At 51.8% G+C, this 57,671-nt stretch carries 48 protein-coding genes and 1 other annotated feature (2 of these 49 running past the window's edge); of the genes, 3 read left to right on the forward strand and 45 right to left on the reverse strand.

From position 1 onward, the window contains the following. From ACTNCH_RS02420 to ACTNCH_RS02545, 26 genes are all read right to left on the reverse strand, one after another. Positions 1-702 carry the 5' portion of an ABC transporter ATP-binding protein gene (locus tag ACTNCH_RS02420; protein WP_441015109.1) on the reverse strand. 831 nt of this gene lie to the left of the window's left edge, so 702 of the gene's 1,533 nt are visible here — the first part of the coding sequence; the start codon lies at positions 700-702; its stop codon lies beyond the left edge, outside the window. Positions 703-732: 30 nt separating this feature from the next. After that, entirely contained in the window at positions 733-1,566 is an 834-nt protein-coding gene (locus ACTNCH_RS02425; RefSeq protein WP_441015107.1) for a nucleoside phosphorylase, read from the reverse strand. 100 nt (positions 1,567-1,666) lie between these two features. Then, a complete protein-coding gene (locus ACTNCH_RS02430; protein WP_441015105.1) occupies positions 1,667-2,758 on the reverse strand; it encodes a BMP family ABC transporter substrate-binding protein in 1,092 nt (363 codons plus the stop codon). Between the two features lie 27 nt (positions 2,759-2,785). Beyond that, positions 2,786-4,111, reverse strand: a complete 1,326-nt coding sequence (locus ACTNCH_RS02435) for an amidohydrolase family protein (RefSeq protein WP_441015103.1) — start codon at positions 4,109-4,111, stop codon at positions 2,786-2,788. Positions 4,112-4,155: 44 nt separating this feature from the next. Continuing rightward, positions 4,156-5,325 (reverse strand): iron-containing alcohol dehydrogenase, encoded by a 1,170-nt coding sequence (locus ACTNCH_RS02440; protein WP_441015101.1) that lies wholly within the window; start codon positions 5,323-5,325, stop codon positions 4,156-4,158. A gap of 7 nt (positions 5,326-5,332) precedes the next feature. Continuing rightward, positions 5,333-6,496 carry a phosphopentomutase gene (locus ACTNCH_RS02445; RefSeq protein ID WP_441015099.1) on the reverse strand — a complete coding sequence of 388 codons (1,164 nt, stop codon included), beginning with the start codon at positions 6,494-6,496 and terminating at the stop codon, positions 5,333-5,335. Between the two features lie 45 nt (positions 6,497-6,541). Beyond that, entirely contained in the window at positions 6,542-6,979 is a 438-nt protein-coding gene (locus ACTNCH_RS02450; protein WP_441015097.1) for a VOC family protein, read from the reverse strand. An 18-nt stretch (positions 6,980-6,997) separates the two neighbouring features. Continuing rightward, positions 6,998-7,525 carry a DUF1097 domain-containing protein gene (locus tag ACTNCH_RS02455; RefSeq protein WP_441015095.1) on the reverse strand — a complete coding sequence of 176 codons (528 nt, stop codon included), beginning with the start codon at positions 7,523-7,525 and terminating at the stop codon, positions 6,998-7,000. A gap of 64 nt (positions 7,526-7,589) precedes the next feature. Beyond that, positions 7,590-8,903: a transaldolase family protein gene (locus ACTNCH_RS02460; protein WP_441015093.1), complete on the reverse strand. Its 1,314-nt coding sequence runs from the start codon at positions 8,901-8,903 to the stop codon at positions 7,590-7,592. Positions 8,904-8,915: 12 nt separating this feature from the next. Then, positions 8,916-9,611, reverse strand: coding sequence for a deoxyribose-phosphate aldolase (gene deoC / locus ACTNCH_RS02465; RefSeq protein ID WP_441015091.1), 696 nt, complete (start codon positions 9,609-9,611; stop codon positions 8,916-8,918). Between the two features lie 251 nt (positions 9,612-9,862). Then, complete coding sequence (locus tag ACTNCH_RS02470; RefSeq protein ID WP_441015089.1) at positions 9,863-11,164, reverse strand: Gfo/Idh/MocA family oxidoreductase; 1,302 nt, start codon at positions 11,162-11,164, stop codon at positions 9,863-9,865. Positions 11,165-11,176: 12 nt separating this feature from the next. Continuing rightward, a complete protein-coding gene (locus ACTNCH_RS02475) occupies positions 11,177-12,238 on the reverse strand; it encodes a pyridoxal phosphate-dependent aminotransferase (protein WP_441015087.1) in 1,062 nt (353 codons plus the stop codon). Between the two features lie 27 nt (positions 12,239-12,265). Next, on the reverse strand, positions 12,266-13,183 hold the full coding sequence (locus ACTNCH_RS02480; RefSeq protein WP_441015085.1) for an acyltransferase family protein: 918 nt from the start codon (positions 13,181-13,183) through the stop codon (positions 12,266-12,268). A gap of 8 nt (positions 13,184-13,191) precedes the next feature. Next, complete coding sequence (locus ACTNCH_RS02485) at positions 13,192-14,355, reverse strand: acyltransferase family protein (RefSeq protein ID WP_441015083.1); 1,164 nt, start codon at positions 14,353-14,355, stop codon at positions 13,192-13,194. Then, the gene (locus ACTNCH_RS02490; protein WP_441015081.1) at positions 14,352-15,293 is read right to left on the reverse strand and encodes a hypothetical protein; all 942 of its coding nucleotides are present in this window, start codon (positions 15,291-15,293) and stop codon (positions 14,352-14,354) included. The genes ACTNCH_RS02485 and ACTNCH_RS02490 overlap by 4 nt, the downstream gene beginning before the upstream one ends. Positions 15,294-15,309: 16 nt before the next feature. Further along, a complete protein-coding gene (locus ACTNCH_RS02495) occupies positions 15,310-16,737 on the reverse strand; it encodes an MBOAT family O-acyltransferase (RefSeq protein ID WP_441015079.1) in 1,428 nt (475 codons plus the stop codon). A gap of 23 nt (positions 16,738-16,760) precedes the next feature. Continuing rightward, positions 16,761-17,663 carry a hypothetical protein gene (locus ACTNCH_RS02500; protein ID WP_441015077.1) on the reverse strand — a complete coding sequence of 301 codons (903 nt, stop codon included), beginning with the start codon at positions 17,661-17,663 and terminating at the stop codon, positions 16,761-16,763. Continuing rightward, positions 17,663-18,868, reverse strand: a complete 1,206-nt coding sequence (locus tag ACTNCH_RS02505) for a hypothetical protein (RefSeq protein ID WP_441015075.1) — start codon at positions 18,866-18,868, stop codon at positions 17,663-17,665. Before ACTNCH_RS02505 ends, ACTNCH_RS02500 begins: the two co-directional genes overlap by 1 nt. Positions 18,869-18,877: 9 nt before the next feature. Continuing rightward, the gene (locus tag ACTNCH_RS02510) at positions 18,878-19,831 is read right to left on the reverse strand and encodes a glycosyltransferase family 2 protein (RefSeq protein ID WP_441015073.1); all 954 of its coding nucleotides are present in this window, start codon (positions 19,829-19,831) and stop codon (positions 18,878-18,880) included. A 42-nt stretch (positions 19,832-19,873) separates the two neighbouring features. Then, positions 19,874-20,740, reverse strand: a complete 867-nt coding sequence (gene rfbD, locus ACTNCH_RS02515; RefSeq protein WP_441015071.1) for a dTDP-4-dehydrorhamnose reductase — start codon at positions 20,738-20,740, stop codon at positions 19,874-19,876. 9 nt (positions 20,741-20,749) lie between these two features. Then, on the reverse strand, positions 20,750-22,357 hold the full coding sequence (locus tag ACTNCH_RS02520; protein WP_441015069.1) for a DUF6056 family protein: 1,608 nt from the start codon (positions 22,355-22,357) through the stop codon (positions 20,750-20,752). A gap of 2 nt (positions 22,358-22,359) precedes the next feature. Beyond that, the gene (locus tag ACTNCH_RS02525) at positions 22,360-22,725 is read right to left on the reverse strand and encodes a DUF2304 domain-containing protein (RefSeq protein WP_441015067.1); all 366 of its coding nucleotides are present in this window, start codon (positions 22,723-22,725) and stop codon (positions 22,360-22,362) included. Beyond that, entirely contained in the window at positions 22,722-23,423 is a 702-nt protein-coding gene (locus ACTNCH_RS02530) for a glycosyltransferase family 2 protein (RefSeq protein ID WP_441015065.1), read from the reverse strand. The genes ACTNCH_RS02525 and ACTNCH_RS02530 overlap by 4 nt, the downstream gene beginning before the upstream one ends. Before the next feature lie 206 nt (positions 23,424-23,629). Continuing rightward, positions 23,630-24,376 carry a glycosyltransferase family 2 protein gene (locus ACTNCH_RS02535; protein WP_441015063.1) on the reverse strand — a complete coding sequence of 249 codons (747 nt, stop codon included), beginning with the start codon at positions 24,374-24,376 and terminating at the stop codon, positions 23,630-23,632. A 4-nt stretch (positions 24,377-24,380) separates the two neighbouring features. Continuing rightward, positions 24,381-25,583 (reverse strand): glycosyltransferase, encoded by a 1,203-nt coding sequence (locus ACTNCH_RS02540; protein ID WP_441015061.1) that lies wholly within the window; start codon positions 25,581-25,583, stop codon positions 24,381-24,383. 11 nt (positions 25,584-25,594) lie between these two features. Beyond that, positions 25,595-28,624, reverse strand: a complete 3,030-nt coding sequence (locus tag ACTNCH_RS02545; protein WP_441015059.1) for a fucose pyrophosphorylase domain-containing protein — start codon at positions 28,622-28,624, stop codon at positions 25,595-25,597. Between the two features lie 151 nt (positions 28,625-28,775). On the opposite strand from ACTNCH_RS02545, the gene ACTNCH_RS02550 reads away from it, so the two are divergent. Then, positions 28,776-29,522 carry a hypothetical protein gene (locus ACTNCH_RS02550; protein ID WP_441015057.1) on the forward strand — a complete coding sequence of 249 codons (747 nt, stop codon included), beginning with the start codon at positions 28,776-28,778 and terminating at the stop codon, positions 29,520-29,522. A gap of 33 nt (positions 29,523-29,555) precedes the next feature. Beyond that, positions 29,556-32,075, forward strand: a complete 2,520-nt coding sequence (locus ACTNCH_RS02555) for a YfhO family protein (RefSeq protein WP_441015055.1) — start codon at positions 29,556-29,558, stop codon at positions 32,073-32,075. A gap of 2 nt (positions 32,076-32,077) precedes the next feature. On the opposite strand, the gene ACTNCH_RS02560 is transcribed toward ACTNCH_RS02555, so the two are convergent. The 17 genes from ACTNCH_RS02560 to ACTNCH_RS02640 all read right to left on the reverse strand — a co-directional run bounded on the left by ACTNCH_RS02560 (position 32,078) and on the right by ACTNCH_RS02640 (position 52,141). After that, positions 32,078-32,887 carry an ABC transporter ATP-binding protein gene (locus ACTNCH_RS02560; RefSeq protein WP_441015053.1) on the reverse strand — a complete coding sequence of 270 codons (810 nt, stop codon included), beginning with the start codon at positions 32,885-32,887 and terminating at the stop codon, positions 32,078-32,080. Then, the gene (locus ACTNCH_RS02565) at positions 32,887-33,810 is read right to left on the reverse strand and encodes an ABC transporter permease (protein WP_441015051.1); all 924 of its coding nucleotides are present in this window, start codon (positions 33,808-33,810) and stop codon (positions 32,887-32,889) included. The genes ACTNCH_RS02560 and ACTNCH_RS02565 overlap by 1 nt, the downstream gene beginning before the upstream one ends. Positions 33,811-33,900: 90 nt before the next feature. Next, a complete protein-coding gene (locus ACTNCH_RS02570; RefSeq protein WP_441015049.1) occupies positions 33,901-34,959 on the reverse strand; it encodes an ABC transporter substrate-binding protein in 1,059 nt (352 codons plus the stop codon). 263 nt (positions 34,960-35,222) lie between these two features. Next, positions 35,223-35,481 (reverse strand) — a binding site (T-box leader). Positions 35,482-35,585: 104 nt separating this feature from the next. Next, complete coding sequence (locus ACTNCH_RS02575) at positions 35,586-36,656, reverse strand: glycosyltransferase (RefSeq protein ID WP_441015047.1); 1,071 nt, start codon at positions 36,654-36,656, stop codon at positions 35,586-35,588. Then, on the reverse strand, positions 36,643-37,617 hold the full coding sequence (locus ACTNCH_RS02580) for a glycosyltransferase family 2 protein (protein ID WP_441015045.1): 975 nt from the start codon (positions 37,615-37,617) through the stop codon (positions 36,643-36,645). Before ACTNCH_RS02580 ends, ACTNCH_RS02575 begins: the two co-directional genes overlap by 14 nt. Then, entirely contained in the window at positions 37,610-38,617 is a 1,008-nt protein-coding gene (locus ACTNCH_RS02585; RefSeq protein WP_441015043.1) for a glycosyltransferase family 2 protein, read from the reverse strand. The genes ACTNCH_RS02580 and ACTNCH_RS02585 overlap by 8 nt, the downstream gene beginning before the upstream one ends. 11 nt (positions 38,618-38,628) lie before the next feature. Continuing rightward, on the reverse strand, positions 38,629-40,155 hold the full coding sequence (locus ACTNCH_RS02590) for a lipopolysaccharide biosynthesis protein (RefSeq protein ID WP_441015041.1): 1,527 nt from the start codon (positions 40,153-40,155) through the stop codon (positions 38,629-38,631). Between the two features lie 13 nt (positions 40,156-40,168). Further along, positions 40,169-42,880 carry a DUF2142 domain-containing protein gene (locus ACTNCH_RS02595; RefSeq protein ID WP_441015039.1) on the reverse strand — a complete coding sequence of 904 codons (2,712 nt, stop codon included), beginning with the start codon at positions 42,878-42,880 and terminating at the stop codon, positions 40,169-40,171. Next, entirely contained in the window at positions 42,870-43,133 is a 264-nt protein-coding gene (locus ACTNCH_RS02600; protein WP_441015037.1) for an HPr family phosphocarrier protein, read from the reverse strand. The genes ACTNCH_RS02595 and ACTNCH_RS02600 overlap by 11 nt, the downstream gene beginning before the upstream one ends. Positions 43,134-43,154: 21 nt before the next feature. Further along, positions 43,155-44,600, reverse strand: coding sequence for a CdaR family protein (locus ACTNCH_RS02605; RefSeq protein ID WP_441015034.1), 1,446 nt, complete (start codon positions 44,598-44,600; stop codon positions 43,155-43,157). After that, positions 44,578-45,456, reverse strand: a complete 879-nt coding sequence (cdaA, locus tag ACTNCH_RS02610) for a diadenylate cyclase CdaA (protein WP_441015032.1) — start codon at positions 45,454-45,456, stop codon at positions 44,578-44,580. Before cdaA ends, ACTNCH_RS02605 begins: the two co-directional genes overlap by 23 nt. Before the next feature lie 30 nt (positions 45,457-45,486). Beyond that, the gene (locus ACTNCH_RS02615; RefSeq protein ID WP_441015030.1) at positions 45,487-46,470 is read right to left on the reverse strand and encodes a hypothetical protein; all 984 of its coding nucleotides are present in this window, start codon (positions 46,468-46,470) and stop codon (positions 45,487-45,489) included. Further along, positions 46,467-46,895, reverse strand: coding sequence for a hypothetical protein (locus tag ACTNCH_RS02620; RefSeq protein ID WP_441015028.1), 429 nt, complete (start codon positions 46,893-46,895; stop codon positions 46,467-46,469). The genes ACTNCH_RS02615 and ACTNCH_RS02620 overlap by 4 nt, the downstream gene beginning before the upstream one ends. A 62-nt stretch (positions 46,896-46,957) precedes the next feature. Continuing rightward, the gene (locus ACTNCH_RS02625; protein WP_441015026.1) at positions 46,958-47,692 is read right to left on the reverse strand and encodes a ComF family protein; all 735 of its coding nucleotides are present in this window, start codon (positions 47,690-47,692) and stop codon (positions 46,958-46,960) included. Beyond that, positions 47,613-49,895, reverse strand: a complete 2,283-nt coding sequence (gene recD2 / locus ACTNCH_RS02630) for an SF1B family DNA helicase RecD2 (RefSeq protein WP_441015024.1) — start codon at positions 49,893-49,895, stop codon at positions 47,613-47,615. The genes ACTNCH_RS02625 and recD2 overlap by 80 nt, the downstream gene beginning before the upstream one ends. An 81-nt stretch (positions 49,896-49,976) precedes the next feature. Next, positions 49,977-50,969, reverse strand: a complete 993-nt coding sequence (locus tag ACTNCH_RS02635; RefSeq protein WP_441015022.1) for a rod shape-determining protein — start codon at positions 50,967-50,969, stop codon at positions 49,977-49,979. 185 nt (positions 50,970-51,154) lie between these two features. Then, entirely contained in the window at positions 51,155-52,141 is a 987-nt protein-coding gene (locus ACTNCH_RS02640) for a lipoate--protein ligase (RefSeq protein ID WP_441015020.1), read from the reverse strand. A 142-nt stretch (positions 52,142-52,283) separates the two neighbouring features. Between ACTNCH_RS02640 and ACTNCH_RS02645 the strand changes: the two genes are divergently transcribed. Then, complete coding sequence (locus tag ACTNCH_RS02645; protein WP_441015018.1) at positions 52,284-53,621, forward strand: MATE family efflux transporter; 1,338 nt, start codon at positions 52,284-52,286, stop codon at positions 53,619-53,621. Between the two features lie 90 nt (positions 53,622-53,711). Here the strand turns inward: ACTNCH_RS02645 and ACTNCH_RS02650 are convergent, their stop codons facing one another. Both ACTNCH_RS02650 and ACTNCH_RS02655 read right to left on the reverse strand, forming a co-directional pair. Beyond that, positions 53,712-56,192 (reverse strand): alpha-ketoacid dehydrogenase subunit alpha/beta, encoded by a 2,481-nt coding sequence (locus ACTNCH_RS02650; RefSeq protein ID WP_441015016.1) that lies wholly within the window; start codon positions 56,190-56,192, stop codon positions 53,712-53,714. Positions 56,193-56,333: 141 nt separating this feature from the next. Next, positions 56,334-57,671 carry the 3' portion of a 2-oxo acid dehydrogenase subunit E2 gene (locus ACTNCH_RS02655; RefSeq protein WP_441015014.1) on the reverse strand. The gene runs 657 nt beyond the window's last position, so only the last 1,338 of its 1,995 coding nucleotides appear in the window; its start codon lies off the right edge, out of view; the stop codon is at positions 56,334-56,336.

Raw genomic sequence — 57,671 nt, forward strand, 5'->3', positions numbered from 1 at the left:
GCCTGACAGGGAATCCGTATCTGCCTCTACTGTTGCCAGACTTCCTGTTACCACGCCTTTTCTCATGACAACAATCTTGTCTGTAATTGCCATAACCTCACGCAGCTTGTGGGTAATAAAGATAATGGCACAGCCCTGCTCTTTCAGCTGACGTAATACCTCCAGAAGCTTATCTGTCTCCTGGGGCGTCAGAACGGCGGTGGGCTCGTCCAGAATCAGTACCTTTGCTTCCCTGTACAGCGCCTTTATAATCTCTACTCTCTGTTTTTCTCCGACTGAAAGCTGATACACCTTCTCATCCAGATTAACCGGAAGGTTGTATGTCTCCATAATTTTTGTAATCTCTTCTTTGGCGGTCTTTGTATCAATCAGACCATTTTTTGTCGGAGTTTTTCCAAGAATAATGTTCTGCAGGACACTTAAGTTCGGCATCAGCATGAAATGCTGATGTACCATTCCTATTCCCAATTTAATCGCCATATTGGGAGATGTAATTCGGACTTCCTTTCCGAATAATTTAATTACGCCTAAGTCCGGTTCTGTCATCCCGTACAGCATATTCATCATTGTAGATTTCCCGGCGCCATTCTCACCAATCAATCCGAGAATCTCGCCTTCATTGACACTTAAAGAAACATTGTCATTTGCTACTACACCGGGATAGAATTTTGATATATTCAACATTTCAACTGCTACTGCCATACTATCCATCCTCTTCTATTCTTTAGCCAGTTATTTTCTTTTCTTGATGCTCAGTTTTACTTCGCCTGTCTCATCCCACTCTTTTAAGATCTTCATAGCCTCTGTAGCTGCAAGGCAAGCCTTCTCTTCTCCGCCGTTATCGCCCCAGCGATCCAGTACACGGTTAGAGATAACAGAAAGGATTGCTCCCATTCTCATACCATGCAGATAACCAACTACCAGCTGTCCGGAGGTCTCCATCTCAATATTGGTTACGCCTGCAGTTGCCAGATCCGGAAGGATTTTCTCTGCGAAGGACGGCCAGTATCCGCTTCCATCCTCGTTTAACGGACGTCCCTGTCCGATATAGAAAGAACCTACTGTATAGTCCAGACCCAGTCCATAACGGAATCCAAGACGTTCACAGGCTTCCATAAGAGCCATAACTACATAAGTATTTGCAAATGCCGGGAATTCCGGTTCCACATAGGTTGCGCTTGTTCCGTCTTTGCGGACACAGGCTACCGGGATAATCAGATCGCCCAGGTCAAACTCCGGAACGATACATCCTGTTGTACCAACACGGATACAGGTATGAACGCCCAGGGTATTCAGCTCATGCAGGCAGATCTCAGAGCTGGGTCCGCCGATTCCGGTAGAGGTACATCCGATTTCCATTCCCTTATACTTTCCGGTTACTGTTTTATATTCTCTGTAAGATGCTACTTCCTTTACATCCTCCCAGTTTTTCGCGATTATCATGGTTCTTTCCGGTGCGCCCGGTAAGATTACATACGGAGGAACATCGTTGGGTTTCAGCTGTAAATGGTATACGCCTTCGTTTGCTGCCTTAGGAGCTGATGCCTTGTTTACTTTTTCTTCCATGATTTATCTCCTTTTTATGTCCAATCAATAATTTCCTGTTTTTATTTAGGAGCTGCCTCTTAAGGCAGCTCCTATGTTTCTCTGTTATTTCAGCTGCAGACTAGTTTGCTGCTTTAATTGTCTCCCAGTTCGGTACTGCTGTATTGTAAGGAATCTCCAGTGTACCGTCAACGATCTGCTGCTCTAAAGCCTTAGCCTCATCGATTGCTGTGAGCATAACATCCTTATACTCCTCATTTGCTTCTGCAAATCTGTTGAAGGAATCCCAATCCATGAAGTATCCGCCGTTTGTCAGGTCACGGATACCATGCTCTCCGCCCGGATACTCGTCATTGACTAACATCTCAATTGCCTTATAAATGGTATCTCCGAAGCCGATTCCCTCAATACCATAGAATCCCTCGTAGGTATCATAGTAATCTGTGATCTCGCCTGCGCACAGAATACCTGCATCCTTACAAGCCTCTACAACACCTGCATTTGATGCTCCGGAGTCTGTCTGGATAACATCTGCGCCCTTAGCGATCATAGCACTTGTAATCTCTTTTGCTGTAGCCGGATCCTCGTAGCTGTTTACATAAGAGAACTCAACTCTTGCATCCGGATTAGCAGCCTTAACACCCATCATGAATCCGTTGCCCTCTGCGTTCGGAGACGGCTCCTCTGCACCTACAACAAATCCAACTACGTTCGATTTTGTCAGCTTTCCTGCAATGTAACCACCAATGTAGAAAGCGCCCTCGCCGTGGAACTCTGTATCCCAGATATTCTTATAGCTTGTGCTGTCGGTATTGATTGTCTGGAAAATAGCTGCAAACTTGGTATCCGGATATTCCTGAGAAACCAGTACTGTAGAGTCCTGCATATATCCGTATGTGGTAGCAATCAGATCATAACCTGCATCTGCCATAGCACGAATATCTTCCTCATACTTGGATGCCTCTGCGGATTCCAGCTTCTTAATCTCAACGCCAAAATCTGCTGCCGCCTTATCTGCGCCTGCAGCCAGGTCGTCCATGGAAGCCTTATCTCCGAATTTCTGGTTAACAACCAATGCGATTTTCAGTTTGTCTTTTCCGCCCTCTGCGTTGTCTGCGGTGTTGGAGGAAGCAGAATTGCCATTGCCTCCACATGCTGCAAGTCCGATTACCATCACTGCTGAAAGCAGTACTGCCAATACTTTCTTTTTCATACCTTTTCCTTCCTTTTCTTTGTTTTTTTATTTAGAAAGAGCGCTCGCTATTTTTTCTGCAGCTTCCTGCACTCTTCCTATAACGTAGTTAACATCTGCCGTGAGCAGTTTCCCGTCTCTCACGACATGCCTTCCATCCACGAAGACGTCCGTTACATCCTGCCCTGTGGTGTTAAATACAAGGGTAGAGGTTACGGTTTCATTCTCCCCCATCAGCAAGGGCTGCATGTGTGGTATTCTTGTTTCAATTAGGATGAAATCTGCTTTCTTTCCCTCTTCAATTGTACCATAATCCTGCTCCATGCCAAAGCATTTTGCCCCGTTTATTGTTGCCATATCCAGGATATCCGTCTTCTTCAGACTGCGGATTCCGCTGTTTATGCTATGCAGGAGCGCCATGCCTTTCATTTCCCGAAAGATATCGTTGGAATTGTTCCACATTGCCCCGTCTGTTCCCAGACAAACCGTAACGCCTTCCCGTACCATCTGAGGTATCGGTGCGATTCCATCCTCTATCTTCATTTCGCACAACGGTGTGTTTACCACCTTTGTATCTGTCTCGGCCAGCTGTCTTACTTCTTCATCCGTAGCATAAACCACATGGGAACCAATGATTTTCTCATCCAGTAAACCGTTCCGGTATAAATAATCAATCGCTGTGGTCTGATACTTCTTCTCTACGATATCACGACGCCATGTGTTCTCTGCCAGATGACAGGTCGTCATCATGTTATGCTTCCGGGCTACTTCCTGAATTCTCTTCAGTCTGTCTGTATCGTAATCCTCTTCGGAAATTCCACCAAGCACCGGAACTCTTCCGTTTTCTTTGCATTTCTCCACATAGGAATTCAGGAATTCCTCAGATATAAATACATCGGGCTTTGCAAAATCAACACGGATATCCTCTGCCAGGGCCCCCCGGATTCCAATTTCCTTCATGGCCTCAACTGAACGCTCACCCAGTCCCCAGTACATATTTTCCATGATAAACGTTGTGCCTGAAAGTAAAGCCTCACAGTAGGTAAGTTGTCTGGAATAGTACCTGTCCTCATCGGAAATTAAAGTGTAAAACCAGCCAGTGTCAGCAAACTTCTCATTCTGTTCCGCCAGGGTCAGATCATCTCCAAGCCCTCTGGCCAGCGTCATATCCCCATGGCAATGGCCGTTTACCAATCCGGGCATCAGAATCTTACCCGTTCCGTCCACAAAAACCTTGCAGTCAGCCTTGTCGAACTGTCCTTCTTCTACTGCTGCGATACGCTCTCCCTTAATACCTACTGAGCCTATAAACGGCTTATAGCCATTATGCGCTGATACAATTATCGCGCCGCTGATACCAATATCGTACTTCATGTTTTCACCTGCACCGACTGATTTCACTGTCTTATTTTCCATTCCTACTGAGCCATTCTGTAAATTGCCTCTACATCATCTGCGTTCAGAACCTTGAGTCCGCCAATATTTCCGAACCGGCATGCATCCTCTGCCATTTTACGGAAGTTCTCGTCGTTTTCTACTCCGATTTCCTTCAATGTGGTCGGTGCGCCCATGGACTGGAAGAATTCACGAAGTCTCTTAATTCCTTCCAGAGCTGTCTTTTCCTGATCATAGAAATCAATATCTACATCAAATACTCTGTTTGCAAACTGTACAAATCTCGGAAGGTTCTCTTTGTAAACATACTCTGCCCAGCACGGGAACAGTACAGAAAGTGTGGAACCATGTACTGCATTATACTGTGCGCTCAGCTGTGCACCCATGGTGTGGGTTGCCCAATCCTGATTTCTTCCTGTTGCCAGAAGTCCGTTATGCGCAACAATGGAGGTCCACATAAGCTCTGCTCTCGCATTGTAATCATTCAGATCGTTCATCAGTGTACGGGCATTTACCAGAATGGACTTCATTACGCCTTCACACATATAATCTGTCAGATTTACATCCTTTGAGCTGGAAAAATATCTTTCCATTACATGGGAGAACATATCCACAATTCCGAACACTGTCTGACGCTTGGGAATTGTCAGTGTCAGCTCCGGATTCATCAGGGTAAAGGTTGCTCTTAAGCAGTCTCCCATTACATCCGCGCTTTCTCCGGTTTCCGCATTCTTCAGAACACTTCCGTTGCTTCCTTCACTTCCTGTTGCCGGCAATGTCATAACTACACCGATCGGAAGCGCCTCTGTCGGAACAGCCTTCTTGCTGTAGAAATCCCATACATCGCCATCATACTTTGTTCCGATTGCAACTGCCTTCGCCGTATCAATAACGCTTCCGCCGCCTGCTGCCAGAACACAACCGATATTGTTTTCCTTACAAATCCGGATACCCTCTCTTACCAGGCTTACCTTCGGATTCGGCTCTACGCCCGGCAGCTCGAAGCACTCTACGCCTGCCTCTTTTAAAGCGTCCACGATTCTGCCGTGAAGTCCTGATTTATAGGTGAAACCATCTCCATAATGCACAAACAGAACGTTATCTGAAATTTTCTTTACTTCCTGTCCGCAAAGCTTGTCTGCATCCTTACACAGGATAAACTTTGTCGGAGACATAAATTCAAAACTGTCCATATCATTCTCACCTTTCCATTTCTTTTAAGAAAGAAGTTCCTGTCGGGAACTGATATCCGAAATAGTCTGCAACCGTTGCCGCAATATCAGAAAAAGTGTTTCTTACTCCCAGATCCACGCCCTCTTTCAGATTTTTACCATAAGCTACAATCGGAATATATTCTCTCGTATGATCGGTTCCCGGCGTGGTCGGATCACATCCATGATCAGCCGTAATCAAAAGAATATCATCGTCACCCAGCAATTCCTTCATCTGTGGAACAAAGGAATCAAAATATTCCAGCGCCTCGGCGTAGCCTTCCGGATTATTTCTATGTCCGTAAAGCATATCAAAATCTACCAGATTTACAAACAGAAGCCCATCAAAATCACTCTTCAGATAATCCAGAGTTGCCTGAATTCCCTCTCGGTTATTCTTTGTATGATTGATTTGAGTCAGTCCTCTTTTATTGAAAATATCCTCAATTTTTCCTACGCCGATGACGTCTTTTCCTTTTTCACTTAACATATCGAGCACTGTATATCCAGGCGGATCCACTGAGAAATCCTTACGGTTCTCTGTCCGGTAATAATTTCCGCTTTCGCCTGTAAACGGACGGCAGATAATCCGGCTGACCGTATCATCCCCGCTCATCAGCTCTCTCGCAATCCGGCATATCTCATACTGTCTCTCCAGCGGAATAACGCTTTCGTGCATAGCAATCTGCATTAAGCTGTCTGCTGAAAGATATACAATCGGATAACCGGTCTTTACATGTTCGTCTCCCAGAACCTTGATAATCTCTGTACCGGAGGCAGGATAGTTACCAATAACCTTTGTTCCAATCCTTCGTTCCAGTTCCTGAATAATTCTGGGCGGGAAAGAATCTCCAAACACTTTATACGGCTTTTCTACAACCAGACCGGCAATTTCGAAATGACCATTTGTTGTGTCCTTCGCCTTTGCCTGTTCTCTTGCCTTTCCGTAGCAGCCCTTCGGATTCGGGACTCCCTTAAGTCCTGTACCCGGGATATTGAACATTCCCAGTTCCTTCATGTTCGGCATGTTCAGTCCCTTCCGGAACTCATCCACATGCTTTAATGTATTGGTACCAACATCACCAAACTCCGCAGCATCCGGCTGTTCGCCAACTCCCACGCTGTCCAACACGATGATTGTAAATTTTGCCATACTTTCCTCCTTACGCCATGCAAGAAACAAATAAACCCTTATTCTTTATAAAAGGCCCGGGCCGTTGCCTTCCTCCCATGCAAATACTTCCCATATATTTTTTTCAAAATCCTGGAAGTATGCTGCTCTTGAACCAAATCCATAAGTGGTCGGTTCTTTAATACAATTCACGCCGTTTCCAATCAGCTCCTCCGCGATATCATCCACGTCCTGAAGCTCCGGAACCTTTACAGCGATCATAAAGTGATGTCCGTCTCCATCGATATACTTATGATCGATTACATCGCAGACGCCCTTTTTTTCCCAAAGCGTTACGCCTGTCCCATGGAATTCAAATTCTGCGTAATTCGCATGCTCCGGATCCGGCTGAAGTCTTTTTACCTTAAATCCGAATTTTTCGGTGTAAAATTTAAGCGCCCCCTGGAAATCCTTTACATACAGGCAGATATCATTTAACTTTGTGAGTTTATCTAATTTACTCATTACCGCGAAGTACCTCCGTTACATTTTCTCTGCTGAAGGCTTATGTTCCAGCCATATCCTGAACAGTATGCTCATCCAGCCGCTTGCCAGGCCCAACGCGCAATACAGCAGAACAATTCCTGCCGCCCCCGGTATGGTTACGCCTTCCACATAATTCGCAATTCCAAAAAAAGCCCCCGCACCCACAAAAAATACCGCCACATTGCTGATGCACCAGGGTGCGAATTCGAAATACATCATAAACGGTACTACAATCAACGCCACGATTGGAGCTGCCCACATTCCTGCTCCTGCAAATATCCCTGATAACCCCATCATAATAATTGCAAATAAAATTCCCAATACATATCCGCAAAATCCCTTTACAGCTCCCTTTATGTTACTGCCAAGGAGGAAATAAAGCGCCCATCCCTGAAACGCAATAAACACAAAGCCGCTGTGTCCGCCGGGAGTAAGATGTGTACCGATAAGCTGGTCAACAACCTGGAGCAAAAAAGATTGCAGCCCAACATACAACGCAAATATCAGAAATCGATTTTTATTCATCTGTCGCCCGCCATTTTTCAAAGGAAAGGCGCCGTATTTTTACAACGGCGCCTTTTTGCACCCTTTATTTTGCACCATTTGCGGCATTCATAAATCTTCTCTGATATGTAATAATCTGCGGAGCGGATGTATTCTGTGCCAAGTAGCTCGGTTCTGTTGTAATAACAATTCTGTCTGTCATATCCTGGAACTCAGGCTCTGTCATCAGCTTGTCAAGCTCGGGGTACATTCTGGATCCCTCGATGCTGCAGATAATCAGTCTTGTATCTTCCAGATTTGAATTGCGAAGCATTCTCAGGTTATGTCTTACGCCGTCCATGCCGTCAAATCCTTCTCTTTCATTAATCTTTCTGTACTCAACTGTCTCTCTTGCAATCTTCTCTACCAGACGTAAGTCAACATTCTTATCGTCCTTGGAAAGAATATCCCACTGAATCATGAAGTCTCTCAGGCCAGTCAGGAACCGATCATCAAAGGTCTTCTGGTATGCTGTAAGCATTCCGTTGATGTAAGTAGTAACGCCGAAACGCTGACGTACAAAGCTGTTGATGAAGTACGGTTTTGCCTGCAGAGCCATACCTGTCTGCCACGGCTCAAACATCAGAGTATAGTTTACACGGAATCCGTGCTCCTTTAATTTCAGAGCAAGGTTATGTCCATACAGGTAATCTGCGGTTGCAGCCTGGTTCCAACGGGTGGAGAGCTTCTTGTCGCCTACAAGCAGGTCGCCTACATTGTTTGCATTTACAGGGCCTGTGTGCGGTACCTTGATAACCATACGGTAATCGGAGAACATCTCTCTGAAATGCTCTGCCTCTTCCAGAATCTCGCTGAAATCAGCAAACGGATTGTTCAGCTCAACACTGATATCACAGCCCGGTCCAAGGATGTTGCAAATCTCGCCCATAACCTCGTCACGAGTCTTAAACTTCTTTCCAACATTTGCCTCCGGGTTGTTGATGAACAGGTCATAGATAATTCCCGGATTACAGGTCAGGTTACCAATCAGGTTTTTAATCGGCTCTACCTCGTACGGATTTGCCGTATCTGCAGAGTAGATAAACTTGGTCGGTCTCTTCTTACCGTTCTTATCATAAGAAATGTTTCTTACCAGGTCGATTTCCAGAACCTGATTCTCTTTCATGTTATATTTAATCTCGAATCCCGCCGGAGTCTCTCCTTCCGGAACCTTGAATAAATCAATAACATCCTTGAATCTGTCGCTTGCGCTGATAAATTTCACACGCTCTATAAGGAATTTGTACTCCTCCAGGCCGATATTTAAATGAAGCGCTCTTCTTACGTAGCTTTCATCCTTAGATACAATCTGAATGTCTCCGCCTACAAGAGACGCCAGGCTATAATTTACTGACTGCATAACACCCTCCAATTATTTCTCTTCTAATTCCTTTAAATAATCCATGTATTCCTGTACCAGTCTTCCAGCGCTTCTTGTTCCGCAAAGGCTTACTCCAAGATGCTCGAACATATATAATGCAGCTGCCATGGTAAATGTTCTCGGTACTCCGGAAACCTTAATCTTTGTATTTCCAGACAGATTTGCCTTCATAACGCGAACCTGATGCTCGGTCGGGAATGCCTGGGAGCCTGTAGCTGTCTTTACATAAGTAACGCCACACTCGCAGCAAATCTGTGTCAGCTTTGCAATCTCCTCGTCAGAAAGGAAACCAACCTCGAAAATCAGCTTTGTATCGCAGCCCTCGCCGCAGATTCTTACGAACTCGCTTACTTCATTGCGAACATAATCCCAATCTCCATCTTTTACCTTTCCGATGTTGATTACCATGTCGCATGCTGTACATCCGAGATCTACCATTTCCTGAAGCTCAAACAGCTTAGATTTTGTTGACATTGCACCATAAGGAAAACCGATAACAGCACTTGGTCCAACGTCTGTTCCCTTTAATTCCTTTGCAACCAGCTCAGCCCAGCAGGAATTTACATTTACTGCATTTACATGATACTTCTTCGCAATGTCACATGCCTCGATAATATCCTTTTCCTGCAGATTCGGTGCGAGATAAGCTAAATCCAAATGTTTTGCAAATTCATTGACTGTTAACATCCTAAATCCTCCTAAATTTCATCTTTTTCCTATATTGATGTATTTCAATATGGCTTCATTAGCTACACCCCTAATATATCATTCTATGTTTGTTATGTCAATAACATTTGTTATTATTTTTTCATTTCGAATTATGGCAGTCCCATTATTTTCCTTTATTTTGTTTGTTTTTTAACATTTTCACGATTATATATTCTTTTACAATAAAAGAGACAGCAGTGTTTTTGGACGCCGCTGTCCCTCTCCTTATCTCAGATTTCTCTCACATCTTTTTTCTGATAAAAATCCTCCACTGTCCCGGCAATGGCCTTCGAAACCTCCCGGTCCACGTAGGAATTGTCCCGTCCGTCCTCGATGGACTTTAAGAACGCCACAATCTCATAGCGGATGCCCTCGCCATCCAGCTGATAGAAATACCGCTTGTTGTTGGCGGGGTTTTCGTAGCGGATCTCAAAATAGTCTGTTTTCCACCAGGGAGCCGGCACATAGATATACCCTTCCGTGCCGGAGACCACCAGATCGCCCTCTGATTTGATCCCCTTTCCTACCTGGATAGAGGCCATGGCATCCCTGTATACAAAATTCACCCGGGAAAACGCGTCGTAGGTTTTCGCCCCGTCCGCATAATGGGTGATAATCTGCTTCTCCCTGTAGTCGGTTCCCAGCAGCTGAAATACTGGAAGAAGCGCCGTCGGCCCCCAGTCGCAGAGGCTGCCCCAGCTTCGGTTAAACTGGCCGGGATAGACGCTTCCTTCCTCCTCCAGGCGGGTGCAGGCTGCGTCCACCGACACCACCTTCCCAATCCGCCCGCTCTTGGCCAGCAGAAGTAAGCGGTAATAAGCGGTGGAATAAGCGGTCTTGATGGCTTCCATCAGGACACATTTCTTTTCCTTCGCCAGCGCAAACAGCTCCTCACACTCCCGCACGGAAAGCGCAATGGGCGACTCGCAGAGCACATGCTTACCGGCCTCCAGAGCTGTCTTAATCTGCTGATAATGTACGTCCGGGTGCGACAGGATATACATGGCGTCCGACTGCTCCAGAAGCTTCTGGAATTCCTTTTCCTCATCTGTGCAGACCCCGGAAATCACCGCTCCGTTGACGAAGCTGCTTTCCTTCCGGAACTTTTTCAGGTCGGAGGCCTCCCCCACCAGGCCCAGACGGATGGCGTGCTTCTCGGAACGGAGCTTTGTACTGGATACTCCTTCCGTCCGGTCAAGGTAAACTACTTTACAATATTCGTTCAGATAATCAAATTTTCCACGCCAGTCGGAACCAATGGCAAAGATATCCACATGATACCGGCGGATATCGTCTATCTTCTGCCCCTCGTATTCCTCAATGATGATCTCGTCCGCCAGGCCCGTAGCCCGCACGCCTTCGATACGCTCCATCAGGGACTGCTGCACATTGATTTTTCCGCGGGTCTTGTCGAAATCCTCCGCGGTCACGCCCACGATCAGATAATCTCCCAGGGCCTTAGCCCGCTCCAGCAGACGGATATGGCCGTAATGCAGCAAATCATAGGTTCCGTATGTGATAACTTTCGTCATAAAATCCCCCTGTTACTCAGCGTCCACCTCAAAAAAGGCGTCCAGGAATATCTGCATGGCTTTCTTTGAGCCCACAGACACCCGGATATACTCCTTCAGAAGCTCATTTCCGTAAGCATGCACCAGCACCTGCTTTTCCTTCTCCAGCCGCTCTGTGATCTCCTTTGCGTCGTGACGGGGCTTTACGAAAATGAAGTTGCCGCGGCAGTCCCGGCATTCATAGCCCTTTTTCCGAAGCTCCTCCAGTGTATAGGCCTTTCCTTCTTTTTCAATGCGAATCAGCTCCTCCACCAGCTCCGGATGATCAAGAATCCGCTCCGCGAACAATAGGGCAATGGCGTTGGCGTCGAAGGTCAGACGGGCATTCTTCACATAATGAATGATCTCCGGACTGCTGACGATGACGCCCAGACGGCAGGCCGCAATGGAGAACAGCTTGGAGAAGGTTCTGAGAACCACCACATTCCCGTCCTGCAGAGCATGCTCAATAAACGTATTGGGATAAAAATAATGATACGCCTCGTCGATGATGACAATCGCTCCCACCTGTTTTGCCCGGTCAATCACCTGCTGCAGCTCTTCCTCTGTATACACATTTCCCACTGGGTTGTTCGGATTCAACAGCACTACAATGCGGGTATTGTCGTTGATGGCGTTCAGGATATGCTCGATTTTGATGGTCATATCCGGCTCGTAAGCCACCGGCACATGCTTATATCCCAGAATACAGCAGTTGACCCAGTACATCTCAAAGGACGGCGCGACCGTAACGACCTCTTTTCCCCCCTCGCCAAAGGTCTCCAGAAGGTATCGGATAGCCATGTCAGAGCCGTTGGTGGTCAGGACATTTTCATAGGAAGCCCCGATGAATTTCGCGTATTTCTTCAGGAACCGATCCGGCTCAGGATAAATAGAAAGGAATTCCGGCGTAATCTCCTTCAGCACAGAGTCCACAAATTCCTTCGGCAGTCCCTCCGGGTTTTCGTTCATATCATAGCGGTGCATTCCATAGCGGTTCTGCATGGGGAATACACGGACGGTGTTTTTTATATGTTCATTTACATGATAGTTCATACTAATACCTCCATTTACAATACTATCTTACAGCGCCACACCCAACATTGCAAGCACTGTCCCAATCACCGAATACACAAACAGATGCAGACACAGTATCGGCAGCGTATGACGACCGATAAAATCTAACGGTTTCTGAAGCCACGCTGTATACTTTGTCCTGTACAGGGCGCTGCAAAGCACCATCACCAGCAGTGAACCGGCCGTTCCCACAAAAAGATACAGAGCCATGCTGCGGCCATAATCTCCGACAGACATATTGACGCTGCCGTTAAGACGAGCCGTCAGGACAAAGGCCGCCGCCAGCAGGAGCAGATACCAGGGCTTCCGGAGCAGCTTTCCCACCCAGTCCTGGACCGCCGCCAGCTTTCCAAGCACCAGAAAGGACACCGCGTAAAAGGCACAGTCAATGCTCCAGGGCAGCAGCACCGGGCTCAGATAATGAAGGGCAATGGCAATCAGCAGATAGACGCCATTTCCCACAAAGGCCTTCCGGGAATCGCCTCCGGCCACCCGCATCAGCATCCAGAACAGTCCGTAGCTTACAAACATACAGGTCAGGAACCAGGTGGGGGCGTTCAAAATCTGCATAAAATACACATTTGTAGCAGAATCCGCAGACATCAGACAGTTGCGGGAATATAAGATTCCCAGGGCAGCGTGGAGATCCGCCTGTCCTCTCAGCCAGAAAAATGCCAGCAGGAACAGGTTATAAGCAAAATAGGGTACCAGCAGCCGCTTCGCCTTTTTCTTTAAAAAGTCTCCGAAGGCCTGCTCCGGCTGATAGGAAAAGGTCATACCTGCCGTAATAAAAAAGACAGGCATATAAAACATACCGCCGTAGAAGCTGACTGCTCCAAAGGAACGGCCCGTGTGCACCAGCAGCACCACCAGAATGCCGATGGCCTTCACCGCGTCCAGCCACGCAATTCTTTTCTTTTCCATCTCTCCCATCACCTCAGTTCCTTTTTCCGTCCCGCAAGCCCGGAGATTTTCTGAATCAGCCAGCAGCTCACCGGCTCCAGATACCGCTCACTTAAGGCGGAAAGCACCAGCACCAGTCCCAGGGTACAGATAAAATCCAGTCCCACCAGAAGCCCGTAGCTCATTTTTCCATAAAGGCTTAAGAATAGCCAGCAGGAAAAGGTGGCAATCACCGGGAAATGTAAGAGATACAGAGAGTATGACACCTTTCCCAGAAACCGGAAGGGCCTTGCTCCAAAGAAACGTTTCAGTCCCGGCAGCCCCAGCACGCCTGCCAGAGTAAGCGCCGCGCCTGCCAGATGGTAAAGGGTCGTAAAGGCCGGGGGCAATACCCCGTAGATTGTCCCACCCATAGCAGAACCGATCGAGGGATAGGACAGCAGGTACACGCCCAGCACAAAGCTTCCCAACGGCAGAAGCCAGAACCGCTGCCACAGCTCCATGCCCTTCTTCCGGGCGCAGAAAAAGTCCGAGGCCGCAAAGCCCAGGAAGATACCCGCAAAATACACATCCGTCTTCAGGGATACCAGAAGCATCACGGCATAGACCACATACCGGAAGGGATTGTCGCCCACCAGATAAGCGGCCAGATAGACCACCAGCGCGCCGGAGAACAGATAGGGAATGGTCCAGAGCACGCCGTTATAATTGTTTGTTCCGAAGAGAAAGCAGCCTGCCAGACTTTCTCCCAGCATCTGCAGGAAATCCGGCTGAAACTGGTTGAAGCCCGCAAACCAGACTGTGGATTTGGTCAGGACTGCCACCTCTTCATTCCGGTACAGACCAAGGCTCATCAGCGCGAAAATCAACGTATTGCTGATGAGAATCATGGGCATCAGCCGGAAATACCGCTTCCAGGCCGAGGTCTTCAGACGCTGCTTGTCCCCTGTGCCAAAATAGGACAGGCAGAGCACAAAGCCGCTGAACACCAGAAATAAGCAGACCGCGGAATTGCCGCTGTAGATCAGATTGAGCGGAGTCTTTCCGATGGCGATCTCGATCCCACTGGCCGTATTCACTGCGTCCTCCGTCAGGCTGTAGGCCGCGTAATAAAAGGCGAACACAAAATGACAGAAGAATACCATCAGCGCGCCGATTCCCTTCAGTCCGTCGATATAATCCAGTTTCTTCAAGTTTCTTCCTCCATTCTCCTCAGCCTGTCGCAGAGCAGCTTTGTATAGGTTTCCCGTCCCTCCGCCGACAGGTGAATCAGATCCTGATAGCACCCTGCCTCCGAGGTATCAAAATCCAACTCCTCCGCACAGAGAATTAGAAAATCTCCGTCTCCGGTCCAGCCTCTCTGCAGCTCCTCCACAAGGGAAAGGGTCTCCCCGTACAGTTTCTGATAATCCTCGTCCGCGTACATCCGCTCGTACTTGGGCGTCTCCAGAAACCAGAGATTCAGCCCGTATTCCTCCGCCAGCGCTGCAATTCTCCCATAGCCCTCTGCCTGGGCCCGGTTCACGCCCTCCCGGCTTCCCAGAGTTCCCAGGGCATAGAGTTCTTCTCTTGTCTTGCCCGGCTGACGGATCAGGCTTCCGCCGTCCCGGAACTGGGAGGACACCAGTCGGTTGTTGATCGGATAAGTCAGAAGCTGCTCATTGTTGGCCGTCACAAAAAACTCATAGAAATCTCCAAGGCCTGCGCCGCTTCCCTTCATCAGCTTCCAGGCCTTTGCCTTAAACTTCAGATCCGTATCCAATAGAATCTTCGTATCGCTGATCCAGGGATCTGCAGCCGCCGTATATGGATAGAGATCGATGTAGAGGTTCCGGATCTCCAGACCATTTTCCAACATATACTGGAGTTCCATAGCCATCAGCGCCGGCTGGTTGCCATTGTAGGACAGGATATAGCTGCTGCCGGGCAGTTTTTCCTCCAGCATATCGATATCCAGGCCCTGCCGGAACATGGAGGAACCGATGAAAAGATTGTCCACACATTCTTTCCGGATGGCCGCCTGCATGCCATAGGTGGAAGCCGGGAGAAGGCGGGCATATTCATTTTTTGCCAAAATCAGGGCCAGCGCTATTACGAAAGCTGCTATGACCGTCTTTAATACTCGTTTCATAAATACATGATTCCTTTTAAAAATTCGCATACAGAAATCCCGACGCTCCAAACACCCCGAACAGCACCACACTTACCGTCATGACTGCAAGCCAGGGACTGCTCAGCACCATCTCGCCTCTCTTCTTCCCATACACCTGTCCTCTCTCATAAAGGAACAGCAGGAACAGGAAACCACAGGCGGTAAGAAAATAGGCCGCGCAGGTGTTATCCCCGGTGAAGGGAAGAATGGAATTCTGAATCTCCCCATAGGACAGGGAAAAGCCGGTGACTGCATGCTTCAGAAACTCCAGCGCCCTTCCAAGGCTCTCTGCCCGGAAAAAGACCCAGGCAAGAGTCACGCCACAGAAGGTGACGAGAGTTTGCCATACCCGGTGTGCCAAATTCACCTGCTCCTCTTTCTTCGTGCTCACTATATTCCACAGGCCATGAATTCCGCCCCAGAGGATAAAGCTCCAGCTGGCTCCATGCCACAGGCCGCTGACCAGGAAGGTGGCCAGCACATTGAACCGGTGTCGCAGAGGATTTACCCGACTGCCGCCCAGGGGGATATAGATATAGTCCCGCAGCCACCCGGACAGGGAGATATGCCATCTTCCCCAGAATTCCTTGATTCCCCGGGAAAAATAGGGACAGTCAAAATTCTTGACGCTGTGGATTCCCAGCACGTTTGCCATACCGATGGCAATATCCGAATATCCGGAAAAATCACAGTAAAGCTGGAAGGAATAAAAGAAGGCCGCCATCACACAGGCCAACCCCGGATAACTCTCCGGCGCCCCAAAGACTGCGTCCACATAGCCTGCCAGCCGGTTAGCAATCACGAGCTTCTTAAAAAGTCCCAGCACGATCCGCTGCAGGCCCACAGAAAAAAGCTCCGGCCGGTACACCGGCCCTTCATGGAGCTGCTCCAGAAAATGCTCTGACCTCTCGATAGGGCCCGACAGAATCTGCGGAAAGAACAGAATATAGGTCAGATAGGCTCCGCAGCCCTCCAGCCCCCGCTCCGCCTTCCGCTTTCCCTGATAAATATCTGCCAGATAACTTATCATTTTAAAGGTATAGTAGGAGATTCCCAGCGGAACCGCCAGCACCAGAACCGGCGTACTGCCTTTCATGCCTGCCAGCGCCAGCAGGGAACCGATGGACTCCAGGAAAAAATTGAAGTATTTATACACAAAAAGAACGCCCAGTACCGGCAGGATTCCCGCCCGCAGCCAGACCTTCTTTTTTTCTTTTGTCTCCGCCTGTTCGATTTTCACCCCGGTATAGAAGCTCCAGAGCGCGCTTCCACCGGACAGTACCAGCATCCAGGGGCCCGCGCTCACATAAAAAAGGATACTGGCCAGAAGCAGCAGCCACTGCCGGAACCGTCTCGGAACCAGGTAGTAGACCGCCGCCACGCCAGCTAAAAATACCAGGGTCAGCATGATATTTGAAACCATTCACATTCTCCTATAAAGGGAACTTACTCGCCTTTTACCGCCGCCCGATAGAGATCCACGCCCACATTCGTAAGCATACCCAGCAGAAGTACGGAAAATACCACCATGGGAAGCTTTGTTTCGCCGTTGATGGCGCAGGCATAGGCGCTGTAGGACACGATCAGGTGCAGCATGGGCAGATAAAACCGCTCCGGCCAGCGCATCATATAGATCAGCGCCGCCACATCTGCCGTATATCCGGCCCAGGCCGGCATATAAGGCGCGAAATAGGGAACCAGAATCGCCGCAAACAGGAAGAGACGAAGCACCAGATCCCTTGTAAGCTTCACCCTCTTATCCGCAAACCAGTAGATTCCCGTCAAAATCAGTCCGGCCAGAATCAGAAGGGATACCTTATCATACAGCTCCACAAAGACGGTCTTTCCGATGATCTCATAAAAATTCGGCCAGCCGCGGCTCAAAGATACCGGATAAGCCACAGCAAGCGCCATCCACCAGGAACGGATGCGGAACACCGCGATCAGCAAGCCCGCCAGAATGCTTCCGGTTCCCAGTACCGCATTTCCCCGGCTGTAGAGATATAACCCTAAGAAAAACAGAATCACATAATAGATACCGTTGATATTCCACAGGGATCCATTCGCCACCACCGTGGGATAAATCACCAGAATCGCATAGGTCAGGAACGCCCGCAGCCGGTTTCCCGTATAGCTGTGCACAATCGCGCCGCACAGAATCGCCAGCGCAAACTCCAGCACGATGGCGCAGAGTTTCCAGGCATTGGTGGGCGTCCAGGCAATCACCGTGGAACGCAGGGCCAGACCCGTTCCGGTAATGCATACCGCCAGAAGCAGGTCCAGGAAGGTAAAGGTCACGCCTTTTACATTCCATTTTTTAGAAATGAAATTTCTCAGGAAATCGTCCATCACGCGGCCTCCTTCTTCTTATAACTCTCTTCCTCCAAAGGAAGCTGATGCTCCGGGTTCTGCATATAGTGCCAGATATCCAATCCCACCCGGATCAGAAGGATAAGCTCCACGAAAGCCCACACGCCGTAGTAAATCGTAGGCTCGTCCGATCCCAGATGGCCCAGATAAGCCATATAGGAATTGAAGGACACCAGAAGCTGCACCAGCGGCACATAAAACCGTTTCCGGTTCATCATCGCATAGATGATCGCCAGAATATCCGCCACACAGCCATACCGCTCATGCATATGGGGCAGGAACCAGGGCGTCAGAATCGCGAAAAACAGAGCCATCTGCACGATAAATTCATTGCTGATCCGGTAACGCTTCTGCGCCATGGCAAACAAAAGCACCATCAGGATGCCCAGAATCAGCCAGGTGCCTGCGGAAGCATATTCCAGCAGGAAGAACTGATTTCCGATGATCTGGTAGATGTTCGGCCATTTGATGGACAGGGACCACACGTCCTGGGCCCCCTGGGCCATATAGATGTTGATCAGATCCAGAAGCGGCCGTCCCGCGATCCAGGCCGGCACAATGCTCAGAAAGTACAGTGCCGGAATCCACAGAAAATGCTTCAAATCCACCCTTTTATTTACCCAGAGGATCACCAGGAACGGGAAAATAAACAGGGACTGGAGCTTAAACACAAAGGCCAGCCCATAGAAAAACAGGGCAAGGCAGGGCCGTTCCTCAAACAGGAAGTAAAAGCACAGCAGCAGAAAGGTCATGAATATAATATCGCACTGAGCCCAGAGCGCGCTGTTGGCCCAGACTGTGGGCACAATGAGAAACAGGCCGTAGGACAGAACGCCCTTCCTTTTGCTTCCCGTCACCTTCCCAATCATCTTTCCCAGAATGGCTGCCGCCACAAAATCCAATACACAGTGAAGACCCTTGTAGGCCGTCATGGGATTGATGGGCAGCTTACTGATCACCCAAAGGATATAGATAAAGGTCGGTGTATAATCATAGCGGTCCGTGGCCAGGTAGGAAAAGCCCATTTCCTTAATATCAGAAATCCACGGATCCCAGTACATCAGCCAGTCGTCGGTGATTACCACACGGAGAATCACGCGGATACCCAAGCCAATCAGCGTCATGGCTGCCAGATAGAACAGATCCAGCCGGCTAAGCCCCCGCTTTTTCAAAAAGCTGTTCATAAAAATCTCCTATTTATTCAATACAGTCTCAATGATATACTTGGGACGCGCCTTGGTCTCCAGGTAAATCTTTCCGATGTATTCGCCTACAATACCAATAGCCAGAAGCTGCAGGCCGCCGATGGCCCAGATGGACACAATGGTACTGGTCCAGCCATGTACGGTTCTTCCCATGAAATGCACCACCAGGAAATACAGCAGCATCAAAATACTGATGGCAAAAATCAGGAAACCGCAGGTGGTAATCATACGGATAGGCTTGATACTGAAGGAGGTAATGCCGTCCGTAGCGAAAGCCAGCATCTTCTTCAGCGGATATTTGGATTCGCCCGCAAAACGCTCATGACGCTCGTAGGTAACGATATCCGACTTATATCCGATCAGCGGCACAATTCCCCGCAGGAACAGATTCACCTCACGGAACTCGGACAATCCCTCCAGGGCGCGCTTGCTCATAAGACGGTAATCCGCATGGTTGAATACGATCTCCACGCCCATGGCCTGCATGATTTTATAAAAGCCCTCTGCCGTAAATTTCTTAAAGAAGGTGTCCGTATCCCGGGCGCTGCGCACGCCGTATACCACGTCGTTTCCCTCGTAATACTTCTCCACCATCTTGTCGATGACGTCCACATCGTCCTGCAGATCCGCATCCAGGGAGATAGTCATATCCGCCTTCTCCTTTGCGGTCATCAGGCCTGCCAGCAGGGCGTTCTGATGGCCCTTATTCCGGGACAGCTTTACGCCGGAGTAGATGGGGTTCGACTCATGCAGCTCCTGTATAATCTCCCAGGTCTTATCTCTGGATCCGTCATTCACAAACATGATTTTACTTTCTCTGGAAATCATACCCCGGTCAAACATGGAATTCATTTTCTCCAGAAGCTGCTTCGCGGTCTCATGCAGCACAGCCTCCTCGTTGTAGCAGGGGATTACCAGATATAAAATATCATTTCCTGTCATCGGAAGTTCTCCTTTTCGTCCGTAACGCTTCACACGTTTTCTTTATTTTGCCAGCAGCTCTTTCATGTATACCTCGATGGCGTCCTGCCAGGAGGCGAAGGAAAAGTCTGTGGTCAGCTTCAGCATATAGTTTTCCAGGATGGAATAAGCCGGTCTGTCGGCGGACGCCGGGAAGCGGCGCTTGTATTCCTCGGAGGTAATCGGCTCAATCTCTGTCTTGCTGCCTGCCAGACGCAGTACTGTAGCGGCGAATTCCGCCCAGTTGGTATCTCCCTCGCAGGTACCGTGGAACAGGCCGTAATTGTCTGTGGGAAGCAGATACTTGATAGCCTTTGCCAGCTCTACTGCACTGGTGGGCGTACCTACCTGATCCATGACAACGCCAATCTTATCGTTGGTCTCGGCCAGCTTCAGCATCGTCTTGGCAAAGTTATGGCCGTCCCCGTACAGCCATGCGGTACGGATAATGAAGTACTGATTTGCGAAATCACGCACAAAGTTCTCGCCTGCCAGCTTGGTCGCGCCGTACATACTCTTGGGGCTTACCGGATCAAACTCGGTCAGCGGGTGATCTGACACATTTCCCGGAAATACATAATCCGTAGAGATATGCATGAGCTTCGCGCCGGTATCTGCGGCTGCGATGGCCAGGTTGCGGGCTCCGATGGCATTGATCTTATAAGCCAGATCCTGCTCCACCTCGCACTTATCTACATTGGTGTAAGCCGCGCAGTTGATGATGGCATAAGGCTTTACCTCTCTTGCCAGCTCCAGCACCTTGTCTACCCTTGTGATGTCAAGCTCTGCCACGTCCGTATTGACCAGCTCATACTCTGTGCTTCCCGCATACTGCTGATTGACTGCCCGTCCCAGCTGTCCGTTGCATCCTGTTACAATAATCTTTTTCATTTTCTTCTCCTATTCCGCTGATTCAGCTTCTGTTGCATCTGTTTCTTCCGTATCCTCGCCGCCGGAATCTCCGTCGCCCTCCGGATCGTATTTTACCATAGAATCTTTATCATAATACTCGCACATGGCAAGATTTCTTCCATCGTTGGGGTCTGTGGTCAGGGTTCCGTAATACAGAAGCTCGGGACGGTAGGTCACCTCGTCCACCACCACGTCCTTTACTGTCGGATCGTTGTAGAGCTTCTCTCTTGCCCTGATCTCTTCATGATACACCTTTGCTTCCCCGTATACAATCGATTTCAGCGCGGTGGCGGAGGTAATCTCCTCCAGATTGGTCACGATATTGATTTTCCACATTCCAAGCACGACGCAGCCTACCGCCACAACGCCCAGCATGGCCGGAGCCGCCTTGGTCAGCAGTCCCATGACCTCCTCCCCGCATTTTTCACACTGCCTCCGCAGCCAGCCCGCGTAGTAGACGGCGTTGGCCGCGTAAAAGAGAATCACGCCGTAATACAGGATATTGAAATAACGGCCGCCTGAGATAAACCGCACCGCATAGATGCCCGGCACCCACATAACCACTACCATGCTGTAGCTGACCAGGGTAAACAGGAAGGGACAGCGGAAGGAAAAGCTGCTGTCCTTCAGCTTCCAGATCATATACAAAAACAAAGCGAGAATCACCAGTACAATCACCACATTGGTGGCCTCGTTAAACATATAGTCCAGGGATTTGGTATAGGACTTGTAGATAGCCTCAAAAGGCGTCCGGTGCTGGAAATAAGCCTGTCTTCTGGCATTGCCCGGAGCGATAAAGCTCAGGCCGAAGGCCGGAAGGAAAACCAGGAACAGCGCCGTTCCCTGAAGCTTCATGGTTTTGCTGTATTTCTTTCCTGCCAGTACGTCCAGCATTACGAAAAACAGCACAATGCCGGTCAGAAGCGCATTGGGGTACATGCCGCCTGCCAGCAGAATCTCCAGCAGAATCAGCCCCGCCATCCGCTTTCCGCTAATCTGCTTTTTATGAAGGGCGTCGGCCAGAAGGCCCATAAACGCCAGCAGCACAGAAAACAGACCGGTATAACCGACGCTTCCGTTCCACCAGTAAAAGGCTTCCACGCCAAAGGGCACATACTGGATACACAGGGTCATCACCACGCAGGCCGTAATCACAGCCACTGCTCTGGACAAGCCCAGAATCCGGTGCAGCATGACTTTAGAGAAATAGAGAAAGCCCGCGGCAAAAACACCCAGCAGGATAAAGGTCTGGATAAAGGTCAGCTTCTCTGTGATAACCGAGGGCCGCAGGGCCGCCAGGATACTGAAGGTATAGGTACCCTGCCAGGAATACCAGAGATTCTTCGCCCGCTGTACCGCGGCGCCCAGTACCGCCGGTATCACCGCCAGTCCCTTATGCTCCGTCAGGGCGTGACGGGTCAGGACTCCGTAATTGAAATCGTCCATGGCCGGGTGATTGTAAAAGCTCAATGCAATCAAGGGAAGAAGGCTGATGATGAAGCAGCCCACGATGAACCGCTCCTGATTTTTTTCTTCTCCCAGCCACTTACAGAACCGCTTCCATAATGTGTCTGCAATCCGATAGATCGTTTCCACCGTTACTCTCCCTTCTTTTGCTCTTTCAGCTCGTCTGCCCGCTCTTTTTCCTCCAGAGCCAGTTCCTGGGTCAGATCCTTTACTTTATTTTCCAGTGTGGACAGCTCGATGGTCATCATAAACAGCTTCAGAAGCAGGATAAAGATAAAGACCATAAATACAAAGTTTACCGGAAGCTGCATTCCCAGCAGTCTGGTGAACAGAGTCACCAGCCAGGGGAACAGGCTGATGAGCACCAGCACTCCCGCAAAGATAATCCAGAAGATCGCGTATTCGATCTGCAGCTTAGACTGACGTATTTTTTTCAGAATATAATAGGTGCTGAGCAGAGATACCACAATCAGCACGATACGGAATACCGATGTCATGAGACCTTCACCTCCCTGCGCTTCCGGAAGTTCTGGATAAACAGAATCGACAGCAGCATCCGGAGCATATACATCATGGATTTTGTCATATTCAGGTAGCTTTCGCCCGCGATACGCTCGTCCATCTCGGCCTGTACCTCAGCAATGGTTGCCCCCTGCTTTAACAGATAGGATACCGTATCCGGCTCCGGCCCGTAATTCAGATTCAGGGCGAATTCCGCAATCATCTTCTTGTTGAACATCCGCATACCGGAGGTCGGATCCTTTACCCGTCTTCCGGTGGTCAGCTTCATGGCTGCGGAGATCATGTTGCTGCCCAGCATCCGTAAGGTATGGGGCTTTTTCTTGTCCACAAACCGGGACGCAATGACAATATCATAGCCCTCACGGATCTTCTCCAGCATGGGGGCAATGTATTCGGGACGGTGCTGTCCGTCCGCGTCAAACTGGATCGCGTAATCGTAGCCCTTCCGATAGGCGTATTTCAGACCTGTCTGAAAGGCTCCGGCCAGTCCCAGGTTCACCGGCAGATCCAGCAGCTCGTAGCCATGCTTCCGGCAAATCTTCGCCGTGCTGTCTGTGGAACCGTCGTTGACCACCACGTAATCATACATGGGATAATTATTTTTCAGGTTTTCCACCACGCGCGCAATGTTCTCTTCCTCATTGTACGCTGGGATAATAACCAGACATTTCATCGGTGTGTCTCCTTTTAAGTCGTCCAGGCATGCAGCTCAATTTGCCCCAGGGCACTTTCTCGCTCTTCGAGCTCACCTTGTCGCTTCGCTTCATCTCGCTGGCGGGCTGCGCCCTATGAACGTACAAACAGAAACTGTCGCTTACGTGCCAGCACGACGCGCCTGTTTCTGTTTGCACGTTCGCATGCCTTAGTGTATGTCACATTTTACATCTTTTTTACGAACTGCGCAAGCACTCTTAGGGTTCTGCATAAATCTGTGAACCAGGCGCACCGCACCCCATTCTCACGAAGCGCCCGGTGTCCCTCCTTCATGCCGGCCAGATAAGCCCCCAGGCTGTTCGTGCTGGTGCCTCCGTGGGCCATGTAAATCAGCACCTCCGGCAGATAGGACAGCTTCACCTGATTGTCCTTTAAAATCCGGATCATGAACTCATAATCGGCGGAAATCCGGTAGTCGGTCTTGTAGAAGCCATATTTGTCATAAACGTCCTTTTTCAGATACAGGGTAGGGTGTCCGGGCATCCAGCCAAACCGGATCTTTCCCTGTCCCTGGTGCCACCAACGCACCACCTTGTCCCCCTCCATATAGTAGAGGTCGCCGTGTACGCCGTCGGTTCCTTCCTGCTCCATAATCGCCACCATCTTGCTGATCACGTCCGGCCCTGCGTATTGATCGAAGCAGCAGCCCAGGATATCTCCGGTGGACAGACGGATTCCCTTATTGATTGCGTCATAAATTCCCTTATCCTTTTCGGAAATCCAGACCAGGCGATCCCCGAAATATTCCGCCGCTTCCTCAATCACTTCCCGGGTGCCGTCGGTAGAACCGCCGTCCACGATAACATATTCGATATTATCATAGTCCTGGTTCTTTACCTGCGCTATGGTTTTTTTCAGATTTTCTTTATCATTATAGGTTGTCGTAATAATCGAAACCTTTGGATTTTCCATAATTTTACTCCTCTAACAGCTTCGCGTACAGCTTCAGATAATCCTGAAACCGATCGTTTTTGTCATAGTGGGCAGCCTTTGCAAGACAGGCCTCCCGCTTATCCGGCTCCGATCGCATGGCTTTCACCGCCGCCTCCAGGGCTTCCGTATCCCCCTTGGGAACCACCTTGCCGCAGCTTTCGTCCACAGATTCCACGCTTCCTCCGGTGGCAAAGGTAATGACCGGGGTTCCGCAGGCCAGAGCCTCCAGATTCGTCGTGGGGAAGGTATCCTCCAGGGTGGTATTCACATAGGCGTCTGCCATGGAATAGTACTCCGCCAGCTCCTCCATGCTGTTGGTACGCATAACTCCGTGAATCTTCGGGTGCAGCTTTTTCATCTTCCGCTTCGATAAACCGATTAAAATAATCTGATAGTCACCGGGCAGCCGATCCGCCAGCTGTTCAAAATAAGCATAACCCTTCCGCTCCTCCCACATACTTGCCACGCCCAGGAGAATGTATTTTCCCTCGAAGCCCAGCTTTTTGCGGAGTCCCTTATCCACCGGATGAAATTTATCCAGGGCGATCCCGTTGGGAATCACCTGCACCGGATACTCTCCCAGATAAGACTCTCTTGCGTAGCCTGCCAGCCACCGGGAGGGCGTCACCACCGTCAGGGAGGGCACGCCGGTAAAGGCTTCCTTTTTTCTCCGGTAATTAGAGGCTGTATTGTCCTTAAACAAAGCATAAGGATAGACGCTGCGGTACTGGGGGCAGCTTCCGCAGCCCGTCTTCCATTTCATACAGCCGATATAATCAAAATGGGCGCAATGTCCCGTAAAGCTCCAGCAGTCATGTAGCGTCCAGACCACTGGCTTCCCGGCCTGCTTCAGATATCGGAACAGCTGCTCCACGTCCAGATAAAAGCCGTGGATATTGTGGAGATGAATGATATCCGGGTCGTATTCCCTGATCTTTTCTATCAGTCTGCCCGTCTGCTTTTTAGAAGCAAAGCCGTGCTCCCCCCGGAAAAAGGTATGAAGCACATGGAAGCCCATGTCCAGGTCCGTTCCGAATTTATACGTGGGGATTTCCTCCGGCCCGGTCCGGCGGCCAAAGGCCACCATTCCCTCGTCTCCCTGTTCCTCCAGGGCATGTACGATATCCACCGTGATACGGCCCACGCTGCCGCTTCCGCAGATGGTATTGATCTGTAATACTTTCAAAATGATACTCCTTATACTAACTCACAGTCCCATACGTCCACGCCGCTGTCCTGGAACACGCTGCGGATCCGCTCCCGGAGCTGCTCCTTCGTGCAGCCCTTTTTCAGAATAGCCTGCAGGAAGCCGCCTCCGCCGGCGCCGCAGATCATCCGGGCCTCTAATAGATCCTCGCAGCTTAGGAAAATCTGATCGATACAGGTATTGGTGCTGCCGCCGTCCAGACGTCTGGACAACTCCCAGTGCCGCTCCAAAAGCTCCGCGAAACCGTCAATATTGCCCTTCTCCAGCTCAAACTTCATCAGAACCGCCACCTGCTGAATCTCATAAAGCACCTGCAGGGAATTGGGATTGGAACCGATATAGCCGCCGACCACCTCCCGGAGCAGATTCCGGGCAAGCCTGCGCTGCCCCGTATAAATCAGTACAAACCGGTCCTTCAGCTCCTGAAGCGCCTCCGCCGGAATCTGAAGATGCTGGACTTCGATATTCTGCATCAGTCCCGGTCTGGTCGTCACCAGCTTGATTCCATCGGTGAGACCGCCCACCTGATCCTGCCAGCCGCCTCCGGTGCTCATGAGCTGCTCCATACAGAGCACATGGGTATATAATTCATTTTCGGTCACTTCTTTGCCGATATATTCAAAAATAGCTTTCACACAGGCGCCGGACAGAATACTGCTGGTGCCAAGGCCGGAGCCTCTGGGAATTCCCATGACAGCAGTGGACAGATAAAGACCTCCGCCCAGCTTTTCCAGAATCTCCTCCAGGGAGGCTTTCCGGTTCAGGGGCACAATCCCGCAGGCCAGAAGGGCCGCCTTGTGAAGGGCATAGGTATCAAAGGGATCCCTGCAGTTCTGAAGCGCGCTTACGTCTGTAAACTCATCGTAAGCGCCGGAATCCGTGCTGGCCAGGGCGATACAGGGCTTATCCAGCTTCTTCACCGTCACCACCACCGGAAGAATTCCGTTCAGCTTCGCAGCCGCATTGAGCACCGTACCGCCGTGCTCATTGCAGTAGGGCGGCGTATCGGACCAGCCGCCGCCGAAGTTTACGCGGATAGGCAGCTTCACTGTCACTTCGTCCCGGGTAATATGATAGGCTTCCTCTGCAGGAGTCTTCCCGATACTGGCCTCGTATAAGCTGTCGCAGAGGTAGCGGAAGCACTGGTTTTCCAGGTCCTCGCTGATCTGCCCGGCGGTCATTTTCGATAAGTAATAATAGATCCGCATGCGGATACCAAACGGAGACTCCTCCGCGATTTTCCGAAGCTTCTCCACCTGGGAAGCCGTCACGCCCTGCTTGCCGAAAACGGCCCGGGTCTCTTCGATACTCTTTCGCTCCTCCAGCGCCAGCAGAAACCGGGTAATCCGAACCTGGGTGCCAAGCTTGGCCTGCCATGCGGTGATTTCCTTCACATCAGCCTGCTCAAAGCTTTCCCGGAGGCTCAGGCGCTTCACGGACGCATACCAGGCAAGCTGGCTCCCGTCGGCCCGCCCCTCCGCGATGGCCAGGATCCTCATGGCTGCCGTCACGGCTTCCTCTATGGTATCGCAGACCGGATACAGTCTGGCTGTCCAGAGATAATGGCTACCGCCCTCCTGCTCCCACAGTTCCTCCTTCGAAAGTCTGCTGTTTTCCAGGAAATCCGGAAGCGTACCACCCAGGAACGCACCGTCCTCCTCCAGCGTCACCTTCGGATTGTCCCGCACGCCATAGACGCGCACTACGAATCTGCCGTCCTTCTGCTTCAGGCCATGCAGCACCGTGTTCGCCGGAACCTGCTCACCCCGCAGCGTCACCGCAGAAATAACGCAGGACTCGCCTACCTCCGTACCGTCGTAGATATAGCTGTCCTCAATATAAGAGGATTCCGCAATCCTCGTATGCTTTTCAATATAGCTGTTGCTGCAGGCATTTCCGTCTTCCGATTCTTCCACGCCCAGAACCTGACGCTTCCAGTCCAGGAATTCGTAATTGTCAATCTCCTCGGTCACCAGCCCAAGCAGCTCATGGGTCGTCCCGAAATGGATAAACTGGGCCGGGGACAGGCACAAAAGCTTCAGGGAATAGGGGTGCAGCATCTCCCAGATCTCCTTCCGGCAGGCAAGCAGCTCCGGACAGAACTCTCCCTCCGGCTTTTCCTTCAAAAACTGTTCCAGGGTAGACCGGGACGCCAGCGGATACAGGAAATCCCCGTAAAAGCTGATACGTGCCCGTTCATTTACAAAGCGGTTGTATTTTTCCGGAATGATTTTCCCGTTTTCTCCAATCAGGGAAAACAGGCTTTCCAGAAGATCGCAGTCCAGCATGATAGCTCCCGTATCCAGATCCACCGCGCCCTGGCTGTTCACCGCGCCCAGACTGCGCAGCTGCTCCTCGCTCTGCTTATGGAGGAAATTGGCCACATAGCCGCTCTCATCCCCCAGAAATACGCCGTGATCCTTACCGGTCTCCACATCCTCCTTGATGGAGATTGCCGCCGCCCCATGGAAGGTAAAATCAATCTGCAGCGGATTGAACAACAGCAGCACATCGCCGGATAGCACCAGCATACCTTCCTTAAACCGGGAGGGCATCCCTGACATTCCCACAATAAACTCGTCAAACAGGGTAGAACGCCGTCCGTCGGGCAGCTCCCTGGGCACCGGGGAGAACAGCTTGCCGCAGGCAGAATACTGGGGCACCCGCTTGGAATCTCCACCGGAATGAATCACCAGGATCCGCTTGCCCCGGAAAAACTGCGCGTCCTCGCCCTGCTCGCTTAAATACTTCATCACATGGAAGGTAGCTCCGCCGCTTCCCACACGCTGTCCGTCCGGATCGGGCAGCACCCGGTATCTGGTCTCCTCCGGCAGCCGTCCCGCCGCCAGCCGGGCGTCAATCTGCGCCTGATAGGCGTCCGCCTGCTCCTCGTTGGAAGCCGTCAGAATCACGTAGTCCCAGTGGATAAAATACTTCCTGGTCAGGGATTTTTCATACTCCTCCCAGGCGTCCTGATAGCTTTGTCTTAAAAACAGATTCTTAATTTTCTGTGGTTTCATAAGTTCTCCCTTGTGTGTATTTCGCTGTAATGCTATAATGCGCATGATATCAATAGAAAAGGAAAGGTAACCGCAGCTGTGGAATCAGTTCGCAGCTACGGCAGGGTATACTATGTTAATAATACAACCATCCGGTGGTTTATGCAATAGGATGCGCGTGATAAATTCCGCCAGAGAGCTGGCGAAGCGCAGAAAGGAAAAGCTTATCATTCTCTGGTATCTGAATCCGGAGCTGAACTGTACCTTTGAGGATCTGTTCCTGCCCCTTCACGAGCCGGACATTACCCTTATCAATATCCGCTCCTTAAAGGATCCCCGGAAGCTGTATTATCAGCTTTCCGCCTCCCAGCGCTTCGGAAATGAGGATATTTTGAACAACAAAACCGACGGCACTCTGAATGACGCCTTCTATCAGACCCTGAAAAAACGGGTTTACATCTTCACCTGGGAGCATTTTTATCCCTCGAAGGATTACTCCCTTTACGCTCCCACCGCCGCGCTCCGGGAGCGGATTGACGCCTTTACGAAGGACTTTGCGCCCCGCTGCGTAGGCGTCCATATCCGCCGCACAGACAATGCGGTTTCCATGGGAAAAAGCACGACGGATCAGTTCATCGCCCTGATGGAGCAGGAGCTTCTGACCCACCCGGAAACCCGATTTTTCCTGGCTACCGACGACCAGAGCGAGGAAGATCTGCTCCGCAGCCGCTTCCCGGGCAAAATCATCAGCAACCAGAGCCGCACCATTGACCGCAACTCCGTGGCGGGCATGCACGACGCCCTGCTGGATCTGTACTGCCTGGCCGCCAGCGATAAAATCATCGGCAGCTACTGGAGCTCCTTCACAGACACCGCCGCCGATATGCGCGGTATCGAAAAGGTAATCGCAGGCGAATAAGCCACCGTTCATCATGACATCTAAGGAGATTTTATGACTCGTAAATGGATTTACCCGGTGCTTCTGACCGGACTTTTTATACTGCTTCTTCAGCTGTCCCTTCCCGCCGGCTGCGTCTACGGTTCCACCACAGACTGGCTCAGCCAGCACACGTCTCTGGCCGAGACCATACGCACAGCCATGCGGGAACAGCACACCCTGCTTCCCACCTGGCTTTCTCTCGGCGGCGGAAGCAACGGCTTTCAATTTTCCTACTACGGATACCTCAGGCCGGACGTCCTTATCGGCTGTCTTCTGCCCTCTGTACCCATGTACCGGATCGTCATCGCCTATGCCCTGGGCGGCTACCTGGCCAGCGTCCTTTTGTTCTATCTGCTGCTGAGACGCCATGGGCTTTCCGGCTTTGATGCCTTTATGGGAAGCGTTCTCTTTCTGACCGCTTCCTGTTTTTTCCATACGCACCGTCAGCTCATGTTTGTCAACTATATGCCCTTCCTGCTGCTGGCCCTGCTTTCTGTCCAGAAGCAATCCCACCGGATGCCGGCCCTGCTGCCCCTGTGGATGCTGCTCATCTGCCTCCACAGCTTTTATTATGCCCCGGCCTGCTTCGTAGTGATCGGCTGGTACTGGATCTGGCTCCAGGGCAGCCGGTTTTTCCGCCCCTGGTTTATCTCCTGCGCCCTGGGCGGCTTCATGGCCTTTTCCCTGCTTCTTCCCACCGGTCTGTCCATACTGGAGCACCGGCGGTCTTCCGCCTCGGGCGACGCGGGGCTTACCACCTTCTTTGAGGATTTCCAGTCCCTGCTCTACAGCTCCTACGGCCTGGGCGTGACGCTCTTGGTCCTGTATCTGCTGCTATTGGGTGTGGGCATCCGGAGATACCGGAGAGTCAGCCTGATCTTTCTTCTGCTGTTTCTCTGGGGCGGTATTTCCTACCTGCTGAACGCCACCCTGTATGCCCGGGCTAAAATCCTCATGCCCTTCCTGCCCCTGCTTCTTTTGCACTGCTCCTCACTGATGTCAGATCTGAAAAACGGACGCGAACGCTTTCGGCTCTGGCCCTTCCCGCTGATCCTTGCGGTTATCCTCCGCTATCTGCATAAGAGCTACTGGAACCTGGTCCTGGCAGATTTTCTCTTCCTGCTGGCCGCCGTGCTGCTGATTCTGGTGGTGGCGGAGGAAAAGGAGGAGGCTGCCCACGGCGCCGCTCCCCTTGCCGGAGCTCACGCCCGGTATCTGCTGTGCCGTTTTTCCTTTCTCTGTCTGCTGCTTATGCCCTGCCTGTTCTTCCTGCGCGCGGCGTCCAAGGAGGAATTCGTAACCCAGGCAGATATGGCGGAGGCTCTGGAGGAACCGGATCTGACGCTGTATACCGACTCTCTGTACCGCTACGATTCACTGGTGCACCCGCTGGTAAACAGTAACCGGGACGCTTCCCTGGCCCGGAGCAAAAGTTCCATGTATTCCTCCGTCTACAGCAACGCCTATTCGCAGGTTTACTATGACTACCTGAAGACTCCGGTGCAGATCAACAACCGTCTGGCGATTTTGAGCGCCGGCAATCCGTTCCTTTTACATTTTATGGGCGTCCGCTATCTGGAAACCAGTCCCTCCCAGGTGCCTGCCGGCTATCAGGTTCTCTGGGAAAATGGCGACACTGCCATTTCAGAAAACAGCTCCGTCCTGCCCATGGCCTACCTGACGGACGATACCATGAGCGACAGCCTGTTTCACCGTATCCTGGGCTGGGAACAGGCGGAAGCCCTGACACGTACCACCATCATTCCCGCGGAGGAGGCAGACGCTTCCACGCTTTCAAAAAAGGCTTCTTCTGACCGGGAATCGGGCTGGCAAACCAAAATCCGCTACTATCAGCCTCTCTGGTCTGTGAAGGAGATTCCGGCCACGGTACAGCTTTCGGCCTCCGGCGACAGCAAAAACCGTTCCTACGATATCCGGACCAGCCGGGACAGCACCGTCACCCTGACCTTCAAGCAGCCCATAAAGGAGCAGCTCCTGCTTCTGAAATTCGATGTGGTCAACCACACCGGAAAGGCTGTCACCATCACCATCAACGGTGTGAAAAACAAGCTGTCTGCCCCCGGCGCCGCCTATCCCAACGGAAATGAAACCTTCCAGTATCAGTTCCTGGCTTCCGCCGAGAAGGAACTTACAAAATTAAAAATCAAGCTGCCCAAAGGGCATTACACCCTGAAAAATATCCGGTTCGGTCTTCTGGACGCTTCGGTTTTTCAGGAAAAAAGCTGGAATTCTGTGGAATCACTGGATACAGAGAAAAACGAAATCCTCGCCTGCCGCGCTTCGACAGACGAGGATACCTGGTTCGTTACTTCCATTCCCATGCAGAAGGGAATGACGCTTTTCGTGGACGGTGAGAAGACTGATCTGGTCACCGTCAATACCGCCTTTGCGGGCGCAAGGCTGACTGCCGGAGAGCATGAGATCCGGCTGTGCTTCGATCCGCCCGGCATGAAGGCCGGGATTTGGATCAGTATGTTGGCTGGAATTGTGTGGCTGGCACTTCTTATTTGATTTTACTGTGCCGCGTCGGAAAGCAGGATTCTGTCATTGTCCAGCTCATGGCCCGCTCCTGCCTTGAAGCGGGTCAGCAAATCTTCTACGGTCATGGACTTTCGTTCTTCTCCACCCACATCCAGCACAATCCTGCCATCGGCCATCATCAGGGTCCGGTTACCCAGCTCCAGGGCCTGGCGCATATTATGGGTGATCATCATGCAGGTAAGCTTCTCCTTCTCCACGATATTCTTCGTCAGCTCCAGCACCTTCTCCGCCGTACCCGGATCCAGCGCCGCCGTATGCTCATCCAGGAGCAGAAGCTTCGGCGTCACCAGTGTGGACATGAGAAGAGTCAGGGCCTGACGCTGTCCGCCGGAGAGAAGGCCCACCGGCTGCTTCATCCGATCCTCCAGTCCCATGTTCAGGAGAGCCAGACGCTCCCGGAACAGCTCCTTATCCTTTTTGGAAATGCGGGAAAAGGCCGAGGTTCCCTTGACCGTACGCAAGTACGCCAGCGCCAGATTTTCTTCGATGGTCATACCCGGCGCAGTTCCCTTTAAGGGATCCTGGAACAGGCGGCCGATAAAACGGCTGCGCTTGTACTCCGGCAGAAAGGTGATATCCTCCCCGTCCAGAAGCACCGCTCCCTCGTCCACATAGAAGCCTCCCGCTATAGCGTTGAACAGTGTGGATTTTCCGGCTCCGTTGGAACCGATGATGGTCACAAAATCTCCATGGTTCAGGTGCAGGGAGAGGCCGGACAGGGCGTTCTTCGCATTGACCGTCCCCGGATTAAAGGTTTTCGATATATTCTGAAGATCCAGCATTACGCGCGGCCTCCTTTCGTCCTGTACGCCATTTTCCGTTCATTTTTCCGCTTCTGGAAAGCAATCCAGTTTTTCATGGTCGGGAACGCGATGGCAAGCGCCACAATCACTGCTGTCACCAGCTTCAGTCCCTGCACCGGCATGATCTTTGTATACAATACGATGGCGTAGATAAAACGATAGATAATGGAACCAAGCACCGCGGCCACGGCTCCCTTTACGACGCTTCTTCGTCCCAGCATTGTCTCACCGATAATCAGACAGGCCAGACCAATCACCACGATACCGGTTCCGCCGTTGATGTCGGCAGTATTCTGGTACTGGCCCACCATGGCGCCGGAGAGAGCCGTCAGCGCGTTGGCCACGCACAGGCCTACGGTGATGGTAAAGGTCGGATTTACCGAGGAAGCCCGCACCATATCGATGTTATCGCCGGTGGCCCGGATAGACAGGCCGAGACGGGTTCCCAGGAACAGCACCAGAAGGATTCCCGCCAGAATAACCACAGCTCCGGCCAGCAGCGCCTTGTACCAGGCCCCGCCGATTCCGGTCGCCTGAAACAGGGAAAAAATCGTCGCCGTCTTCAGCAGGCTCACATTGGCGCTCCATTTCATGACCATCAGGTTGATGGTATAAAGTCCCATGTTTGTGATGATACCGGCCAGAATGGACGGTACCCCCAGGCGGGTCTGCTGAAACGCAGTCACAAAGCCCGCGCAGACGCCGGCCGCCATAGCCGCCGGAACCGCCAGGAACGGATGTCCCGACGCCGCCATGGTAACAGAAACAGCCGTACCCAGAACAAAGCAGCCGTCCGTAGTCATATCGGCAATGTCCAGTACCCGGAAGCTCAGGAACAGAGCCATGGGGATTAGCGCGTACAGAAAGCCCAGCTCCAGGGCCGTTTGTAAAATATGTAACACAAAAACACCTCCATACAGAAACGCAGGCAGGACAATTGTGGCTGCCGCCCTAATTGCCCTGCTGCTATGCAAATTCAGATTTTATTTTTCTTATTCCTCAGTGGTCTGAACCTCGGTTACGCTGCCCAGGCTATCGAATACGGAAGCATCGATTCCAAGAGCTGCTGCGGTCTCCGTGTTGACTGTGATGATACCGCCCTCTGTCACGTAGTAATCCTCCAGTCCGTCCATGCCCTCTGTCATAGCTGTATAAGCAAGGTCTGCTGTCTGGGCGCCCAGGTCTGTGTAGTTGACGCCGCAGGTGGCGAAGGCTCCGTTTCTTACGAAGGAATCCGCTCCGGTGTAATGGGGGATACCTGCCTTAGCCAGATCCTCATAGATAGCCAACTCTGCCGCCATGATGACATTGTCCGTCGGTGTAAAGATGGCGTCTACCTTGTCGGCTACCAGAGCGGAGGCTGCCGCGATTACCTCGTCGTTGGTGTTGGCTGTCTGCTCGGTGTAGGAGATTCCCTTTGCGTCCAGATATGCCTTTGCGTCCGCAATCGGCTTGGTGGAGTTTGCCTCAGACAGGGAATAGAGAAGGCCCACATTCTTGAGATCCGGATTCTGTGCCAGCATCATTTCCATAATCTTATTGGTATCCAGGGCGTCGCTGGTTCCTGTCACGTAATCAATACCGGTCAGCTCTGCCGCCTCCGGATCGGAAATGGCTGCGAACACCACCGGGGTCTGGGTTTCCTGGGCACATACGGTCATAACCTGCGCTGCCAGGGTGGCAATGGGAATGATGGCGTCTACGCCGTCGGCGATGGCCTGGTCACCAATCTGCTTTAATGTGGTCTGGTCGTTCTGACCGGAATAAATCTCGTAATGGATGGTTACATTTTTATCCTTTGCAAGCTGATCCAGCTCTGCTGCCACTGCATTGGCAATCTCATCCAGGGATGCGTGATCCAGCTGCTTTACGATAGCTACGTTGTACTCTGCTGTATCGCCGGAAGCCGCTGTGTCTATACTCTCTGCCGCGGTATTGTCTGCCGCCGTATCCGCGGAGGTATCGGCCTTCGCTCCACAGCCAACCAGGGAACCTGTCAGTGCTGCCGCACAACCAAAAGCTACCAGTTTCTTCAGATTCATCTTCTTCATAATTTTGTTCTCCATTCTTTTTTTAATTTAGATGGCAGATGTAACAGCCCGCCTTGCCGGAGCCGACTGTCTGGAGGAAAGTATCATTCGTTCTACCCCGACAGGTAAATCCTGAGAACACTCCGTGTTCCCAGGCTCGCGGCTGTTCGCCGCATGTTCAGATGAAAATCCAAACCGGATGATGTGCAAGCACCTCCTCCGGCCCGGCTTTTCATCTGAACGCCTGGCTCATTAGGTATACGAAAAACGCCTTTACCCCATATACATGGGACAAAAGCGTCATATACTTCTGCGATACCACCCAAATTGACATTTCCTGCGAAATGTCCGCTCGCTACACGTACCATCATACGTGCCCCGATGGATAACGGGTGGGGTCCCGTCAGCTTCTACTTGATCGTTTTCCCGTTCAAAGCCGCCCTCCGAAGTCCATTCACCGACTGTCTCACGCTCCGTTTCCACCCTCCGGAACTCTCTGTAGATCCACATCTGTCCGCTACTACTCTTCTTCACAGGTTTCTCTGTTTGATGTTGTTTGTATTATATGCACGTTTTTCCGGTTTGTCAAGAGTTTTGTGAAAATTTATTTTATTAGTTTAGCTTATTAAAGTGGTGCTTTTTATTTCCTACTGCCTCTTATACTCCCTGCCCAGATAATACTGTACCTTAAAGAACACCAGCACCAGCCAGTAGCACAGGTTATAATGCCCCTTTTTCATCAGCCACAGATAAATCCTGATTGAAACCGACAGCTTATCCATGGTGTGCTTCTCCAGGGCCTCTTTTACCATCGCGTCCTCACAGATCCGCTTCACATTTGCCACCACGCTTTGGCGTCCGGACTGGTAATTCCGGTAGATCTCATTTTTCACGGCCAGCACTGCAAGCCCCAGAAAATCATTGCGGATCTGGGCCGTAAAGTCATAGACACCCTTGGCGTCTGAGATGGCCTGCAGACGTCCGCTTAAAAGCTTCGCCTTCTCGATATAGGAGCTGTCATACTGGCCTGTGATAGACTTCTGGTTGATCCAGTAATGATAGGGATAGAAATCCTGCACCACGCACAGCTTCCGGGTATCCAGAAGCACCGGGAAGGTGATCTGCAGATCCTCGCCCACCGCCACCCGGTTGTCGCAGAACTCCACATTTGCCTGCAGCAGGGATTTCCGGAACAGCTTGGTTACCCGGGCCGGCTGCAAGGTGCGTCCGAAGAAATAGCCGTCGTTGATGAGGGTCGGGAACAATGCCTCCAGCTCCTCCCGTTCGTACACAGCTTTCCTGAAATTGGAAATCTCATTCCGCTTCGGAATCTTCGGATCCTCAAAATCAAAGACCAGACCGCAGACCGTCACGTCCGCGTCCTCCCGCTCTGCCAGAGTCAGCATCCGCTCATACATATCCGGATCAATCCAGTCGTCGCTGTCCACAAATCCGATATAAGCTCCTTTTGCCAGCTCAAGGCCTGCCTTCCAGGCCGAGGTCAGACCGCCGTTTGGCTTATGGTGTACCCGGATATTGGTATAGCCTTCCGCATACCGGTCGCACAGGCTTCCGGAGGAATCCGTGGAGCCGTCATCCACCAGAATAATCTCCAGATCGGTTACGGTCTGATTTAAAATACTGTCCACACAGCGCTTCAGATATTGCTCCACATTGTAGACCGGAACAATCACGCTTAACTTCTTACTGTTTTCCATTTTCACTCTTCACCCGATTCAGTAATCTCCGATACAGCCCCGGACAGGCCAGAAACAGCCGGTAGCCTATCGCCGTCCGAAGGGGAAACTTTCCATACTTCTTCACACGCCGCAGGCCTTCGCGAATCAATGTCTGAATTTTTTCCTGCTGCTCTTCACTTCCGGAAAGCTGATCCCGCATGCCAAAATAGATATCAATGCTTCCGTCCGCCAGTGCCTGAAGTCCCGGTACCATAAGCTCCCGGTACCCCTTCTCTTCAAAGAAATCTATCCGCTCTGCCACAGCCGTCACCCAGTCCATCCGCCGGGGATTGAAGCCTCTGGTAATGCTCACCGGCGTCACAAAGTACCCATAAAGCGACCGATCCACATAGGCCGCCTGTCTCACCTTATCATAGATCCGGTAGGTGGTCGCCTCGTCCTCGTGAATTTTCCCAAGGGGATAACGGATTTCCTCGAACAGCTCTCGCCGGTACAGCTTGTTCCAGGCCACTACGAAATAAGCGCCGTCGGGAAGATAGAGATTCGCCAGCATCTCCCGACCTGTATACACGCGCGTCTCCCCGGTTCCATGCTCCGGGATTTTCTCGCCCCGCACGTACTCCCAGCGGCAGACGCTCAGATCGCTGCCGGTACGCTCGCAGGCCTCCAAAAGCCTTTCCAGAAAATCCGGCGCCAGATAATCATCGGAATCCACAAAGGCCAGCCACTGACCCTTCGCTACATCGATCCCTGCGTTTCGCGCCCCGGACAAGCCCTTATTTTCCTGATGAAGGACCCTTACCCGGGCGTCCTGTCTGGCGTATTCGTCGCAGATGGCCGGACAGTTATCCGGCGAACCGTCGTCCACCAGAAGGATTTCCGTATTCCGGTAAGTCTGATCCAGTACCGAATCCATACAGCGGCACAGATACTCCTCCACGTTGTAAACAGGAATAATTACTGATATCAAATCATGCATCTTCCGCTCTCTCCTCTTTTTCTGCGGCCTGCCTTGCCCTCACCAGCAGGGCGCGGAGCTCACAGAGCTGATAGGTCAGCCATTTCCAGCCTCTGCGCATACAGAAATGAATCACCCGGTAATCCAGCGCCTTCAGCGCCGCATTGGCTCCGGCCTCCCGAAGCTCCCCGTCCCGGCAATAGCCGCCGATTACCTCCAGCTTTTCCTTTTTCGTCTTCTCCCTGTCGAAGGGAAGCCCCTCCACATCGTCCAGCACGTCCTGAAGGAGTCTGGCGTTGATCACGCCGCTCTCGTCCGGATGCCCCGCCAGATCCTGATAGAAACTGCCGGTCTCCCGCCAGATACGCTTTGCAAGGGCCAGCCGGTCCGTCCGCTTCCGGGAGGACAGACTGGTTCCCGTCTCGTCCTGGATATAATGGCACAGCGCCGCCTTCACAATGGCGATTCCGTTGGCCCTTCTCATATAATCCAGATTGAACAGCAGATCCTCTCCAAGGCTTAAGGACTCGTCAAAGCGGCCTGCCAGCTCTCGTTTGTACAGCTTATTCCAGGGCATATTTAAGAAGCCCTGTCCGTAAAGCGCCAGGAAATTTTCTTCCCCGTTTTGCCCCGGCACCTCCGGAATCCGGATGATATCTCTTCCCTGATAATGATGGTGAAAACCGCAGATCGCCATATCGTCCTCGCCGATCCCTATCAGCAACTTCTCCACCATATCCGGCTCCACATAGTCGTCGCTGTCCGCAAAGAGCAGATACTCTCCCCTGGCCGCCTTGATTCCCGCATTCCGGGCCGAGGATACGCCTCCGTTTTCCTTATGAAGCACCCGGATTCCCGCATATTTCCCGGCCAGCTCGTCACAAAGCGCTCCGGATCCGTCCGGAGAACCGTCGTCCACCAGAATCAACTCCAGATCCTTCGCCGTCTGCGCCTGCAGACTCTCCACACAGCGCAGCAGCGTATCCCTGCTTTTATATACCGGTACAATCACACTTACCATATTTCCTACTCCTAATGCTTTACCAGCCTGCTGCGGACCTTCTCCAGCACCATCTGCCGTTCGCCCTTTCGCAGCACCACAAAGAAGTTTACAAGCAGCGCCAGAATGCCCGCCGCGATTCCCACGCCGAACAGCTTGATCCAGCCGTCGATATTGAGAAACAGTTCAAAGGGCAGCACCACCAGGCAAATGACGCCGATGGATACCAGACCCATGAAAATGTCGCCGTAAAAGGTGTACCATTTCACCTTCAGGCAATGAGCCGCGTAAAGCGGCGTAAAAATCAGGTTCCGCAGGATACCGTAGACCATGCTGACGCCCACGATGGCATACATACCGAGATCGGTCGTCTCCAGCAGCACAAATACCGTTGCCACCGTCAGCACACCGCTTCCCACGATGACCATGGAATTGACCTTCACCCGCTTGGTAATCAGGAACACGTGGTACAGCACCTGGATACTGGCGCTGACAAAAAGCGTACCCACATTCAGAAGCGCCAGGATATAAAGCTCTTGCGGGTCCTGGGTCTTCCCCACCCACAGGGCGAAAAAGCTCTTGCCAAAGACCGTCAGGAAAGCAATCGGAATACTGATGATAAAAATCATAATCCGGTCTGCGCTGGAAATGATCTCCAGCAGCTGCTCCTTGTCCTCCTTCGCGTAGGCAATGGTCATCTGAGGATTGAAAACTCCCGCGATGGTTCCCATCAGATTGGAAATCACTTCCGGAATCTGGGTAGAAATAGAAATGGTCGTCATAGCCGCCGAGCTGACCATAATGTTGGCAATGGAGGTATTCAGGCCGTCCAGCAGAAGCTGTCCCAGACGGGTTACGGAATTCCAGGCCCCCAGGGAAACCAGCTCCCGGATCTTGCCCCAGCGAAAATCCCGCAGCCGGATCTTCATGTCCGGCAGAAGCTTTCTGGTAAAGGTCAGGTTCGCAACGGCCTGAATTACCGTAGAGCAGACGGAGGCGCAGCCCACATAAAACAGGTAGGGCTGAAAGAACAGATAGCAGACGGACAGCACCGCAAGACGGGTCAGCTCGCCGAGAATCGTGGAAACGGAGCTTAACTCCAAACGATCCTTACTGTAGGAAGCCACGCTGAATACGGAGGTAACGATGCTGATCAGGAAGTTCAGGAAAATAAAGAAAAACAGCATCTGAATATCCGTCAGGCTGGCCGCCTCGGGAATCTGGAAAATTCTTCCCACATACAGGACTACGAATAGCGCCGGGAACATGAACACGACCGCCATCAGCACATTGGCAAAGAACACGGAGGAAAAATACTCCTCCGCCTCCTGCTGCTCATTCCGGTGAATCCGGATGGTGATGAACCGGCTGGCCATGGTGTTCAGCGCCGACACAATAATCTGGGCCGCCGATACAAATTTATTGGCGATATCCGTAAAGCCATAGGCGTTGGGTATCATGGACTCGATGACCGGCACCAGAATAAAGCCCAGAAGCATATTTACGCCAAAGGCCAGAAGCTGGGCCGTCATATTGATTGCAACTCGTTTTTTATTCATACCTTTATCCTTTTTATAAGATCAGTACTGCCTTGATCAGATAGACAACCGTAAGCAGCTGTCCCACCAGACCTGCGTACAGTAGTCCCCGCTCCGCCGGGCGGTTCCAGGTAAGCCTTCCATTGCGGAGCACCAGCAGAAACGCCGGCATAAACGGAATGAAATAACGTCCCTGCACGCCTTCGATGGAGATGTGATCCCGGGGCGTCCAGGTCAGCAGCATGCCCGCCAGGATGATTCCCGCGCAGGCCGCGCATACCAGCCCAATCCACCATTTCTGTCCAATCTTCACATACTGGGGCTCTCCCTGTACTCTCAGGGCCGATAAAATCAGCAGCAACAGGAACAGCATGGGAATCACTTCGGAAATCTCGATCTCCACCCAGCCCATCTTCTGTCCCACCAGAGACATCAGATAGAAGGAGCTCTTGTCCGCTACCGTATTGGCCAGCACCCGCACCAGCTCCAGGGGCTGGGTCAGAAAATACCCAAGTGTGTAACCAGCCGTTGTGGAAGAACCGACGGTAGCTGTGGCCTCGGTAGTGGTGGCGATGTAATTGACCGCCACGGTATTTTTATTCAGGAAGGCCAGCACCGGCAGCAGACACAGGGCCAGCATACAGAAATTCCGCACCCCGTTTCCACCGAAGCGCTTTGCTGGAATCAGCAGGGCCAGCAGGGCGACGGGCAGATACACGCCGCTCTTTCCGTAAATCATCACGATACTTAAGATTCCCATCACCAGGATATCCAGGGGCTTCACCGGATCCTCCCGCCAGGTCAGGGAAATGCAGTAGCAGATATACAGGAAAATCACGCCGTTTATCACTGCGTCATAGGAAAAGGAGGTACACTGCTGCAGATTCATGGGCAGAATCGCCAGCAGGAACAGGCTCGCCTTTCCGAAGGGCAGCTTTTTCATGCCCAGATAAGTCATCAGCGCGAAAAACAGCAGGCTGCACCAGCGGGCCAGCAGATACATGGATACCGTCCCCAGCTGTAAAAGCCTTGCCAGTGTCATGCCCAGCACTGCGGGAAGATACAGAATCATGGGTGCCTCCGTGGTAGAGGTCGCCTCTGCCTCCACCAGACGGCTATCCTTTACTCTGCCCAAAAGGCCGTCATAGATATTTTTATAATTTTCCAGGCTGGGCTCGGAGGTAAACGTAAGCTCCGCGTCATCCGCCCGCTTATAGCACTTATTCTCGCCGGCCGATTCGATTCCCAGCAGCGTATTGGAATGCCGGTAGGTCATATCGATATGATAGGACTCGTCCGGCGTCATATAGGGCGTAATCAGGAAATTATACAGGACGCCCAGACAGAGAATCGTAAAGAGAAACACCTTCTCTATCTTACATTTCCGCAGAAAGGCCAGGTAATAAAAGCCCGCGCACATACATTCCGCAAACAGGAACATACCGAAGAAATATTTCTTCAGGAACAGGTTGAAATAGGTATGGGCATTCATGCTGAGCCGGCTGGCGCTTTCCTCACCGTTTACCAGCAGCGTATTTTCCGGATAATACCCTTCGGGCGTCACAATCACCGACAGGCCGGAATCCAGAAGGCTGTCCGCGAAATGCAGCTTGATCTCATACGTATGTCCTTTGGTATCCTTCTGGGAATTGTCGAAAATCAGTCCCATATACTGACCGTCCAGCAGGGACGCTCCATCGATATCCGCCGCGCAGAGCAGGCTTCCCTGTTCGGACAGATCCCTGTCCTCGCCCTCTATGGCCGCCTCCGTCACATCGTAGACCTCCGCGTGGATGCTTCCCTCACCCGCGTAATCATCTTTCAGATCCAGGCGGACGCCCAGACCCACCAGTTCCGTCTCTTCCGTGGTATAATACTGAATCAGATCCTGACTGTCCTTTGTCACAGGCAGAAGCTGGTTGTTGTCCTTCATAACCACTTCCCGGTGGGTGCTGTTCATAGCCTTCCGGATCTGTACGTCGTACACGTACAGGAACAAAAGAGCCGTAAGAAAGAGCAGAAATCCCAGTCCCAGAAGCTTCCGGTGCTTCTGGAAAAAAGCCTTTATACCGGCTCCCGCTGCCGCCAGCTTCTTTTTCAGACCAAAAGCCTGCTTCTTTTCGGAAGCTGCGTTCTTCTTTCCTGCCACCAGGAAAAACATGGTGCCCAGAAGCGCCAGTGTAAGCGTCCCCAGAAACGGCTTCTTCACATAGTGGACCTGCGTCCGGTATACGGCGTTGAAAATCAGGTTCTTATCCAGCTTCTGTCCGTTTTCGTAGGAAGAACCAGCCGTCTCTGTCTCCGTATTCAGCCAGATATAGGGGCCGTTCTCTACCTTTTCACCGGTAATCCGGATCTCCAGAGGCTGTCCCATCGGTTCCTGTTCAAACTCCACGCCCAGGAAGCCCTCGGCTCCCAGATCCGCCAAATCATAGGAGGCGCTTGCAACAGGCTCCTCCGTTCCGGCGTAGCAGGCGTCGATGTGAAGCTGGCCTTTGGTATAGACGCCCTCCTCATCTGCCGTAAAATAAAAAGAAAGCTGGCTTAACGCCTGTTCGTCCGGCAGGTATTCAAATCTCAGCTCTGTATCATCTGTAATTGCTTCTGTTTTCAGTTTTAAGGAAGGCTTTCCGATTCCCTCCAGCCCCCGGGATTCCAGTCTGTCATGGGGCATAGCGACAGACACGGCGAAATAGAGTATGCAGAATACTGCATACCCTATTGCCCATTTCTTCTTATTCTCCAAGACCGCTCTCCACTGCTTCCATCATTGCTGCCAGCGCTTCCTTCTCGTCTGCGCCTTCACAATGAAATTCAATCTCATCTCCTGCTTTTACGCACGCGCCCAGGACGCTCAGTACACTTTTCGCATTGGCTGTCGTATTGCCAAAACTAAAAGTAATGGCGGACCGGAACTGCATGGCCGTCTTGCAGAGAATTCCTGCCGGGCGCAGATGAAGACCTGTCGGATTCTTAATCGTAACTTTTTGACTTAACATAGCTGTCTACCTCCCGTTCTTTTATTCTGTTGCCGAGTCATTTTTCTGATTTTCTCCGGTCGTCTCTCCACTGCCATTGGTTCCCGGAGTATTGTTTCCTGTCTGACTGCTTCCGGTGCTGCTGCTTTCCGTATTGTCCTCCGTCTTATTTCCGGAGGTATCCGTCGTTCCGCTGCTGCTTTCCCCGGACTCTGTGGTCTTATTCTCTGTTGCAGCCGTCCGTTTTACCAGGCTGTATTCCAGCTCTACCTCCCGCATCAGACTGTATTCGCTGTCCGGAAGCGTCACATTCAGAGTTCCCGTATAGGTGCCTGCTTTCGTATGACCGTCCACGTCCAGCGTCACTGCGATCGCGTCCGTATCCAGCTGGGCCAGCTGGGAGCTGGTTCCCATAATTACCAGCTCCACGCTGGAGACATCATCAAAATCTACCTCCATTCCCTTCGGCACATTCTGAAGGCCAATCCGGGACACCGGAATCGTTACTGTTTTTCCCTGCTTCTTCTCAATTTCCACGCTGACTGCTATTGAGGAATCTGTCTCGTCTGCCAGACGGACGCCCTCCGGCAGGTACTGGCTGATATCGATGGTCTGCTGCTGATTTTCCGAAATGCCATCGATATTCACCGCCTCGTCCGGTATGGTAAGGGACGCAATCTTGCTGATCACCTCCGCGGTTCCCGCAATCACAACCGTCTCCGGTTTATAGGAGATGGAATTAAAGCTGTAGCCGTCCGCAGGTGTACCGGTATGACCCACACTCAGTGGAACCGTCTTGGTCCGCAGCATAGTAATCGCCACGTCCATACCGTCTGTCTTTCCGATATATTCCAGATAGGTGGTATCCACCGTCTCTCCGTCGCTGTTCAGTACATTCAGCTTTCCATGGATCGTCCGGTCAGAATTTACCCCTGTGGTCTTAATCTCTACCTCGACCCGCTTAATCTTGGCAATTACGGAAGCAGGACCGCTGATCTGGATCAGGCTCTGCTCCGGAAGGGCTGTACCAATCATATAGCCGTCGGCTACCTTGCCGCTCTGTTTTACCACCACATTAAACTGTTCCGAAGAAGCGTCCTCTACGCTGATCACTACGTTTTCCCGGCTCAGATTGATATCCGCGCTGCGCACGTTCTTATTGCTGCAGCTGACCTCGATCCCCACCAGATCGTTATACTTGATACTTTTCTGCATATCTGCCGTAGCCGTGAAATCTGTGATCTCCAGCTCCCGCAATACGGACTTTTTCCCCCATACGCGGATACTGATGACGTCGCTTCCGTCTTCAATCTTATATACCTTATCCTGATCCGTTACCACATCTTCGTTGAGCATGGTTACCTGAATCGGGGAGAAATCCCTGTAGGTATAGGGATCGTCAATATTCATGACAATCAGCCACAGCATAATGGCCGCAACCACGGAAAGGAGCTTCAGTCCCAGGTTATTTGTCAGCACTTTCTTCATGCTTCTTCACCCGTCCTTTCCATAATTTGAATCTGCCCGTATCCTGAGCCTTATCCTGAATAGCCGCAAGCTGTGCCCGGAGTCCGTCCTGGTTCAGGTTCCGCTTAATGTCGCCCTCCAGCGCCACAGATACGGCTCCCGTCTCCTCCGACACCACGATGGTCAGAGAATCTGTCACCTCGCTGATTCCCACCGCAGCCCTGTGCCGGGTTCCCAGCTCCTTGCTCAGAGACAGGTTGTCAGACAATGGCAGATAGCAGGTGGCCGATACGATACGATCGCCCCGGACAATCACCGCGCCGTCATGCAGCGGCGTGTTTTTTTCAAAAATATTAATGAGAAGCTGGCTGGTAATCACGGAATCCAGCGTAATACCGGTCCGCTCATACTCATTCAGCGGCGTTTTCTTCTCGATCACAATCAGCGCTCCGGTCTTTACCTTTGCCATCTCAAACACAGCCTTCACCAGCTCGTTGACTGTCTTATCACTGAAGCGCGCCTCCGGCTCCCTGGTGCTGTCAAAGCTGAACACAGAGCTGATGATATTCTGCCGTCCCAGCTGCTCCAGCGCTTTCCGCAACTCCGGCTGGAATACGATAACCAGCGCCGTAATACCCAGGCTGAAGATATTCTTGCCCAGCCACAGGATCGTATTCAGGCGGAAGGCCCAGGCCACAAAAATGAATACCAGTAAAACCGCGAAGCCTTTCAGGAGCACCCATGCGCGGGTCTTCTTAATCCACACCATGATTTCATAGAGCAGAAAAGAAAGGATCACAATATCCAGTAGATCATTCCAGTGGATCGTATTGAAGGCCACATATTGGTTGATATAGTTCCACACAGAACCCTGCACTTTTTCACGTCCTCTCTGCCGCCCGGCTCATCAGTCCTTCGGCGCGCTGCTTTTCTTTCTTCCCGATGAAGCTTTTCTCTGGGGCGCTTTCTGCGCGTTGATTTTCTTCACCTTTTTTTCTGAAACCGCAATCGTAATCTTCGGAACGGCCTTTACATAATAATAATACTCGTCGTCCTCAAACTGTACGTATTCCGTCCGGGAGTAATCCAGGCTGAACACCGTAAGCTGCAAAACCAGCGCCAGCACAGCGGATACGATTCCCCCCACAATTACGCTGAACAGCTTCGGGGAAACTCCGAGAATCAGGCTTCCGGTCAGAAGCACAATCGCGTCCGCCACAGCGCCTGCCGCCACAGCGATGGTCCAGGCGTAGTCCACAGACATTCTCCGAATCATGTATACAATCACAATCGTCAGCGCAAAGGCTACCACTGTCAGAAGCATTTCTTTATTGTTCAGCACATTGTCCAGCAGATAGGTAATCTTTTCTGTAACCGTACTGTTCTGGGTGCTTCCCAGCATAGCCGTATTCAGTGCCAGGTAATGAAGCAGGAAATATACAATCGTGCCGCAGGCGGTAGGGATCGCCGCCACCGGCGTGGACACCAGTCCCATGGCCAGCGGAACAAAATACGGAATCTTGAATACAAAGGCCAGCGGCGTCAGAATCAGCACATAGCCGAATTTGGGCGCTGTGCTGAAAAATAGCAGAAGCATTACGGCCAACACCACAAAGGTGATGGCAAAGACCTCAATAGAAAGGGCGTAAGCGTGCAGCAGAATCAGAATCGCAGCGAACACCGCCGTCACATTCACCGGAAGGAAGGAACACAGAAGGGCCAGCACCAGGGCGATCCCCGGATTGTCCAGCTTCTTCATGAAGCCTACATGCCCGTTAATCAACAGGAACGTGGTCAGCGCCATGATAAACTTCAGCACCGGATAAATATAAATATCATATTTGCTTAAAAAGATTTTCAGCTTTTCTCTCAGCTCCAGTAAGGTTTTCATTCTTCTTGTGCTCCTTCTGTCGTACTTGTACTGCCTGACTCCGACTGATAGATGTCGGAAATGTGTTTCAGAATGTGATTGTATGCCGTCAGCTTCTTCCGGTTTTCCTGATACCGGCCGCTGTACACGATATACTGAATAATCAGATAGATACCCAGAAGCGCCGCATACAGAAGCGCCAGTCCTTTTCCAAGGGAAACCAAATCCATCTTATGCAGGTTAGTCAGCAGATATTCCATTTTATAAAAAACCCAGAGACCCACGCACAGGATAAAAGCCACCGTGTAGGAGACCCATGCGCCGATCAGGTGCAGGCTGATGTAATCGCTTCTGAAAAAGCGGTTCATCTCCAGGGCCTTCTTTCCCTCTCCTGATTCAAAGGCTGCCGCCTTCGTCATAAGTCTGATTTTTTCTTCGTTTACCATACGTACCTCTCAAAATTTCTGTTGGGTTATACTTCTTTTCAATCTTATTCAGTATAGCATATTTAGAAGCCTCTTCCAATACAAATGCTCAAAAAATACACTTTTTCCACCCCCGCGGCCCGAAGAGCCGACGCCGCCGCGTCCAGGGTGCTGCCTGTGGTATAGATATCGTCCAGCAACACTGCTTTTTTTAATTTTACATCATTCCCGCAGACTTGGAAAGCATTTTTCAGATTCTCCCGGCGATCTGCGTCGCCTAATTCCTTCTGGGGACGGGTCTTTTTTACCCGCAGAAGAAGCTTCTTCTCCACAGGAATTCCCAGCCGTTCCCCCATGCGATCCGCCACCAGTGCAGCCTGGTTAAAGCCACGCCTGCGCAGCCGGCTTTTGTGAAGGGGAACGGGAATCAGCGCGTCCGGCTGCCAGGAGCGAAGGGTGCGGCCATAACGCTTCAGCAGCTCCTCCGCATAAAAATCCGCATATTCCCTGCGGTTGTGGTATTTGAAGCGACTGATGGAGGCCCGCATCACGCTGTCATAGACAAACGCCGCCCGCCCCTTTTCAAACAGATGGTTTTTCCTGCCGCAGTCGGGGCAAAATTCGGGCTCTTCCGTGGAAAGGGGCTTCCCGCAGCGCTTGCAGACTGGCTCCTCCACCGGCTGCAGAAGCTTCTTGCAGCCCTCGCAGATCAGCCGGTCCCATTTTCCGGTTATTCCATCACAGATCGGACATCTGCGAGGATATATAAGATTTGATAGTTTCGCAAAGACCCGTGTAACGTTTCTGTTCCGTACCATTTTCTATCATCGCCTGAAAGGTGGCGGCGCTTCCCACCAGAGTAACGCAGGATCTGGCCCGGGTCACCGCCGTATACAAAAGGTTCCGGTTCATCAGGGGACGGGGACCGGAGAGCAGCGGAATCACCACCGCCGGATACTCGCTTCCCTGAGACTTATGTACGGTAATTGCGTAGGCCAGCTCCAGCTCGTCCAGCTGTTTGAAGGGATAGGAGGCCATACGCCCTTCATCAAATTCCACAGTAACCTCTTCCGCAAAGGTATTGATAGCCCGAACGATTCCCATATCGCCGTTGAATACCCCCACGCCTTTATCGATGGCAATGCCGTAACGGTTGCGGATCTCCCACTCCAGCTGATAGTTGTTGCGGATCTGCATGACCTTATCGCCGACTCTTAAGATCCCTTTTCCGCTTTCTCCGTCCTCTGTGACGATTCCGTGTCCAAAGGGAATCTCTGCCTTGTCCCGATCCTCCGGATTCAGATACCGCTGCAGGACCCGGTTCAGATTGTCTACGCCCAGGGCGCCCTTCCGCATGGGCGTCAGCACCTGGATATCGGAAATCTCCGCGCCCACATAGCGGGGCATTTTTTCCTGTACCAGAGCCAGCACCACCCGCAGAATCAGATTGGGATCCTGCCTCTGCAGGAAAAAGAAATCCCGGCTCTTGTTATCCAGGCTCACCTGCTCGCCCCGGTTGATCTTATGGGCGTTCACAATGATGTCGCTCTCTGCCGCCTGACGGAAAATCTTGGTAAGTCTGACCACCGGAAACGCCTCCGACCGGATCATATCCTGCAGGATGCTGCCCGGCCCCACGCTGGGAAGCTGGTTTACATCGCCCACCAGAATCAGTCTGGTTCCCGGTACCACCGCCTTTAACAGCGCCTGCATCAGATGCAGATCCACCATAGACATCTCGTCTATAATGATTACATCTGCCTCCAGGGGATTCTCCTCGTTCCGGGCGAACATAGCCCGGCCGCCGACCGCGTTTTCCGGGCCGCCGGACAGCTCCAGCATCCGGTGAATGGTCTGGGCCTGACAGCCGGTGGCCTCCGTCATCCGTTTGGCCGCCCGCCCGGTGGGAGCCGCCAGAAAAATACTCAGATTCTCCGCCTCAAAATAATGGATCATCGCATTGATGGTGGTGGTCTTACCGGTGCCGGGTCCTCCGGTCAAAATCAGAAGACCATTCCGCACCGCCTCGGCCACCGCCTCCCGCTGATGTTCGTCCAGCATGGTCTTCGTTGCTTTCTCTATCCTTGCAAGCCGGGTTTCTATCACCGCGTCCGTCTCGTCCAGGGACAGATTCAGATGGTACAGCATGGCTGCGATACTGAGCTCCGCATAATAATAAGAAGCCCCGTAGACAAATACAGCCTCCTGTCCCCGGCTGTCCGGCAGGCTTTTCCGGATCAGCTTCCGGTCGATACTGAGCTCGTCCACGTGACGCTCCACAGCCTCCTGCGGCACTCCCAGAAGCTCCACCGTCCGGCGAAACAGCATGGACTCGGGAATACAGGTATGTCCCTCCGCCGCCGCGTTCAGCAGGGTATACAGAATCCCGCTTCGGATCCGGAAATCCGAATCCTCCCGGATTCCCACTCTTTTTGCGATCTCGTCCGCTGTCCGGAAGCCCACGCCTGCAATATCGTCCGCCAGCCGATAGGGATTTTCCTTTATAATCCGATAAATCTCCTGCCCATACTGCTGGTAAATTTTTACAGCCAGATTCATAGAAATTCCGTATTCCTGAAGAAACACCATGGCGTCCCTCAGATCCCGTTTTTCCTCCATCTGTTCTGCAATCTCCCGGGCCTTCCGGTCGCTGATTCCCTTTACCTCCGCCAGGCGCTCCGGCTCCCGCTCCATGATTTCAAAGGTTTTCGCCCCAAATCTCCGGACAATCCGGGCCGCCAGCGCGGCGCCGATTCCCTTTACCGCGCCGCTGGCCAGATAGCGTTCCATGGCCAGAGCGTCCTTCGGCGTCTTAACCTCAAACCGTTCGGACTTAAACTGCTTTCCATACAGAGGATGCTCTGTGTAATCGCCCTCCATCTCAATCAGCTCGCCTTCGCTGATGTAGGAAAAGAAGCCCACCACCGTGATCTCTTCCTCATCTGATACCAGATTCAGCACCGAATACCCGTTTTCCGCATTCCGGTAGATAATATGCTCTACATATCCCTCCAGCTTCATACTACTCCTTTATGTGTCCATGTACAGAAATGGGCATGACAGATCTGTCTCCGTCATGCCCCTCTTTTGTGAAATCAAATTTTATTCATCCCGGTTTCCGGCCATGAACTCTACGAATTTACCGGTGCCGATGGCAACGCACTTCATGGCGTCCTCTGCGGTCATGGTATTGATACCGGTCTTCTCCTCCAACAGCTCCTCCAGTCCGCGAAGCAGAGCGCCGCCTCCTGTAAGCACGATTCCTCTGTCCGCAATATCTGCTGCCAGCTCGGGCGGAGTCTTCTCCAGCACGCTGTGGACAGCCTCCACAATCTGCATGGTGGACTCCCGGAGAGCCTCCTCGCAGTCCTCAGAGGTCACTTCTACGGACTTCGGCAGACCTGTCACCAGGTTCCGTCCGCGGACGCTCATGCGATCCACCTCAGCCCGGGGATAGCAGGTACCTACCTTAATCTTGATATCCTCTGCGGTACGCTCGCCAATCAGAAGATTGTGCTTTTTCCGCATATAACGGACGATAGCCTCGTCAAAGTCATCTCCCGCAACCTTCACGGAGGTGCTGACTACAGCGCCGCCCAGAGAGATAACCGCGATATCACTGGTACCGCCTCCGATGTCTACGATCATATTTCCACAGGGACGGGAAATGTCGATACCGGCTCCGATGGCTGCCGCAATGGGCTCCTCGATGATCATAACCTCCCTGGCGCCTGCCTGATAGGTTGCATCCTCTACCGCCTTCTTCTCTACCTCGGTCACGCCGCTGGGTACGCATACCGCGATACGCGGTCTGCGGAAAGAACGCTTACCGGTTGCCTTCTGAATGAAATACTTCAGCATCTTCTCAGTAACGGTATAGTCAGAGATAACGCCCTGACGCAGCGGACGAACCGCTACGATATTGCCGGGAGTTCTTCCCAGCATCAGTCTTGCCTCCTCGCCGATGGCGCGAATCTTGTTGGTGTCCCGGTCAAAGGCTACTACGGACGGCTCCTTTAATACAACGCCCTTTCCGTTTATATATACCAGGATACTGGCTGTACCCAGGTCAATTCCGATATCTGTTCCTGCCATTTTTCAAATTCCCCTTTCTCACCGAATCTTTCCGGATCCAATTTCTTCTATAATATCAGTCTTACACATTTATAAGCAGTTATTCATGCTTCCTGTAAAGCACCTATTTGCGTAACTTATATTATATACAAGGAATTCCAAAAAGGAAAGCATTTTTTTTCGTCCATGGGAAATTTAAGCATTTCTTAAGAACAATGGGCCAGCCACTGGCACACTTCTGTCACTTTTTCCCTCTGCTCCGGAGTGAAATCCGCAGCATCCCGCTCCACATCCAGATCCTCCATATCGTAACGGCGGCCCAGAAGCAGCTTCTCCAGCTTTGCCGGGAATTCCACATCCAGCATATCCGAATAGATCTTGAGTTCCTCGATGTGCATATTCTTCAGACGCAGCCACACCTCCAGCTCGCCCCAGTCGAAGCGCTTGCTGTAAGAGGTCTCGCATTCGGGGGATTTCCCGAATTTCCAGTCCCAGGAGGAATAGAGATTGTAGGTCTCCTGCACTTCCTCATTTTCGAAAATAGCCGGATCCAGCTCCACGAAATCACCGTAGGATTCCACAAAACTTTCCTTCAGGGCTGCCCGCAGCGCGTCTGTGGTAATCTCCGGATTCAGATCCTTCAGGTTGCATACCCGGGACTGTACGGATTTGACGCCCTTCGCCTTCATTTTTTCCTTGGACGGGGTCAGATATCTGCCCAGCTGGCTCACGTCCACATTCACCATCAGGGTTCCATGCTGGATATTGCAATGGGAATTTTTGGAAAACGCGTTTCCGGAGAACTTGAAGCCGTCCTGGGTAATGATATCATTGCGTCCGGAAAACTGCGTCTCGATGCCAAATTTCCGGCAGGCGGACTGGATCACCTTCAGCTGCTTCTCCAAATCATAACACTCCGGTGAGGCCAGGAAGGTAAAGTTCAAATTGCCCAGATCGTGATATACGGCTCCGCCGCCGGTGGTACGTCTGGCCAGGAAGCCGCCCTCCTCCTCCAGAAGCTGGGCCTTGCATTCCCGGATCGCGTTCTGATTCCGTCCGATGACTACCGTATGCTCGTTCTGCCAAAGATAGAGCACCACATCGCCGGGCTCGATTTTATCAGCCAGATACTTCTCCACAGCCAGATTTCTCCAGGGGTTCCAGGTATAGGTCTGTACAAAATAATGATTCATTTGCGTCTCCTCCTTATCGTCTTTTATCATAACATATTTTTTCCGCAGATTCCTTAATATTTCAATAAATTTTCCTTATAATTCTTGACGCATACCTTCTTATTCGATATGCTATCCCTTACAGATGATAAAGGAGTTTGTTATGAGTACGTCGTTAAATCAGCATTTCACGCCCTGGGCGCTTTTAAAATTCGCGTTTCCGTCCATCATTATGATGATCTTCATGTCCCTCTACACCATTGTGGACGGCATTTTTATCTCACGTTTCCTGGGAAGCAACGCCCTGTCTTCCCTGAATATTGTATTTCCAGTCATCAATGTGGTCATCGCCATCGCCACCATGCTGGGCACCGGCGGCAACGCCATCATCAGTAAATATCTGGGAGAAGGGCGGAGCAGGGACGCCCGGGAATGCCTGACCCAGTTTACCGTCATCGGTCTGGCCGTCAGCCTGCTGCTTCTGATGCTGACCCAGATCTTTCTGACGCCCCTCTGCCGCATCCTGGGATCCACAGACGTCCTGCTTGCAGACTGCAGGGCTTATCTGTCGGTGTCTCTGATGTTCGCTCCGGCCTGCATGCTTCAGACCCTGTTCCAGTCCTATCTGGTGACAGCCGGTATGCCTGCCCTGGGTCTTTTTCTGACTATCGGTGCCGGAATCCTGAACGCGGTTCTGGACTATGTCCTGATCCTGGTTTTCCCCATGGGAATCGCCGGAGCTGCCATTGCCACCGGTATCGGCCAATCCGTTCCGGCTGTGGCCGGGCTCTTTTACTTCCTGCTTTCCCGGAAAGACCTGTACTTTACCCGGTTCCGGCTGCATCCGAAAGAGCTGTTCATGGCCTGCTATAACGGTTCCTCCGAAATGGTTACCCAGCTCTCCAACGCGATCATTACCTTCCTGTTCAACCTGATCATGCTGGATCTGGCCGGGGAAAATGGCGTAGCCGCCATTACGATCCTGCTCTATGGGCAGTTCCTGTTCAACGGCTTTTATCTGGGCTTTTCCATCGGCATCAGCCCCATCGTAGGTTTCCAGTACGGAGCCGGGAACCGGAAGCAGCTTCGCAGTATCTACCGGACCTCGTTTCTCTTTGTGCTGGCTTCCTCCGTGGTCCTGACCGTAATTGCCATTATCTCCTCCACGCCTCTGGTCTCTGTCTTTACCAGAGATCCTAAGACCTTTACGCTTGCCGACGCGGGCTTTCGGATTTTTGCCTTCAACTTTCTGTTCAGCGGCTTTAACATCGCCTCCTCCGGCTTCTTTACCGCCCTGTCCAACGGCCGGGTATCCGCGATCATCTCGTTCCTGCGGACTCTGGTATTCATCGTGCTGTCCCTGCTCACTCTGCCCCGGTTTTTCGGAATAACCGGAGCCTGGCTGGCTATTCCCGTGGCGGAATTTCTGACTCTGGTACTGGCCCTGCGGCTGCACCGGACTTACTTTATCCGTCCCGGCGCAAAAAATTATCTGCTGTAATCCAATACGTCTTTCAAAAATAGGGCGTCCCGATAGTGGGACGCCCTATTTTATTCATTCTCTCTTACCTTTTATTTGCCTGTCTGTGAATTATACACCCAGCTTCAGCTTTCTGATTTCCTCTTCTGCTGTCATATTGGTTACCGGCTTGTAATCCTTAAGCGGCATAATCTTCTCGTTGATGGCATCCAGGATCCACTCCTTCTGCGGGAAGAAGTACTTGTCGTACTCAAACGGAGGTGTAATCCAGTTCTGAGCGCCAACGATTGCAGGCGGTGCATCCAGATAATCAAATGCCAGTGTGGTAATGTTCTTAGCCACATCGTCCAGGAAGCTTCCTCTTGCGCAGGCGTCAGAAGCCAGAACCACCTTGCCTGTCTTCTTTACAGATTCAAGAATCTTGGTGTAGTCAAGCGGTACCAGGCTGTGCAGGTTGATAAGCTCTGCAGAGATACCATATTTCTCCTTCAGTTCCTTCACTGCGTCGTATGCGCGGTACAGAGTAGCGCCGACAGTCAGGATAGTAACATCAGATCCCTCTGTAATGATATCTACATCACCCATGGTGATTTCGTACTCTTCCTTCGGAACGCCGCCCTCGTGGAACTTCTCTCCTACGTCGTAGATTCTCTGGCTCTCAAAGAATACAACCGGGTCAGTTCCGTTCAGTGCTGCCTGCATCAGACCCTTTGCTTCATACGGGGTAGCCGGGAAGCAAACCTTCAGTCCCGGTACATGAGCACACATAGCGGTCCAGTCCTGAGAGTGCTGAGCGCCGTACTTGGATCCTACAGATACACGAAGAATCAGCGGCATCTTCAGAATTCCGGCACTCATAGCCTGCCATTTTGCCATCTGGTTGAAGATCTCGTCACCGCAGCATCCGATGAAATCGCCGTACATCAGCTCGATGACAGCGCGGCCGCCGCACATGGTATAGCCTACGCCGGTACCCACGATAGCAGACTCGGAAATCGGGGAGTTAAACAATCTGGAGTAAGGAATCACATCGGTAAATCCTCTGTATACGGCAAACGCGCCGCCCCAGTCACGAACATCCTCGCCGTAAGCGATGAGTGTCGGGTCTTCATAATATTTATTGAACATGGGCTCGAAGATAGCGTCACGGATATTGTAACGCTTCATGGAGCTTACTTCTGTACCATCGATATAGTGTGTACGAACCTTCTTCTGGATATCGTTGTAACGCTTGCAGTTCTCCTTCGGTCCCATTACAGACGGCTCTCTGGTGGTATCCATGCTGCGCTGATGTCCGTTGTTCAGCATCAGGCGCTCTACGATAGCCGGATCCTTGTCAAAGTCAAGGTACGGAGAAGCATCCTTGTCTGCTGCCAGACGGCAGATACGAGCCATTCTTTCCTTGGTCTTTGCCCAGATATCGTCAAACTCGCTGTCCTCAGCAATACCTGCGTCTACGATAGCCTTACGGAAGGTGATGAGCGGATCCTGTGCTCTCCATGCCTCAATCTCCTCTTTGGTACGGTACGCGTTCTGGTCGGATGTGGAATGTCCGAGCAGACGGTATGTAACAACATCCAGGAATACCGGGCCTTCGCCGCTCTTAACCAGCGGAAGCTTTCTTCTGTACGCGTCGATAACTGCCAGCGGATTGTATCCGTCTACACGCTCTGCGTGAAGCTGGCTCTCGGTTACGCCTGCACCCATACGTGCCAGCTCGCCATAGCCCATGGTCTCGCCGCAGGTTTGTCCACCCATACCATAGGAGTTATTGTTGATGTTGAAGATCAGCGGCAGGCCGCCCTTCTTTCCTTCCTCCCACAGCGTACGGTACTGATCCATTGTTGCAAAGGAAAGAGCCTCCCACACGGGACCACGTCCCATGGAGCCGTCTCCCAGGTTTGCTACTACAACGCCGTCCTTGTCATTACATTTCTTAAACAGGGATGCTCCTGTCGCAATGGTTGCGGAACCGCCTACCAGCGCATTGTTCGGGTAGATACCGAAGGGCAGGAAGAACGCATGCATGGAACCGCCAAGTCCCTTGTGGAAACCGTTCTCACGGGCAAACAGCTCTGCCAGAGCGCCGTATACCAGGAACTCGATAGCCAGCTCTTTTACATCGCCCTCTGCCTTGCTGACTGTCTGGATTGCCTTCAGGGTTTTGCCGTCGAAGAAGTTCTCCATGGTGTCCATCAGCTCTTTATCCGAAAGCTTCTGGATACAGGAAAGTCCCTTCGCAAGAATCTCACTGTGGCTTCTGTGGCTTCCGAAGGTGAAATCCTCCTTGCCCAGCAGATAAGCCTCGCCGACTGCGGCTGCCTCCTGTCCCAGGGACAGATGAGCCGGACCCGGATAAGTAGTCTCAACGTCTGCGTATTTTGCCTGTGTCTTAATCTGGTTCAGCATATCCTCGAACTCACGGCAGATACTCATATCGCGGTAGATACGAAGCAGGTCTTCTTTGGTATAGTTACCTTCCTCTACCTCTTCCTTTACACTTTTTTTGTATACATTGATCGGAATGTCTTTAAATGTGATTTTTCCTTCCGCACGCATTTTGTCCGGATCTACATATAATGACTTTGGCATGTTTTTTCTCCTTTTTTGATTTTGTTAAGTTCTATATTATTCAGCTTCCGCTGAACAGTATCTTTCCTGCCTGCCCTTATGGCAGTAGCCGAGGGCGGGGTTGGTGTCGCCCCCGGCTTTGAAAGTTGGTTGGCTTTTTTATTATTTCATCATCAGAAGTGAGAAGTTCTCAAGCGCTCCGCACAGCTCCTTCACGAAGCGTGACGCCGGGGAACCGTCTACGGCTCTGTGGTCGTAGGTCAGACACAGCCCCATCGCCTGGTAGGGCTTGATCTCTCCGTTGACTTCCTTGATGCGGGTCGTGGTTCCGCATACGCCCAGGATACCTACCTGAGGCGGATTTACAATAGGTGTAAACATCTCTACGCCCAGGGAACCTACGTTGGATACGGTAAAGGTCGCTCCGGAAAGCATATCCGGCGTTGCCTTGCCCTCCTGGCAAAGCTTTGCCAGACGTTTTGCCTCTGTGCTGATCTCTGCCAGACTCATCTGATCCGCATTGAAAATGGTCGGTACAAACAGTCCCTTGGGTGTATCCACTGCCATTCCCAGATGTACGTGATGATACTGACGGAGCATATTTTCCTGAGGCATGGTCGCGTTCAGATCCGGATGGTGCAGAAGGATTCTGGATACCGCGAACAGTACCATATCATTCAGTGTAATATTCGGCATACCCATGGTCTCGCCGTTGGCTTTGATCTGCTTTCTCAGTGCCAGCAGTGCGGACGCGTCAAAGGAATGATAATGGGTCAGCTGAGCCATGGTGCTTAAGGACTTCATCATGCCCTTTGCGGTCGCCTTTCTCACGCCGGAGAACTTCACATCGGTGTACTCTGCTCCATCTGCTGCAGGCGCTGCCGCCGGTGCTGCCTTCGGAGCCGGTGCTTCTGCTGCCGGTGCCGGTGCTGCCGCTACCGCGGGAGCAGGTGCCGGTGCGCTTGCCGCATACTTCTTCACATCGACCTCCATCACTCTTCCGTGAGCGCCTGTGCCGGTAGCTGCGGTAGCGTCTACGCCAAGCTCTGCCGCTGCCTTTCTGGCTCTCGGGGATACCTTTGCGTCCGGGTTGGCCGGGCCGTTTGACGCTGCTACAGGCGCTGCCGCGGGAGCAGGTGCCGGTGCTGCTGCCGGTGCTGCAGGCGCTGCCGCCGGTGCGGTACCTTCCTTCAGACCCTCGATGCTGTCGCCCGGCTGTCCTACCGCGCAGACATTTACAAGCACGGGTACTTCGTCGCCGTCGCCATAGAAAATCTTGAGCAAGGTTCCTGCCGCTGTGGACTCGCACTCGAAGGACGCCTTATCTGTTTCATATGTAAAGAGAACATCGCCTACATTGACCTGATCTCCCTCTTTCTTCAGCCACTCGGTAATCACGCATTCCTCTACGGTGATTCCTGCCTTCGGCATCAGGACTCCCTGTGCCATATGGGCTCCGCCTGCCGGTGCTGCCGCCGGTGCGGGCGCTGCTGCCGGTGC

Origin of the sequence: Candidatus Merdisoma sp. HCP28S3_D10, assembly GCF_052065835.1 — a bacterium.
Taxonomy (GTDB): Bacteria; Bacillota; Clostridia; order Lachnospirales; family Lachnospiraceae; genus Laedolimicola.

Excerpts from the sequence above, each read along its gene's own strand:
- ACTNCH_RS02425 (WP_441015107.1), bottom strand. The coding sequence starts at position 1,566 with ATGGAAGAAAAAGTAAACAAGGCATCAGCTCCTAAGGCAGCAAACGAA.
- ACTNCH_RS02430 (WP_441015105.1), bottom strand. The coding sequence starts at position 2,758 with ATGAAAAAGAAAGTATTGGCAGTACTGCTTTCAGCAGTGATGGTAATC.
- ACTNCH_RS02435 (WP_441015103.1), bottom strand. The coding sequence starts at position 4,111 with ATGAAGTACGATATTGGTATCAGCGGCGCGATAATTGTATCAGCGCAT.
- ACTNCH_RS02440 (WP_441015101.1), bottom strand. The coding sequence starts at position 5,325 with ATGGACAGTTTTGAATTTATGTCTCCGACAAAGTTTATCCTGTGTAAG.
- ACTNCH_RS02445 (WP_441015099.1), bottom strand. The coding sequence starts at position 6,496 with ATGGCAAAATTTACAATCATCGTGTTGGACAGCGTGGGAGTTGGCGAA.
- ACTNCH_RS02450 (WP_441015097.1), bottom strand. The coding sequence starts at position 6,979 with ATGAGTAAATTAGATAAACTCACAAAGTTAAATGATATCTGCCTGTAT.
- ACTNCH_RS02455 (WP_441015095.1), bottom strand. The coding sequence starts at position 7,525 with ATGAATAAAAATCGATTTCTGATATTTGCGTTGTATGTTGGGCTGCAA.
- ACTNCH_RS02460 (WP_441015093.1), bottom strand. The coding sequence starts at position 8,903 with ATGCAGTCAGTAAATTATAGCCTGGCGTCTCTTGTAGGCGGAGACATT.
- deoC (WP_441015091.1), bottom strand. The coding sequence starts at position 9,611 with ATGTTAACAGTCAATGAATTTGCAAAACATTTGGATTTAGCTTATCTC.
- ACTNCH_RS02470 (WP_441015089.1), bottom strand. The coding sequence starts at position 11,164 with ATGACGAAAGTTATCACATACGGAACCTATGATTTGCTGCATTACGGC.
- ACTNCH_RS02475 (WP_441015087.1), bottom strand. The coding sequence starts at position 12,238 with ATGAACTATCATGTAAATGAACATATAAAAAACACCGTCCGTGTATTC.
- ACTNCH_RS02480 (WP_441015085.1), bottom strand. The coding sequence starts at position 13,183 with ATGGAAAAGAAAAGAATTGCGTGGCTGGACGCGGTGAAGGCCATCGGC.
- ACTNCH_RS02490 (WP_441015081.1), bottom strand. The coding sequence starts at position 15,293 with ATGAAACGAGTATTAAAGACGGTCATAGCAGCTTTCGTAATAGCGCTG.
- ACTNCH_RS02495 (WP_441015079.1), bottom strand. The coding sequence starts at position 16,737 with ATGGTTTCAAATATCATGCTGACCCTGGTATTTTTAGCTGGCGTGGCG.
- ACTNCH_RS02500 (WP_441015077.1), bottom strand. The coding sequence starts at position 17,663 with ATGGACGATTTCCTGAGAAATTTCATTTCTAAAAAATGGAATGTAAAA.
- ACTNCH_RS02505 (WP_441015075.1), bottom strand. The coding sequence starts at position 18,868 with ATGAACAGCTTTTTGAAAAAGCGGGGGCTTAGCCGGCTGGATCTGTTC.
- ACTNCH_RS02510 (WP_441015073.1), bottom strand. The coding sequence starts at position 19,831 with ATGACAGGAAATGATATTTTATATCTGGTAATCCCCTGCTACAACGAG.
- rfbD (WP_441015071.1), bottom strand. The coding sequence starts at position 20,740 with ATGAAAAAGATTATTGTAACAGGATGCAACGGACAGCTGGGACGGGCA.
- ACTNCH_RS02525 (WP_441015067.1), bottom strand. The coding sequence starts at position 22,725 with ATGACATCGGTATTCCGTATCGTGCTGATTGTGGTATCTCTGCTCAGC.
- ACTNCH_RS02530 (WP_441015065.1), bottom strand. The coding sequence starts at position 23,423 with ATGAAATGTCTGGTTATTATCCCAGCGTACAATGAGGAAGAGAACATT.
- ACTNCH_RS02535 (WP_441015063.1), bottom strand. The coding sequence starts at position 24,376 with ATGGAAAATCCAAAGGTTTCGATTATTACGACAACCTATAATGATAAA.
- ACTNCH_RS02545 (WP_441015059.1), bottom strand. The coding sequence starts at position 28,624 with ATGAAACCACAGAAAATTAAGAATCTGTTTTTAAGACAAAGCTATCAG.
- ACTNCH_RS02550 (WP_441015057.1), top strand. The coding sequence starts at position 28,776 with ATGCGCGTGATAAATTCCGCCAGAGAGCTGGCGAAGCGCAGAAAGGAA.
- ACTNCH_RS02555 (WP_441015055.1), top strand. The coding sequence starts at position 29,556 with ATGACTCGTAAATGGATTTACCCGGTGCTTCTGACCGGACTTTTTATA.
- ACTNCH_RS02560 (WP_441015053.1), bottom strand. The coding sequence starts at position 32,887 with ATGCTGGATCTTCAGAATATATCGAAAACCTTTAATCCGGGGACGGTC.
- ACTNCH_RS02570 (WP_441015049.1), bottom strand. The coding sequence starts at position 34,959 with ATGAAGAAGATGAATCTGAAGAAACTGGTAGCTTTTGGTTGTGCGGCA.
- ACTNCH_RS02575 (WP_441015047.1), bottom strand. The coding sequence starts at position 36,656 with ATGGAAAACAGTAAGAAGTTAAGCGTGATTGTTCCGGTCTACAATGTG.
- ACTNCH_RS02580 (WP_441015045.1), bottom strand. The coding sequence starts at position 37,617 with ATGCATGATTTGATATCAGTAATTATTCCTGTTTACAACGTGGAGGAG.
- ACTNCH_RS02585 (WP_441015043.1), bottom strand. The coding sequence starts at position 38,617 with ATGGTAAGTGTGATTGTACCGGTATATAAAAGCAGGGATACGCTGCTG.
- ACTNCH_RS02590 (WP_441015041.1), bottom strand. The coding sequence starts at position 40,155 with ATGAATAAAAAACGAGTTGCAATCAATATGACGGCCCAGCTTCTGGCC.
- ACTNCH_RS02600 (WP_441015037.1), bottom strand. The coding sequence starts at position 43,133 with ATGTTAAGTCAAAAAGTTACGATTAAGAATCCGACAGGTCTTCATCTG.
- ACTNCH_RS02605 (WP_441015034.1), bottom strand. The coding sequence starts at position 44,600 with ATGAAGAAAGTGCTGACAAATAACCTGGGACTGAAGCTCCTTTCCGTG.
- ACTNCH_RS02615 (WP_441015030.1), bottom strand. The coding sequence starts at position 46,470 with ATGAAAACCTTACTGGAGCTGAGAGAAAAGCTGAAAATCTTTTTAAGC.
- ACTNCH_RS02620 (WP_441015028.1), bottom strand. The coding sequence starts at position 46,895 with ATGGTAAACGAAGAAAAAATCAGACTTATGACGAAGGCGGCAGCCTTT.
- ACTNCH_RS02625 (WP_441015026.1), bottom strand. The coding sequence starts at position 47,692 with ATGGTACGGAACAGAAACGTTACACGGGTCTTTGCGAAACTATCAAAT.
- recD2 (WP_441015024.1), bottom strand. The coding sequence starts at position 49,895 with ATGAAGCTGGAGGGATATGTAGAGCATATTATCTACCGGAATGCGGAA.
- ACTNCH_RS02635 (WP_441015022.1), bottom strand. The coding sequence starts at position 50,969 with ATGGCAGGAACAGATATCGGAATTGACCTGGGTACAGCCAGTATCCTG.
- ACTNCH_RS02640 (WP_441015020.1), bottom strand. The coding sequence starts at position 52,141 with ATGAATCATTATTTTGTACAGACCTATACCTGGAACCCCTGGAGAAAT.
- ACTNCH_RS02645 (WP_441015018.1), top strand. The coding sequence starts at position 52,284 with ATGAGTACGTCGTTAAATCAGCATTTCACGCCCTGGGCGCTTTTAAAA.
- ACTNCH_RS02650 (WP_441015016.1), bottom strand. The coding sequence starts at position 56,192 with ATGCCAAAGTCATTATATGTAGATCCGGACAAAATGCGTGCGGAAGGA.